Here is a 57,671-nt window from a genome sequence, read left to right on the forward strand (position 1 = left end):
GATGGAGCCTTGTCGTACCGACCTGATCTTGAACATCTGCAAAATCCCCCTTTATAAGTATGATTTACATAATGTAAGTGCTTTCAATGGTAAATTGTAGGGAATACCGAACCTTCCGTCAAGTCATTTATGTTGAATTGTTATGTGTTTGTTTTTTTATTATGCAAACATATTTTGGTGGATGGTGTGGATTTGTGCTAATCTATCGTTTGATGATCTGAAACAAAGTGTGCTACGATGATACCAGTTTATGGGTACACCCTTGTATTGGAAAGTCAGAGGCAAAAAAAGATTCCGAATAGGGTTGGGTGAGAAGATGCGTGGAAAAGTAACGTTGCAGGAAATTGCGGATGCGGCTGGTGTTTCAAAGTTCGCTGTTTCACGTGCATTGTCCGGCAAGCCCGGAGTAAGTGAGGAAACGAGGGCAGTGTTGGTCAAGCTGGCTGCCCAGATGGGCTATTTTCGCAATCATCCAAAGACAACGGGGGTGGAACCTCGGGACACGGATGCCGGGGAATGGTCGGGAACTGTGTTGGTGTTATTTCCAAATATACGTCACCAAAATAGAGAATCCAGGTATTGGGGTCCTGTGTTTGAAGGCATTTCTGAGCGCTTGAATGGAAAGGGATTGAACATGCTGACGTTAACGGAGCCTTCAACAGAGGATATGTTTACTTTGCTGAATCCAGAAGCGATCAGGGGCATTATCACAGTGGGGTCGATTTCTACTTCTATATTGCTGAATATTTATCGGATGAGCATTCCGGTCGTCATGGTGGACCATTGGGATACTGCGTTTCTAAGCGATACGGTGTTTACAGATAACCGTACATGTATGTCTGAACTCATGAGAAATGTGCTGTCCAAGGGCTATACCCGTTTTCAATTTGTCGGAAATGTCGACGATGCTCACAGTTTCTATGAACGTTGGGAAGCTTTTCGCTCCACACTGGAGCTTGGAGGAATAGACTTAAAGCAAAACGGAGCGTTGCTCCACATGGGAGCGCAGAAGCTTGCCGAGGAATTGGACAAGCTGTCCGAGGATGAATTGCCGGAGATGTTTGTAAGTGTGAATGATGTGACTGCCGGGCAGGTGGTGGATGCGCTCAAACGAAAGGGAGTTGATGTCCCAAGGCGCTGTGGAGTGACTGGTTTTGACGATACGAGCGAGCAGATGCCGATTTATGCTACGGTGAGAGTGGATAAGGAGCTACTGGGAATGCGTGCGGTGGATCAATTGCTATGGCGTATAACCAACCCGGATTCGCCCGTCGAGAAAAAGCTGCTGCACGCGGAGCTAGTCGTACGGGAGGGGTATGCGCCGCGGCTCAGTCAGGGAAATGATGCTCATGAACACCCGATTAGTACAATCAAATATAGTCGATATCCAGATGTAAATGATTGAGCTCTGTACATGGGGAAGATAAAAAAGTCGCTTTTAGCCTTTTTTGGGAGAGAGCGACTTTTCTTTGTTGTTTTGCAATTTGTTTTTTTTGAAAAACAACGATTTGATCAATTTGTTAGCTTGATGTTATTTTTGTTATGTTTATAGAGGAGTCAAGATGTTCCCAATCATCCTTACAGGGAGGCTTGCGAAGATGTTCAATGTGACAGGGTTGGATAACTGGAGGTTTAGGGTAGCGCAAGGTGATGAGTGGCTTAGCGCGAAGGTACCGGGATGTGTGCATACGGACCTTTTACGACATGGCAAAATTCCTGATCCTTTTGTCGGAACGAACGAGGAGAAGGTACAATGGATTGACAAACAGGACTGGATATACGAAGCCCATTTTGAAATGAGTGTGGAACAGCTTCAGTGCCCGTGTATAGAACTGGTGCTGGAGGGCTTGGACACGTATGCGGAGGTAAAAGTGAATGGCCACCCCGTTTTGACGGCCAACAATATGTTTCGGATGTGGAGGCGGGATGTGAAGGCATGGGTTCAACAGGGAGAGAATCGGTTGGAAATCGCGTTCCGTTCTCCAATAGCTGAGGATGTGCCCAAGCTGGAACAACTAGGTTACGCTCTTCCTGCGCCGAATGATCAGTCCGAAGCGGGTGGTTTGGCGGACAAAAAGGTAAGCGTTTTCGCGCGTAAGGCTCCTTACCATTACGGTTGGGATTGGGGGCCGAGGCTGGTGACGAGTGGCATTTGGAGAGAGGTGCGCGTGGAGGCATGGTCCGGCCTGATCGTAAGGGACTTGTTTATCCGGCAGGATGAAATAAGTGCAGAGGGAGCCAGACTCACGGCTGTGGCAGAGATTGAGAATGCGGGTGAGATCAGAGAATCCGATCTGCGTATTTCCGCTGACGGCAGGGAGTGGTCGAAGCCTGTTCGTTTGCTGAAGGGAAGGCAAACGGTGGATCTGGAATTGTATATGGAGCAGCCAAAGCTGTGGTGGTGCCGGGGGCTTGGAGAGCCGCATCTATATACGTTTGCAGCCGAGCTTGTGGAGCGGGATGAAGGAGCTGTAATCGCGGAAAAAACGGTGAAGACGGGCTTGCGTTCGATTCGTCTTGTGCGTGAACGGGATGTGGCGGGAGAGAGTTTTTATTTTGAACTGAACGGGGTTCCAGTGTTTGCGAAGGGAGCCAACCATATTCCGAATGACAGCTTTGCCCCTGAAGTGACACGGGAAAGGTATCGGCATGAGATTGCCAGCGCTGCCGCCTCTCATATGAACATGTTGCGGGTCTGGGGCGGCGGTATTTATGAGGAAGACGTATTTTACGAGCTTTGCGATGAATACGGTTTATTGATATGGCAGGATTTTATGTTCGCGTGCAGTATGTACCCGGGGGATCAAGCTTTTTTGGACAATGTGGCTAAGGAAGCGGAGGACAACATCAAGCGTCTGCGCAATCATCCATGTATCGCGTTATGGTGCGGCAATAATGAGATTGATTCGGCTTGGGCGCATTATGAGGAGAAGGGAGGCTGGGGCTGGAAAAAGAATTATACGCCAGCGCAGCGAGAGCGCTTGTGGTCTGATTATGAGACGCTCTTTCACCGGATTTTACCGGAAGTGGTACACAGCTGGTCCCCGCAGACGGCATATTGGCCCTCGTCTCCACTGATTGGCCTGTCTGGAAACCGAAATCAGCATGCTCATCCGTCCTCGACGGCTGGGGATGTTCATTACTGGGGCGTGTGGCACGCATCTGAGCCTTTTGAGCATTACCATGTGCATGTGGGGCGCTTTATGAGTGAATATGGCTTTCAGTCCTTTCCCGAATACAGGTCCGTGCGCGCTTATGCGGAAGAAAACGATCTGGAGCTGGAATCTACGGTAATGCTGGCGCATCAAAAGAACGGGGCGGGCAATCGCCTGATTAAAGAATATATGGAACGGTACATGCGGGAGCCGAAGGATTTTAAAGCTTTTCTTCCCATGAGTCAGATTTTACAGGCGGAAGCGATGAAAATGGCCATCGAGGCGCATCGACGTCGCAAGCCTTACTGCATGGGCACATTGTATTGGCAAATGAATGATTGCTGGCTCGTTGCCTCCTGGTCGAGCATGGACTATTTTGGTCGCTGGAAGGCGCTGCAATATACGGCTAAGCGCAGCTTTGCCGATGTGCTGCTGAGCGTGGCAGATACGGAGCAGGATCATAAGGAGCTGCATATTGTCAACGATACGCTAAAAACTGTTCAAGGCACGCTGCGGCTGACGCTTTTGCATATCCGGGGTAGTAAGGCCATCCGTGAAGAGGACATTCAGGTAGAGCAGCAAGCTAATGCAGCGGGGCCGGTACATATACTGCCTGCCGACAAATGGCTGAATGGCCTGAACCCTGCTGAGCATATGCTGGTCGCACGTTTGATACAAAACGGTGAACCGGTGGCTTCCTGTGAAGTTTATTTTGCTGACACAAAAGAGATGGATTTGCCGCAGCCGAATATTGAAGTAACAGAGGTGCAGGGAAGCGGAGGAACCAGCTTTAACCTTCGCTCGGATGTACTGACGAGGCATGTATGGCTGTCAGCGGAGCGGGAAGGCATTTTTAGCGACAATCATCTGGATTTGGCTCCCGGTATTCCTAAAGCAGTGGGGTTTTTGGCTAGGGGCAGTGAGGGCTTGGCTTTTGAGGCAGCTTCTCCAGGCAAACTGACCGTACACTCGTTGGTAGATTGGGTACAGGGATAGAAAATAAACAGATCAGGTTTATCCGTGGCTGCAAAGGTATTTTGTCAGTGGCGTGATGCTTGGAGCGGTGAAAGGATGATGACGATGAAGGCGAAGGGGGAATACTCCTTTTCCATCTGTTGGAATATTAAAAAGCATACCGTTGGCATAGAGGTTGTGGAGGAAATCCGCGAGCTGGGCTTTGGCCGGGTGGAGCTGAACTATAACATTACCCGGGAAATGCTGACGACGATTGAGCGGGGAGAAATCGGAATATCGAGTGTGCATAATACGTTTCCATATACGCCTGACCCGGATTACGGTACGGATTCCGTTCTGCTCGGATTTGATGATGAGACGAAGCGAAAACGCGCGATAGAGCTGCTGGTACAATCCGCGGAGTATGCGTATCGTTATGGTGCAAAGGCGGTGGTTGTGCATCCCGGGGAGGTTCCGTTTCCTTACGATATCAGCGGCGAGCTGGAAGTGATTTACCGAGAGCAGGGCAGGGATTCGGCTGCTTATCAGGTGTTGTGGGCACAAATGCTGGAGCGGCGGAATACGCTGAGCGGGCATTATGTACAACGTATCCGCGACAGTCTGGAAGAGGTGTGTGACCGTATCACCTCCAAGGACTATGATGTAGCAATTGGTATGGAAACGCGTTCACGCTGCTATCAGATGCCTACCTTGCAGGAGGCCAAGACGATCATAGACGATTTGAAGGGCGCCCCTGTATATCTGTGGTAAGTTTGAGGTACGATGAGCACCTGTTCCGAGGATGAGGTCAGTCTCGGAGCAGGTGCTTTTTCCCGTTTTGATGCATGCTGAATGGAGCGCTTCCATTGAGCTTGAAGCGATTGTGGTGTACACTGTCCAGAACAGGTGTAAATTGGAACGTCAAAAGGCTGGACGGCTACAAAGGAGGATAAGACACACATGTATGCCCGTTTAAGATCATTAAATTATCCTGTAAAAGGGTATGTTTTTATCGTATTGGCTGTATGCTCGGTGATCAGCACTCTATGGATCATTAACGTGCAGCTGCCCTCGGGGGGACGCCCTTATCGTTTTATATGGTGGAATATGATGCTGGCCTGGATTCCCATGATTTTGACCTTGCTGCTGGACGTCGTTCATTGTTCCTGGAGAAGGGGAACGAGGACGTTATTGCTGTGGATAACGGGAGCGGTATGGCTCTTTTTTTATCCCAACACACCATATTTAATCACAGATTTGCTGCATGTATTCGCCCGATATCCATTTCTTGCGGAGCAGCGCTTCTGGGGAGAGCCGTATTTCTGGAATCATGTACTAGGGATGCTGTTGGTCGCTGTCCTTGGGTTGACGATGGGATTTGTATCACTTGAATCTGTACGGCAGCTGGTACGACGTGCACGCGGCGAGTTTATAAGCTGGTTGTTTGTGCTGGCGGTACTGCTGCTCAGCAGCTTGGGCATTTATATTGGCCGTTTCTTTCGGGGGAACACGTGGGATATTGTTTCTGCGCCTTCTCAGCTGTATGCGCAGGTGTCCTCCATATGGGCAGATACCCTACAGCGTACTCATTTTGTAGAGTTTAGCGGTATGGTATTTGCTATTTTGTTCATTAGCTATGTATCCACGATGTGCGTCGTTTGGATCGGCAATAGCCGTCGGGATGAATGGCGTAACTGGTGATTTCGATGCGACTGAGTAGCCGAGTAGCTCCATAAGATTGAATAGAGAGCTTGAATAGAGAGGAGGAATAGATTTCATGAACGGACAGAACCGATCAGATATTCGCGCAGGGCTCCAGGTGGATATTGTGCTTAAAAAAGATCAGCCTACCGGAAAGCTGACGCGAGGAACGGTGAAGGATATTTTGACCAATTCTCCGCGTCATCCGCATGGAATTAAAGTGCGTTTGGCAGACGGACAGGTTGGGCGAGTCAAGCATATCGTAGCTAATTAGAATAAAGCTGTAATGATAGTGGAGGGTGGTTACAGAATGCATGCTAAAGCATTTTGTAACCACCCTTTGATGTATCCTGAGATCCACAGTTTCCAAGGCTATATATACGTCATAGGGCGGCTGTCGAGATGCAGGGTTGCGGCATCCATGTGGCTGTCCAGTAGTCGTTCGAAAATGCGATCCCAAGTCTGCCGACATATAAAATAATGAATGCGTCTGCACGAACGCTCCATTTTCTCCATACTGCTTGACGTTCCACTTTAGGTTGGAAGCGATGGGTATCAATGCCCCGGCCCCAGATTTCGAGCTGACTCATTCCTTTATTGTGCCATGATTTTGTTTACGGGCTTGCCGGGTTTTGTAAAAGCTGACCCGCGGACGGGCGGTTTTCTCGGAACATCCAAAAGTAGACAAGGGAGGACAAAATATAAAACACACCTGTCATGCTGAATGTGATGGCATAGCCCCAGTAATTGCCGTAGGTCGTAACCAGATAGGCTTGTACAGGTCCCATCCCTGCGGTTCCTAGCATCCAGGTCGTCTGGAGAACCGAATTGGCAATCCCCCGGTTTTTATCCGATACACGTTCCACCAGAATGGCGGTTTGCAGCGGATTGGCGGCATTCATCAACGCTTGCCTGAACAGAAAGCTGATGGAAGCAATCCAGAGGACATTCGTGAAGCCGGTAATCAGAAGAAACGGGAGCGAGAGCAATTGAAAGCCAACGACAGCCTTGACCAGTCCGATTCGGCTGCCAAGCGTAGGCCCGATCAGCATAGAGAGGATCGTCATCAGCTGACCAAGAGCAATCAGCAAACTCATCGCACTGAGCGATACGGAAAAGCGGTTCGTAAAATACAAATTGAGATAAGGGATGACCAGACCTGAGCCCAACCCGAGAAAAAACTGGGCAAGGACAAATTGCCCGATGACTCGGGTATCCGAAGAAGCAGCAGCAGGTGGTACGGGTAAAGCGGGCGTGGATTTCGCCGTATTCGCTGATACCGGTTCAGGTGTCGATTTTGCAAGGGCCGCTTCTTCTTCAACATGAGTCGCTTTTGTCATGAACAATAATGGAATAAAAGCGGTCAATGTTGCCGTTCCTCCGAGGAACAGGGCAACCCGCAGACTGGAGAGCTGTGTGATTCCCCACGTTTGCAGCCCATCCGCAAGCACACCACCGCCAAAGCTCCCTATGACCTGTGCCGCGAGTACAAGAGCCGAGTAATAACTGAATATTTTCAAGCGCTGGGCTTTACTTATGCTTTCCGCCAAAAAGGGCACAGCCAGCACCTGAATAAAAGCGGCGAATACGCCCGAAACGACGGCGAAAACCAGCATACTGCCACTGGTATCCGTAAAGGTACGGATGAGAAAGGCGACACCGCTGAATAACGCTCCGATGACCAGCATGTGTTTGCGGTTCGTCCGATCCCCTAAAAAACCGACCGGAATAAACAGCAAGGCTGTAGCCAGCGCCTGCATGCTCACCACCCGGCCACTCATGTCATCCCCGAAGCCCAGCCCCTGGATATACAGGTTATACAGAACGGAAAACATCCCCGTACCCATCTGGTACAGCAGATTGGCGATAAAAAACAATTGGATATTACGCGGCCACTTTCGAGGCTCGTCTAACATTTTGCTAATCCATGGCACGATGCGGTCCTCCTGTGACGTTGATGCAGATCAGTAGATTGTATTGATATGTATTCTAGCAGGATCTGTGCATTTCATAAATATTCCTTGTCTCCGATTTTTTTGGGTAATAATAAAGCATGGACTTTGTCTTGAAATTTCATTATAGTAATTCGGTATGAATAAATTAGAAGGGTAACCAGGAGGGATGGCTTTGGCTTTTGGAGCACGGGTGTTAAAAACGGGAATCGCAGTGACGCTCGCCCTTTTTCTGAGCATGCTTTTGAACACCCATTCGCCTGTGGGGGCAGCGATAGCCGCTATTTTTGCCATGCAACCGTCAATATACAGGTCATGGCGTTATTTTCTGGATCAACTCCAAACAAGCACACTAGGTGCAATCATGGCGTTGGTGGGCGGAATGGTATTTTCAAATGAACCGATTGCGGTCGGATTGGTATGTGTACTGGTACTAATGATATGTCTGAAAATAAATATGGCTGATACGGTAGGACTAACACTGGTAACCGTTGTTTCTGTCATGGAAGCCTCGGATGACTGGAAATTTGCCGTGACCCGTTTTGTGCTTACTTTAATCGGGATTGTTTCTGCTTTTGTAATTAATATTACGGTGTTTCCTCCGAAACCGAAAAGACAGTTTATCAATCAGATTCAAAGTGTATTTAACACCATGTCCTTGCTGCTGCGCACCGCTATTTCCGATGAAATTAAGGAGTCTGTCTTTAAAGAGGAAAAAGGAAATCTGGAGGGAGCCATAAAATCGCTATCGGATAAATATCATTTGTTCGAGGAAGAGCAGAAGAAGCTCAAGCGCTCCCGGTTCAGTCAGACGAGACAGATGGTGGTATACAAGCAAATGCTCGGTAGTTTGCATAAAGGGTATGAGGTACTGGACGCGGTAGAAAGGCATTACTTCCAGTCTGTGCGACCGAAGGGAACGGATGCGTTTTTTGATAGTCATCTGGAACTGCTGATCCGGTTCCATGAACATGCGCTGCTGAAATTTGAAGATAAGCTGAAACCGAACGAGGAAGAAAGCGAAATGTTCCAGCAGGCGAACGGTGAGTTTATGAAGCAAGCGATTACCCGTTTTGACCACTGTCAGGAGGGAATGCTGAGACTCTCGATTGTGGCTGCTGCGATGTATGACTATGGTCATCAACTGGAGCGGTTGAGCAGACTGGCGGAACATATTCATCCTGTGGAAGAGAGCAAGTAGCGAATGTATGAAAAAGCAAAAAGCGGCCGTATTCATCTTATAGATGGACGACCGCTTTTACGTATATAAAGGCATAAAAAAAGCCCACTGGTTGCGAACAGGGGTTAAACTTGCTACAATAGAGAATGCTATGTTTATGATAAAACCGTGATTTTAAAGTCGTTATTAACACTTCTTATCACATTATAGCATGTTTCAAAGTGTAAGTCAATTTTCCCGGATCAGAGGGATGCCAGGGGTATACCCAGGTCCATAATAGAGCATAGTTTAGCCCTGCGGTGGAGCAGGAGGAAACGGAACAGGAGTGATGCCAGTGGCTACTGAGCAGCAATGGAACGAGGAACAACGGAGAGTAGAGGACGTGACTGCTGTCATTAGCGGGCGAATTCGGAGGCTTGAGACGGAGGTTGGCTCTGTACGCGGAGATGTCGTAGATATGCGTAAAGACTTTTGGGATGAGGTAACGATCAATTTCAGCGAGGCGGATGATGTGGGCGAGACCTCCACCAGCTTGCGTCAGCAATCCGAAATTTTGTCGGAAAGGGAGCGCAGGCACAAGCATTCCACTGAGGCGTTGGGCCGTTTGAAAAAGCTGCTGGAATCACCGTATTTTGCACGTATTGATTTCGCTGAGGAAGGGCAGCCCGCAGAGCGTGTTTATCTGGGGATCGCCTCCCTGCTGGATCATCAGGACGAGGAATTTCTGGTCTATGACTGGCGTGCGCCTATTTCCAATCTGTATTACGATCATATGCCGGGTCCCGCTTCCTATAAGTCTCCGGCAGGGGAAATGGAAGGAGAACTGACGCTCAAGCGCCAATTCTCGATCCGAGGTGGACAGATTCGTTTTATGTTCGATACAGGGGTAACGATTGGAGACGAGCTGCTCCAGGCGGTGCTGAGCCGCAGCTCGGATGCTCAGATGAAAAGTATCGTGGCAACCATCCAAAGGGAGCAGAATCGCATCATTCGTGATGATCGAAGCCGGATGCTTATCGTACAGGGGGCGGCAGGAAGCGGCAAAACATCTGCTGCGCTCCAGAGAGCAGCCTATTTGCTGTATAAGTACCGTGACCGCTTGCGCGCGGATCAGGTAGTGCTATTTTCGCCCAATCCGATGTTTAACAGTTATGTTTCAACGGTACTGCCTGAATTGGGTGAGGAAAACATGCTCCAGGCCACGCTTCAGGAGTATTTGGAGCGTCGGCTGGGCCGGGAGTTTCAATTGGAAGACCCTTTTGAGCAGCTGGAATATGTATTGTCCGCATCGTCACAGCCGGGGTATGAGGCCAGAATGGAAGGCATCCGTTTTAAGTCGTCCAAGACGTTTTTGCAAGCCATTACCGGATATAAGGCGTATTTAGAGCAGGAGGGTATGCGTTTTAAACCGATCCGGTTTCAAGGGCGCGAGGTGGTTCCATTGGAGGAAATGGTGCATAAGTTTTATGGATTTGATTCTTCGGTTCGGCTGGCGAATCGGCTGGAGCTGCTGAGGGACTGGATGCTCAAGGAGCTGGCCCGTTTTGGGAAAGAGGAATGCTCCGCTCCATGGGTGGACCAGCAGATGGACCTGATGGAGCCGGAGGATTACCAGCGTGCTTATAATCGCATGCGGCGTAAATCCAAGAATACAGGCCATACCTTTGACGATTTTACACGTGAACGGGAAATATTGGCGCGTATGGTGGTCAGTGACCGCTTGAAGCCCTTGCGTAAATGGATCAAAGCACTTCGCTTTGTGGATACGACCCGCTTATATAGCGAGTTGTTCCTGAATGAGACGCTACTAAGCCAGCTGGCCAATCACGCCGAGCTGCCAGATAGCTGGAGCGAAATCAGTCATCAAACCCTGGAACGGATGCAGGCTGGGGAGCTGGCGTATGAGGACGTGACACCATTTTTATATCTGCGTGAGCTGATGTTGGGCTTCCGTTCCAATAGCCATATCCGTCATGTGTTTATTGATGAAGCACAGGACTATTCACCGTTTCAACTGGCTTTTTTCAAGCGCTTGTTTCCGCAGGCTAAAATGACGGCACTGGGCGATTTTAATCAGGCGATCTACGCGCATGCTTCGGTGCTTCAGGATGCGGAACCTCTCTATGAGCTGTATGGAGCGGAACAGACTGAGATGATCTCTCTGACACGCAGCTACCGCTCGACTCAGGAAATTGTGGAGTTTACCCGGGAAATGGTGGCCGGAGGCGAGCATATTGTACCGTTTAACCGCAAGGGTGAGAAGCCACGTGTTACGGAGGTACGTTCGCGTGAAACGCTGCATCGTCTGATCGTCGGAAACATCACGGAATTGCTGGCAGAAGGCTATGAATCCGTGGCAGTGATCTGCAAAAATGCCGGAGAAAGTGCGGCAGCTTATGAAGCGCTTGAAGGAGAGTTGCCTGTGAAGCCAAGGCTGATCAAGAAGACAACCCCGGCTTTTGAAAAGGGAGTCCATATCATTCCGGCTTACCTGGCAAAAGGCGTGGAATTTGATGTGGTCCTGATCTATGATGGTTCAGCGGAGCAATATCAGCGTGAAAGTGAGCGCAAGCTGTTCTACACTGCCTGTACACGGGCTATGCATTTGCTGCACATCTATACGATAGGCGAAATTACACCGTTCGTGAGTTCGCAGGGATCGGATACGTATACCTATAAAGTGGAAGAAAGTGATCCAGTTCTGTAAGACTGGCATAATTGTAAGTATTCCAGTAACATAAGCAAAACAGGTCAGAAGCATAAACGGAGGTTACCAATCGTAATGGACATGAAGAGTGTATTTCAACGCCCGCCGCTGGCGGACTGTGTACCCGAGCTGGTAGCTACAGCCAGAGGGGAGCGCAAGGCATCGCTGGTTATCCGCGGAGGAACCCTGGTCAATGTGGTATCGGGCGAATTATTACCGGGAATGTCTATTGCTGTGCAGGGCTCCCGTATCGCATACGTCGGTCGGGACGTTAGCCATACCATCGGAGAAGACACAGTAATCATCGAAGCGGAAGGCCGCTATATGGCACCGGGATTACTGGACGGACATTGTCACATCGAAAGCACGCAGCTTACGGTAACCGAGTTTGCAAAAGCGGTGCTGCCGCTGGGCGTGACGGGCGGATTTTTTGACCCGCATGAAATTTCCAATGTGCTCGGTCTGAAAGGGCTTCGTCTGATGCTTGATGAAGCACGTACGACACCGCTGGCTGCTTACATGCAGGTGGCTTCTTGTGTTCCGTCCACAGGGCCGGAACTGGAAACGACAGGGGCCTCCTTCGGCCCGGCGGAAGTCGAGGAAGCCTTAAGCTGGGGCCCGGATATGATCGGGCTGGGCGAAGTTATGAATTTCCCGGGCGTCGTCTATGGAGACGATGTGATGATCGGGGAAATTCAGGCCACGCTGCGGGCGGGCAAGGTGGCGGACGGCCATTTTACATGGGCCTCCGACGATTGGCGGCTGCCGGTGTATGCAGCCGCAGGGATTACGGGCGACCACGAGTGTGTCACGCCCGAGGATGTAGCCGAGCGTATCCGGCTCGGCATGTATGCCAAAATGCGGCAGGGCTCCGCATGGCATGATGTGGCCGAGACCATCCGCGCCAGCACGGAAATGGGCCTCGACACCCGTCGCATGATGCTGGTGACGGATGACCGCAGCGCGGAATCCTTGCTCCATGAGGGTCAGATGGACTTCGTCGTCCGTCATGCCATTGCGCAGGGCGTCAAGCCCGTGACTGCGTTTCAGATGGCTACGCTGAATACGGCAGAGCGCTTCGGCGTAGCTCGGGATATCGGCTCGATTATTCCGGGGGCGATTGCCGATATTATTTTGCTTGATGGCCGTCTGGCTGAAGTGAACGTGACCGCTACGATTGCGGCGGGTCAACTGGTGGCCGAGCACGACCAAATGGTCGCCGATTGGGAAGGCTTCGTTTATCCTGCGGAAGTGATGGACACGGTCCGTCTGGGACGCGACCTGAGTGCTGCGGATTTCCGCATTGCAGCTCCAGTACAGGAGGGGAACGTAACTGTACGGGTCATTCGTGTCACGGAAAATCATGTGGACACGAAGGAAGTGCGGATGACCGTTCCGGTCCGGGGTGGTGAGGTCACGGCAGATCCCGCGCAGGATTTGTGCAAAATAGCCGTCTTCGAGCGGCATCATGCCAGTGGCAGCCACGCGGTGGCACTCGTGACAGGCGTCGGTTTCACCGAGCCAGCCGCCATTGCCATGACTGTGGCGCATGACAGCCACAACCTGCTCGTCATTGGCAACGATGACGAGTTGATGACCCAGGCGGCGAAGCAGGCCGTGGCTATGCGCGGCGGCGTAGTGGTCGTGTCCGCCTCGGGCGAAACGAGCTTCCCGCTGCCTATCGCCGGGCTGATGTCTCCTGCGCCGTTTGCAGAGGTGGCCGCGCAGTCCGAGAGCATAAGCCGGGCACTTCATCAATCCGGCTGTGTGCTGAACAACGCGCTGATGACATTGTCGCTGCTGGCGCTGGTCGTCATTCCTGAAATCCGCCTGTCGGATCAGGGACTTGTTGTGATCGGAGCAGACGGTATCCGCAAGGTATCGCTCTTCGTGGAAGAGGATGCTGCGGAAGCCTGACAGGCTACTTTGCCCATCCGGGTGTAGCTACGATATGTGTTTTTTGAAAGGGGGGTGTCCCACAAGGTCTGTAAAGACTGGAGGGATAGCCCCTGTTTTCTGTATTCAACTTATATCTGTGACAAAGGGGACTGCTGCAAGCATCTGCTCGGCTTCGTGCTGCTTGCGATATCGTGAAGGAGGCATGCCGTTCCATTTTTTAAAGGTTGCGATAAAATAACTCAGATTATCAAAGCCAACCTCCAGCGCAATATCGACCACCTTGCGGTCACTTTGCTCCAGCAGTCTGCAAGCCTTCTGAACCCGGTGATAATTGATGTATTCGACCGGGCTTTTTTGCACCATCTGCTTGAAGAAACGGCAAAAGTGTCCCTCGCTCATACGAATTTCATCCGCGATATCCCGCAAACGAATGGGCTCATGAGCATGACTGTTGATGTACGCCAGCGCTTTTTTGATTCGTTCGACTTTGCTGCGCTGACCTGCCATAATCACGTCTTCTCCGTTAGCCAGGGTCATATGAGGATACATGCTGGCGATGATGCCATAGAGCTGTGCTTTGGTCGCCAGCTCACGGGCAGGCGCATTCTGCTCATGGCTGGTGATGATGCGGCGCAGCGCGGTCAGTACCTCCTGTTCCCTGGGCAGGACTCCGCGAATGTGAGGGGGAACGACGAGCTTTTTGCTGATAAAAGGGTCGATAAACTGCTCCTGCACCGTATCCTGTGTCCGGCTGTGCAGCAGATCGGGATGAAATACCACAGCAGAGAATACGCAGCTTGGCGCTTTTTTTAAATATCCGGCGTGTAGCTCTCCGCTGTTGACAAAAAGAGCCTCACCTTCGCTGACCTCGGTGTATTCCATATCTGTCTGAAAGACGGCGCTACCCTGCTCCACGACGATAAACTCCATTTCCTCATGCCAATGAGACTCCAACACGCTGTTTCCGTTCAACTGCTCTACGCTCGGATACACGCTGACCGGATACATGGGATTACCATGAATACGATTTTCCCGCAACATTTCCCGATTCATTTCACCCACTCCCTTCCTGATTTTTGTTTTGTATAGAAAATATCAAAATATTGATACAATACGTCAAAATAAAAGAAGTAAACCCTTACATAAATCAATATTATTATAGTAAGGATTTCGAAAAAATCCAACCAGCGATTTTATTTGGGTTCAACAATAGATAGATCGAAACGGAGGAAATAAACATATGAAATTTACAGATGGCTATTGGATGGTCCGCAAAGGCTATGAGATCCAAAATCCTGCGGAAATCCGAGATATTGTGACGGACGATGCTTCCATGACGGTATACGCGTCGACCCACCGGATCGAGCATAAAGGAGACACCTTGAACGGAGCATTGCTAAAAGCGACCTATAGCTCGCCGATGCCGAATGTCATTCGGGTACGCTTTAATCACCACAAGGGGCGGGTGCATCATGGACCGGATTTTGAAATTCATACCTTGCCAACAGAGGTGGAGATTACGGCAGGTGAGGACGCAGCGGTGCTGAAAAGCGGTAATCTGAGTGTGCGTGTCGGTCGTGGAAAGAGCTGGGACGTAGGTTTTTATGTGGAGGATCGTAAAATCACGGGTAGCGGACATCGTGGGCCTGGATACATTACAGACCCGCAGGATCAGCCTTTTTTCCGGGAGCAGCTGGAGTTGGGAATCGGGGAGTATGTATACGGCCTCGGGGAACGCTTCACTCCATTTGTGAAAAATGGGCAGGTGGTCGATATCTGGAATGAGGACGGCGGCACGAGCAGTGAGCAGGCGTACAAAAACATTCCATTTTACCTGTCTAATAAAGGGTATGGTGTGTTTGTCAATCATCCGGAAAAGGTATCGTATGAAATTGCATCGGAAAATGTCTCGAAGGTGCAGTTTAGCGTCTCTGGCGAATCGTTAGAGTATTTTATCATTGGCGGAGCCAATCCTAAAGAAGTGCTGGACAATTACACCAAGCTGACGGGCAAGCCCGCGTTACCACCTGCCTGGACCTTTGGTTTGTGGCTGACCACCTCATTCACGACCGATTATGATGAAGCGACGGTGAATCATTTTGTGGACGGGATGGCTGAGCGTGATTTGCCGCTCTCGGTATTCCATTTTGACTGCTTCTGGATGAAGGAATACCAATGGTGCGATTTCCAATGGGATCAAGATATGTTCCCGGACCCGGAAGGTATGCTACAGCGATTGAAAGCGAAGGGACTCAAAATTTGTGCTTGGATTAACCCGTATATTGCGGAAAAATCCATTTTATTCGATGAAGGCATGGAGAACGGGTATCTGGTCAAAACCGCTGATGGCGGCGTGTGGCAATGGGACATGTGGCAGGCGGGTATGGGGCTGGTTGACTTTACGAATCCAGCTGCGGTGGCCTGGTATCAGGAAAAGCTGAAGGTGCTGGTGGATCAGGGTGTGGATTGTTTTAAAACGGATTTTGGCGAGCGGATTCCTACGAATGTGGTGTATCATGACGGCTCTGATCCGGTGAAAATGCACAATTATTACACGCATTTGTACAACAAGGCTGTATTTGACGTGCTGGAGGAAAAGCTGGGTAAAAATGAAGCGGCGTTGTTCGCACGTTCTGCTACGGCGGGGGGACAGCAGTTCCCGGTTCACTGGGGCGGTGACTGCTCGTCGACATATGAGTCGATGGCGGAATCGCTGCGGGGCGGCTTATCGCTTGGCTTGAGCGGCTTTGGCTTCTGGAGCCATGATATTAGCGGCTTTGAATTAACGGCTGCGCCGGACGTGTATAAACGGTGGGTACAATTTGGACTTTTGTCTTCCCACAGTCGTCTGCACGGAAATGAATCGTACCGCGTGCCTTGGCTGTTCGATGAAGAATCCGTGGATGTGGTACGCAGCTTTACGAAGCTCAAATGTTCATTAATGCCGTATCTGTATCCGTCCGCTGTGGAATCCTCGGTGAAGGGTCTGCCGATGATGCGGGCAATGGTGCTGGAATTCCCGCAGGACCCGACCTGTGCAACGCTGGATCTGCAATATATGCTGGGCGATTCCATTTTGGTGGCTCCGGTCTTTAATAAGGAAGGCAACGTACAGTATTACGTACCGGAGGGCCAGTGGACGAATCTGTTGACGAATGAAACCGTGTCGGGTGGTCGCTGGGTTAACGAGCAGCACGATTTTACAACCCTGCCCGTGCTGGTGAAGCCGAACACGCTGCTGGCAATCGGTCATGAGGACAGCCGTCCGGATTATGATTATGCAGAGCAAGTGGCTTTTCACTTGTTCGAGCTGGGTGAAGGGCAGCAGGCTCGGACGGTTATCGTGAACACTTCTGGTGAAGAAGAGCTAACCGTCACTGCCAGTCGCAAGGATGCTGTGATTACGGTGAAGACTGAGGGTACGGTTAAACCATGGTCACTGGTACTGCGGGGCATGCACGAGGCTATTCAGGTCGAGGGTGGTAGCAGTCAAGCGGGAGAGCAGGGTGTGATCATTACGCCAGCCTCAAGCGGACAGCAGGAGCTTGCCATTCACTTGAAATAGGTCATGTACACTCTCGCTCACAAGTAAAATTCGTCTTTCTATAGTGTAGCAATGTATTGCAAAAAGGGGCTTGCCTGATCAAACGGGTAGGCCCTTTTTGCTTTGGAGTCGTAATGGAAATTTTCAACGTAGGTTTCGATTTTTATTTACCCTTGCTGAATAAGCATCGGTACGATGTACTGCCTGAATATATCCACAGGAGTCCGCTTCTTTGTGAACTTGTCAGCAGTAACAACAACCACCATGTCATAAGACGGGACGACAACAATGTATTGACCGCCAAAGCCGAGCGCGTAATAATAATCCGTTGCAGCGCTTTGCTTCGTTTCGTCTGAAAAGGAAGAAGCCCACCAGTGCCAGCCGTAAAAGGCTTTTTGGGGTTTGGCCGTCGGAAGGAGCGCACGGGTGGACCGTCGGACTGTTTCTGCCTGGATGAACTGACGGCCTTCCCGGCTTCCTTCATTCAGGTAAAGCAGGCCAAATTGGAGCATGTCCATGGGTTTGAGATGCAGCCCAAAGCCACCCGTATGAGTGCCTTGAGGATCGGTTTCCCAGTGGTAGCTTTCGATACCCAGCGGTTGGAATAACTGCTGCTCAGCAAATTCAGCTACCGCTTGTCCAGAAGCATGACGCAAAATGGTAGCCAAAAGCTGAGAACAGCCGGAGTTGTACTCCATTCGCGTACCTGGTACATCAGCGAGCGGCTGCGACAGCACAAATTGCACCCAGTCTGATGTTTTGCTCATCGTCGGAAATGAATTTTGCCCGCCAAATTCAGTCCAGCTAAAGCCCGCGGACATCGTTAACAGATGTTCAATCGTAATATCACGCTTTCGTATATCGCTGTCCTCGGCAATCTGGGGAAAAAATTCGAGGATAGGCGTACCCGGCTGTGGTACGATTTGCTGATCCATGGCGATGCTGACTAATGCGGCAAGCACGCTTTTGGTGCAGGAATTTATTTTATAGAGTTCATTCGCAAATTGAGGTTCACGGTAGTATTCCAGCGCCATGCTCCCATGCTGGAAGATCAGGCAGCTACGGATTTCCAGCTCGGTTAGTCCGCAAACAAGCGGTGTAAGTTCCAGACTACTCAAGTAAGTCCCTCCTTGACATTTATAGTACATGAGCATTTTTCATAGAATGATGCAAAATGCTGACATAAATAAATAGTATATCATTTTTAAAGATCACAAATCCGACTACTCTCATGATCATCTAATAAGAGATGAATATAAGGATAGCGTTACTTTTTTTGTTTTTTATTTCAGAAAAGAACATATTAATTCACCATATTGTCACAATTATATCGGAAAAACTATACACTTTTCTTGTTTCGTTCAAAAACTTCACCGAATTAAACGATATATAGTAAGTTGACATTATATTCAGACATAACTGGGGGACCGATTCATGAATTTAACGATTAAGGCTAAAATGATTATTAGTGCGCTGCTTATTCCGAGTGTAATTGCAGCTATGCTGCTGACAAACTACATTCTGAGCGTACAAAATGAGAATAAATACAAGGATATTGTGAATCGTGAAGAGACTATTGTATATAATTCAAAGTCTCTTCAGTTTTTATTAAACGGGATATCTAATGACGAGCGAGGATACTTGCTAACTCGGGATGAACAATATGGAAAAGGGATTGAAAGCAAGCAGAGCGAAATTGTGAAGCTGCTTCAGCAAACGGAAGCTTTGCTCGATCTGAATGCAGGAGATACGAAGAGAACGATGGATGATTTGAAAATGGGAATCAATTCCTATTTCAACCGCGTCCATGGATTATTGAATACAGCGGGTTACCGGAGTACGATCGATACGTTTCCCCCGTTTTCGGATTTACTCGATATATATGAAAATGAACGGGTTTTACGGAAACAGCTTGATGTGAAAATGATGGCGTTCGTTAAATCTCAGGAGGACATGGTAGCGGCGAAAGTACAAGAAGCCCACCAAACCATGACCAACACGATCTGGATTACGAGCATTCTGGGCTGTCTTATTATCATTTACAGTATTGCACAATCGATCATTTTGATTCGCTCCATCCGGCCGTTGTACCACATGAATGAACAGTTGCTGGAGATGTCAGCGGGCGGCGGAGATTTGCGTAGTCAACTCGATATTACGACCAAGGACGAGATTGGCATGATTGCCAGCTCGTACAACAAGCTGATCGCGGGCTTTCGCAATATTATTGTGGATGCTCAGGATACAGCCCGTACGATATCTGTGACCGCCGAGCGGGTAAGCCTGAGCACTGAAGAAATGAATCAGGCCAATCGTCATACTTCCGGTGTGATGGAAGAGCTAGCGACTGGCATGGAGTATCAGGTCGATGACATCACACAGACCACAGATGCAGTAAAAGAGCTTGCTCATGGGCTGGAGCATATTGCGGTGACGAGCCAGCAGGTGTACAAGCTGTCGGATACGGCTGCCAAGGACGCAGAAGCAGGAGAGCAATCCATCGGTCAGGCGATGAGGCAGATGGAAAAGGTAAGCGAAAGTGTAGATAGCTCTGCTCGTGCTGTACGTCTGCTTAGTGAACAGGCTGAACAGATCGGAATGATCGGTTCTGTCATTACCGGCATTGCCAAGCAGACAGGGATGCTGGCGCTTAACGCGTCGATTGAAGCCGCCAGAGCAGGAGAACAGGGCAAAGGATTTGCTGTCGTAGCATCTGAGGTAAGAAGACTGTCTGAACAGGTATCCGTTTCAGCAGCGGAAATTACACAATTTGTGCATCATATTCAGGACCATGTGGGTAATGTCGCATCAACCATGCAAGCCGGAACAGTTGAAGTGCAGTCAGGTGTGAAGATCATGGAATCGGCCGAAACGGCATTTCGTCAGATTGGCAGCTCCATTCAGCAGGTCAGCGAACAGATTCACAGTGTGAATCGGTCTGTGGAACAGATGTCCACTGGATCGGGGCAAATGGTGGGAGCCGTGGAGCGTATCCGCGAAGTAGCGGAACAGTCCGCAGGCGGAACCCAGAGCGTCAGCGCAGCGGCTGAGGAGCAGCTGGCTTCCATGGAGGAAATCGCGTCATCCATTCATACGCTGGCAGAAATGTCGAAATTGCTGAATGCAAGGGTTGGAGGATTTAAGGTGTAGCTGTATAAATCCACACTAATGTAAACACAATAACACTTGTTGAACCATTTTGGACAGCTGTGTTATTACTTTTGCAAAGGTGGTAACGGGATGCAACAAAATAAAGGGAATCTGCTTGCATTAGGTTCCATCCCGCTGATGATGACGCTGGGCAATTCCATGCTGATTCCTGTTTTGCCGGAAATCGGACGTAAGCTACATGTCAGCTCCTTTCGCATTAGCATGTTAATTACGGTATATGCGGTAGTTGCCATTTTGCTGATTCCAATCGCGGGATATCTTTCCGACCGATTTGGTCGCAAGGCGGTGATTGTGCCCTGCTTGATCCTGACGGTGATTGGCGGGGGAATTTCTGCGGTGGGGGCATGGCTGCTTCATGATCAGGCAGCGTACTTGACCATTATTGGGGGTCGGTTGCTTCAGGGCGTCGGAGCGGCGGGAGCTTTTCCCATTGTCATTCCGCTCGTGGGGGATTTGTATGAGAACGAGGAAGAAGCCAGCAAAAACCTGGGTGTAGTCGAGACCTATAATACATTCGGTAAAGTGCTAAGCCCAATTCTGGGTGCGGCATTCGGCGCAGTCCTTTGGTTCTTGCCATTGGCAGTGATTCCGGGCCTCTGTCTGATTTCGCTCATTTTGGTGCTTTGGCTGATTCATGCGCCCAAGCGTAAGAACCAACCGATAATGTTTCGAGAGTTTCTGGGAAATGTGAAGCAGGTGCTTGACGAAAAAGGTCGCTGGCTATATGCGATTTTCGCCGTGGGCGGCATTTGTATGTTTGTCATTTTTGGCGTCCTGTTCTACTTATCCGACATACTGGAAAGTCGTTACAACCTTCGTGGGGTCTGGAAAGGGTTCGTGCTGGCGATTCCGTTGGTTTCTCTCTGTCTGTGCTCTTATATCGGAGGAAAAATCATCGGCAAGCACAAAAAACGGATGAAATGGATCGGTTTTTCCGGTTTGGCAGTGTTGACGATCAGCTTTGGCATTCTCGGATTTTTTCAACATATTTATGCGGTGATCGGACTGTTTACATTGGGGGGAGCCGGAATTGGACTGGCACTGCCTTGTTTGGATGCCCTGATTACGAAAGGGATTGAAAAAGAGGAGCGCGGAACGATTACCAGCTTGTACAGCAGTATGCGCTTTGTCGGGGTGTCACTAGGTCCTCCGGTTGTATCCTTGCTGATCGGAAGCAGTGGACATGGTTTGCTTTTTGGCGTGATGGCCGGAGTGGGCGGAATTGCGGCTCTGCTCATGCTGTTTGCGGTCAAACCGAAGCAAGATGAACCCTTAGACGAAAAATCCAGTGAACATATGAACTCCACTGGGGGGCTGACAGACGTATCCCGGAAAAAGCCGCTTTCTTCCAAGCTGAGACGCAAAACCCCGGCCAAATAAGAGCGATCTAAAACCAAAAAGCACCCGATTCCATGAAGCCATGGTGTTGGGTGCTTTTTTTGAAATATGCTTTACCCCTCGACAGGGACACGCGTTTTGGGCTTGCGACCTACAGCAAGCTGAATGATATAGATGAGCAGGAACAATACGATAAACAGCGAGGAAAGGCGATACATCCACGCATAATCGCTGGCTTTGGCGATAATACCAAGAATAAGCGCTCCGGCAGCGACCCCGAAATCAAGGGAATTTAGAAACATACCGTTTGCCATGCCCCGCTGCTTGGGCGACACGACCTGAATCATCCACGTTTGCAAAGTCGGCTGCATTACGCCAAAACCGATGCCATAGCAAAGGGCGGACAGATACATGAAGGCATCATTGTGCGCGTAGGAAAGCAGGATGAGACCGCCGATCAGGAACAGAGAACCGGGGATGAGTAGCGCTTTCGCTCCTTTTTTATCATAGATACGGCCTGAGAAGGGACGTACGATCAGGACGGACAACGCATTAAACAGGAAAAAATAGGCCGGGTGCGACAAATTTGCTTCATCCCCGTAAAGCGTCATAAAGCCGAGCAATCCGCCGTACGTAATAGACATGAGCATGTTCAGCAAGGCGGGAATCCAGAGCTTGCGGTTAAATGTCGGTTTTCGTCCTTCTTCCAAAGGAACCATCGGCGGCTCAACATGTCCTTTCGGCAGGGTACGAATCAGCCAGTAGGCCAGTGGGAAAATAACGATAATGACAGCTGAGGTCGTATATACCAGCAGATTAAAGCTGCCGTATTGCAGCATCGAAATACCGATAGTCGGGCCAATAGACATCGCCAGGCTGGTGGACAGACTGAAATATCCCATTCCTTCACCAAGGCGCTTGGCGGGAATGACATCCGAGGCCATGGTCGGAAAGGCGGTACTGCTCAAACCGAAGCCGATGCCAAACAGCATACGCATGAGAAGCAGCACCGTAATCGTCGGTGAAACGCTGTATCCGAGCGTACCCGCTAATCCGAACAGCAGACCGATGAAAATCAGGGTATTGCGATGCCCTTTTTCCAGCATACGGGCTGAAAAAAGCCTTGCCACAATCGCGCTCAATGCGAACAGCGTAGTGACGAGGCTGACCTGAACGGAACTGGCGTGGAATGTATTTTTAACATACGCAGGGATGGAAGATACGATCATCTGTAATTCCAGAAATAAAAAAAGATTAGATACGGTTAAAACGATAAATTCCTTGGTCCAAAGAGGCTGCTTGCCTTGTTGCATGTTAGTCGTTCTCTCCTTGTTTTTCCGATTGAGTCAGGTTAGCGTGGACTTGTAAAAGAGTTTGACGGAATTGCTCCAGATCAGCAGGGGAAATTCCATTCACAAAATCGTGGTTGGCGCCGCGCTCAACCGGAAGAGTTTCCTCCACGAGCTGTCGACCGGCTTCAGTCAAATGAAGCAAATAAGCTCGACGGTCCTGTGGGCTATTCACACGCTGCACCCAACCCTTTTTGTCCAACAAATCAATTATTCGGGTCGTAGTTGGCTGGTCCTTGACCGCCTTAGCTGCAATTTCCTTCTGATTCAGACCTTCTGCCTGGTAGATTTGATACAGAACCGACCATTGCTCAGGGGAAATATCATAAGGTTTAAGGCGATGCATAAGCTGCTGGCTCATCTTGCGATGGGTAATGCCGAGCAGCATACCGATGGAGCAATCCGGGGGCAAGTTATTCATGAGTAGCTCCTTTCTGTTTTCCGTACATAAATTAATTCAACAGTAAATTAATTGTTAAAACAATTATATGTAAAACAAGTTTTCTTGTCAAAAAAAGTTGTTCACCAATCTAAAAAACAGCCCGCAATATGCGGGCTGTTCGGGTTTAAAGCAATATAGGTTTGCCGTTTCGGGCGAATTAGGCTTTAGGTACAGTTTCCCAGTCCTTCAGGAAGCGTTCAATACCGCTGTCAGTCAGCGGGTGTTTCCACAAGGAAGGGAGCAGGGAGCCAGGAATGGTGGCAATATGCGCACCAGACAGAGCAGCATCTTCCACATGCTTGATGTTACGAATGGAGGCTGCAATGATTTCGGCTTTCAGACCATGAATGTCCAAAATCTGTCTCAGTTCACGAATCAGCTTCATACCATCAACAGCGATATCATCCAGACGTCCTACGAACGGGCTGATAAAAGTAGCGCCAGCTTTGGCAGCCATCAAACCTTGAGCCGCGGAGAAAATCAGCGTTACATTCGTTTTAATCCCGTTTTTGGTCAGTTCGTTACAAGCATACAAACCGTCTTCAGTCATAGGCAGCTTAATAACAACGTTCGGTGCCCATTTGGCAATCTCATAAGCTTCCTTGAGCATATCCTCGGCTTTCAAGCCAATGACCTCAGCACTCACGGGACCTTCAACGATACCGCAAATCTCCTGAATGACTTCCTTGAACACCCGACCTTCCTTAGCGATCAGCGAAGGGTTCGTTGTTACACCATCAACCAGACCCAAACGTTCAATACGTTTGATTTCTTCAATGTTACCAGTATCCAAGAAAAATTTCATTTGATTTCCTCCTCAGGTTTTTTAAAATTTTATAATACATATCACACACCATGTACATCAGCTAAATTAAAGATAGCATATTGCACACGTTAAACTTATAATTAGTATGTATTACATACTCAATTGTGACACATTTTAAAATTGAAAACAAGCTGTCTTTGATTAAAATTTGATGAATTGTCGGAAAATGCGGAAATTTACCGATCTATGCTCATCTATAATGTATACTACCCCATTCTATAAGGAGGTAATCATTATTCAACTGTCTGAAAGACAGCGTGAAATTGTTGATATTGTCCAGCGCCTGGCGCCTGTTACGGGGGATAAAATTGCTGAGGAGTTGGGGCTGACGCGACCGACCCTCCGTTCCGATCTTGCGCTGCTCGTCATGCTCGGTCTGGTAGACGCCAAGCCAAAGGTAGGATATCTGCCAGGCCGTTACCCTAAATACGATAGTCATGTTGGCACCATGCTCAAAAAGCTGACCGTGGCCGATGTGCTCAGTGATCCGATTTTAATTTCTGGTGACGCTACGGCTTACGATGCGGTACTGATGTTATTTCAGCAAAATACTGGTACGTTGATGGTCACAGGAGAGGATCAGGAGCTGATCGGAATTGTTACTCGCAAGGATCTGCTAAAGGTGACGCTGGGGCATACCGATCTTCACGCCGTTCCGGTAACGATGGCAATGACACGACGCGCCCAAATGACGACACTCACTCCGGGCGATTCTCTGCTGGAGGCGATATCCAGGCTCGTTCGTCATCAGGTCAATTGCCTTCCGGTCATGGACGAGCAGTGTATGGAGACCTCCTTCATTCAAACCAATGGATTGGTGGGTCGGGTTACCAAAACGGATATCATGAACGCTATTTTGAGCTTGACGGAAGAGAAGACGTGAAAGAAGAAAAAAAGGGGGCCTTATATGTACTGGTTGGCCATGCTGACCATGCTGATTGATCATGTTGGACTTGTATTTTTTCCGACTGATCCGGCCTGGAGAATTGCCGGCAGGCTTGCTTTTCCAATCTATGCATATGCGCTGTATATGGGGTATGCCCACACTCGGAATATGCGAAGCTATATGCTCCGCTTGCTCGGAATTGCCCTGATTTCTCAGGTGCCCTATATGCTGGCGTTTGATGTGTATAGGCCAAACGTGGTCTGGACGCTGTTGATCTCGCTGCTGACGCTGGCTGCTGCGTCGCGATTGAAGAATTGGGCGGCTATAACAGGCTTATATGTGCTGACAGCTCTGGTCATGGAGCTTAGCCTGATGGATTACGGGGCTTATGGACTGCTGCTCGTCCTCATTTACCGCTATACCCGCTCCTATACGATGGTTGCGGCGCATTTTGCACTGAATGTGGTGTATGATATGGTGCATCACGCGAATCTCCAGCATTTTAGCCTGCTGTCCACCATTCTTATCGAATGCTTTGCATCCGGGGAAAGTGGCTTCTACAGCCGGGCACCGCGCTGGTTGTGGCGCAGCTTTTATCCGGTCCATCTGGCTGTTATTGCAGCCATTCGTCTCTGGCTCAAGTCATAAGCTCATCATCTTCAAAATCAGCAAAAGAACCTTCAAAACCACGATATAGATGGTTTCAAAGGTTCTTTTTTATTCCAAAGTTTAGGACGCTTTGTTAGGACCTTGGGCAAACGGCAACGGTCGTTCCGGAGCGCCTTCCTTCATGTATTGCACCAATACTTCCGGAATATTGTGTATCCCACCTGCATTAACGCGATAGCCATTCGTTTGTCCAGGTGAGTTAATGCCACGCTTCACCGTGAAGGTAACGTCAATGCCCAAGGCGCGGCAAATTTCCAGCGTTTCCTTGGTATATCCTCCATAAGGAAAAGCCAGGACGTTGCGATCATTGTGAAGCTGCTTGATCAGCTTCTTGTCGGCGGTGTCCAAATCATTGTAAACCCGTTGCTTGAATTCGTCCTCGGTTTCCATACGCCCCAGCTTTTTCGAATATACCGGGCCCATGAGAAGCGGTTTTTCCTTGGTGCGTGCTACATTTGTGTATCCATACGCGTGCTGATCATTGGTGTGATTGTAGAAATCAACACCTTCGGCATGCATGTGCCGGATTTGCTCCCACGTCAGCTTCTTAATACCGATGTGCTTGGGATTACTGATCGTGGATGTGATGAGAAAATTGGTTGCAGGTACACGGTACTTTTTCAACACGGGAAAGGTGTCTGTATAAAAAGATTCATAGCCGTCGTCGAAGGTCATAAGTACAGCATTATCGGGCACCTTGGCTTTATATAAAATAAAGTCCGTATATTCTTTCATCGTAATCCAGTGAAAGCCGTTGGCTTTCATTTCATCCAGCTGCTTCGTAAAATTGCTGAGCTTGAGAGCACCGGAATCCGGTGGAGTTTTGGTTACTTCATGATACATCAGGACAATAACCTTGTTCTGGTAATATACTTTATCCGGCGTGGGTGTTAAAGAGAACAGGTGTCGTACCAGCCGATCTGCATTTGCTGTGCGTGTACGGTGAGTTCCTTTAACAAGGGGTGTATGATAGATGGTACGTGCTTCGTACACTAAAATCCCTAAAATAGCTAACATGCTCATAATAAGCATTGTTCTTTTGAATATGACGTGTTTCATATGAATGACATCCCCCGCATGCAGAAAATTCTAAAAGTATAGATATGTAAACCTCATATCAACTAGCAAAATCTAGTTTATCATACCTAATACACGCGGGGAAAATATCACAACTTTGTTACCTCTGTGTTGCTTTTGCGGATACCGATGACGCGATAGGGAAATAACCGATCTCAACCGCATGCTGAATCATATTTCGAATAAATTCCAAATCGGTTGGCGGGCACTTCACGTCAGCCTGCTCCAGTAGCGCGGCGGTCACAGGGCAGCCATATCGGTAAGCGGAATCCTTGGCTCCATCACCTTCCAGCTGACCCATAGCAAGATGCAACGCGTCCTCCTGAATACCGGAAGAGGGGTTCAGCAGCCAAGCGCTATAATCGTCAAACGGCATCGTATCTACTGCATATCCAAGCTGGTTGATCATAGCGATCAACTCATCATATGGCAGCGGATTCGGATTGCAGATATGGAAAATACGGTTCGCGCTTTTTTGATGCACAGACAGCTCTACAATGGCGCGGCTCGCATAGTCAATCGGCGTAAAGTCCGTATGCCAATCAGCCTGTGGCGCTTTGCCCAGCAGCAGCATGGCTTTCATCATCCGATAGTAAGCGTTGCTGTCGATATTGCGCTGGAAGCGTCCGTTAGCCGAATGGGCCGTCAAATTACCTGCACGGTAGATAGAGACAGGCGTGCCTGACTGAGCCGCTTGGAACAACAGCTTTTCCGCAGCGAGCTTACTGTTTGTATACAGATTGTCCACCTGTAGCTCGTCCGGGAAGGAGGACAGTTCCAATGCAGATTCCCATTGTCCTTCATTCGCCAGATCCTCCGGTATGCCCATAGTAGAGACATGATGGAAGGATACACCTGGCTTGGCCTGAGCAATTTTCAACAGCTCCAGTGTTCCGGTTACATTCGTACGGTCAAAGGCAGTCGAATCACCAAAATGGCGAACGTCAGCGGCGCTGTGAATAATGCCGTCTATTTGATGCTCCAGCATATGGCGGTCAACGGTAGAGAGGCCAAGGTCTGCCTGCTCCAGATCACCGTACACAGCTTTGACCCGTCCTTGGAACAGGGCAGAGATATCTTGCCCAAAATATCCTGTCAGTACGGCCTGAATACGCTCGATGCCAGATGGTCCGTCCTGAGATGGGCGTACCATCGCGTACACTTTGGCTGCTGTCCGTTGAAGCAGGTCGTACAGAATGTGCGAACCGAGATAACCTGTAGCCCCGGTCAATAAAACAACATTCATGTCGCGTAATTCGGCTACACCCGCAGTGCCTGACAGCTCGATAGGATGCTCATTCAGGTCTGTTTTTTCTTGTGGAATCGCTAGTGCTTTGCGTTGCGGCATTTGTTCCGTACCCAGTTGCTCCACGTATTCAGCAAGCTCGCGAACGGTTTTGTAGCGGAAAAAGTCTCCAATGCGTAACGCGCCATAACGTGGCTTTAAAATAGCCAGCACATGAATGACACGAAGGGAATCGCCACCGATCAGGAAGAAGTCATCCGTTGCGCCGATGTTGGTTTTGCCAAGTACCTGTGTCCATGCTTCAGCAATGAGCGTTTCTGTTCCTTCTCGAAGAGGTTCCCCGCCGTAGGCGCTGTCCGGCGCCTCGGGAAGCGGAAGCAGGGTCAGCTTCTTGCGATCAATCTTGCCAGTCGGTGAAATTGGCATAGCTTCCAGATGAACGACATGGCTCGGTACAAAATAGGAAGGCAGCTTGCCCGCAATATAAGACTGAATCACGTCTTGCGGAATAGATTGTCCATCCGAAGTGGTGTAATAGCCGACCAGCATATTTTGATCCGTGTGATCCTTGACGGCTACGACAGACACGTCCTGAACGCCTGGATGCTTGGAGAAATGATCTTCAATCTCTCCGATTTCGATCCGGTTGCCCCGGATTTTGAGCTGTGAATCCTTCCGGCTTACGTATTCAATCGTACCGTCTGGCAGCAGCTTGGCGATATCGCCTGAGCGGTACATTTTTTCACCCGGAACAAGTGGGTTGTCCACAAACGATTGTGCTGTCCGTTCCGGCTGATGGAGGTAGCCATGAGCCAGTGCCGGCGTAGCAATGCATACTTCTCCCGGAATGTTAATCGGGCATAGCTTGTTGTCATCGTTGACGATATAGACTTTGTAGTTGTAGATCGGCTTGCCGATCGGGATGTTGACGACGTGCTCAGGCACAGCACCACGAACCCGGTGGGTCGTGGTCGCTACAGTGCACTCGGTCGGTCCATACACGTTAACGATGTCTGTATCTGTACCGAATTTGCTTTGGAACGCCCGAACCTGTGAGCCGTACAGCGCCTCGCCTGCCACGGTGACAATACGTACCTTAGCCAATTTACGGTAGCCCTCGTCTGACAAATACGTGGACAGCTGATTAAAGAATACGGTTGGCAAGATAGTGATGATCGTCGTGCCTGTACGTGCAATGGCTTCTGCGAATTCTTCAACAGACACGCGTTCTTCGGAGGACAGCAGGTACAGCTTGGCACCGTAGAACAAGGCTCCAATCGTATCCCAAACGGATGCATCAAAACTATAGGTGGCGAATTGAGTCAAGACATCCTGAGGTGTAATGTCGCAATCACGTTGTACGACAGCCCCCAGGTTAACGACGCCACGGTGAGCGATCAGGGCCCCTTTCGGCTTGCCTGTCGAGCCGGATGTATAGATCACATAAGCGAGATCATCTGGTCCTACGTTGACGTTAGGATTGCTGGCAGCATAGCCTGCCAGAGGCCCGTTAATGGCCAGAATTTCTTTTACCGTCTCAATGGAGCCGCATAGTTCAGCGGCTTGCCCAGCGAGCGCGGAAGTGGTAAGGACGAAGGGAGAACGCGTGTCTTCGACGATGTAGCTACTCCGATCGGCTGGATGGGCTGGATCGACAGGTACATATACGCCCCCAGCTTTCAGAATACCAAGCAGGGAAATGACGGTTTCCAGGCTTCGCTCCATGAAGATGGTCACGAATTCGCCCTTAGCAAGACCTTTGGACAACAGCACACGTGCGACTTGATTGGCACGTTCATTAAGCTCGCGGTACGTATATTCCCCGGCGTGGGAAGCGATGGCCGGACGATCAGGATACTGCGAAGCGGCTTCCTCGAACATTCCATGAATGGTCTGATGCTCAGGATACTTCACAACTGTATTATTTAAGGCTTCATGAGCAGCCCGATCTGCTTCGGATAAGATGTCAATCGAATTGACAAGGGCATGGCTGTTGGTGAGTGCGCCACGTAGGAGTAATTCGAAGTATTCTGCATACCGGACAACCGTTGTTTCCAGAAGAAGTGAATCATCATACCGAATCTGGATTTGGTAAGTGCCGTTGCTCTCGATGACAGCCCAATCCATGATACGAGGCTCTGCGCCTTCATCCGCCAGCAAATTTGCCGAGAACGAGGTATCAGCCTGCGGGTCTGCCAGATAAGCATGTGGTTTATAGAGCATGTCCTTAAACAAGCCTGCCAGCTCATGGAAAGTAGTATTCTTTTCCATCGTCAGCGAGGCCGTGAGTACACCAGATTGAGGCACTAAAGTAGAGCAGGAGACTTCTTCTTCTGCGGACAGACGATACAACCATGCTGCATACACGGACAGAAGCAAAGCATGTTGTTCTTCCGCCGACGTTTGCTGATGCAAAAGCTTCGAAATGAATGGTTCTAACTCTACCTGATAAGCAGAGTATGTATACTTGCGTTGGAGACGTGCAAAATTCAAAGGAACCAGGAATGGGGATGGCGCTGTTTGTGTACCGTTTTGTAGCAATGAAGTCATTACGCTAACCTCCTGAACATATGATGTCGTAATATGAATGCTAAAGTCAGTAAATGCCTCTCATCCCTTCAAATGCATGAATAGGAGGGAGGCACTACCGAACGACTTACTTATGAAAATTATGATTTGGTGCGGTTAGGGTCTGCAATTTTGAAGTAAGAAGTAATCTCCTGAAGCTCTTCCGACATGGAAGACAGCTTATGGGACGATTCAATGATCGAATCCAGAGAAGCTTTTTGTTCCTCCACTGTTTGCACAATGTGAACACTATTGTTGGCTGTCTTGCTTACGGTGGAAGAAAGTTCATCTGCTGTCGCCGTCATTTCCTGCGTACCGGCGGATATTTCCTCGGTAGCGCTGGATACTTCTTGAATTTGCCATGCCACCGTTTTGGTTGCTTGAAGAATGTTATTGAACAGCTCTCCTGCTTGTCCGGCTACGACAATTCCGCTCTGTGCCTCAACGTTACCTTGTTCCATCGACTTCACAGCCTGACCGATTTCACTTTGAATCTCTTCAATCAGTGGCGTGATTTGTTTCGTTGCATCCGCTGTTTGTTCTGCCAGCTTGCGTACTTCGCTGGCAACCACGGCAAAGCCTTTACCTTCCTCACCGACACGCGCTGCTTCAATTGAAGCATTCAGGGCAAGCAGGTTCGTTTGGCTGGAAATGCCTGAAATCGTACCGATGATATTACCAATTTCCTGTGAGCGGTCGTTCAGTAACTTGATAATACGGGATGTATTTGTAACTGTATCGGTAATCAAATGCATTTGTGAAGAAACCTTGCCCATGATTTCGTTGCCTTCATTAGAACGCTTCTCTACCGAATTGGCTTCCTCTGCAACTGTGGCGGAACTGGCGGCAATATTTTGGATAACCGAGGCCATTTCAGCCATGGCACGTGCGCTATCGCCCGTTGCCTTTTCCTGTGAACGGATATTTCCCGTAATTTCATTGATGTTCTGATTGATGATGTTCGAATTGATTCCGTTTTGTTCGCAGATTGCGAGTAATTCCTTCGCCGATTCATTCACTTCATCAGTTGTCAGCTTCACTTTGGTCATAATGCTGTTAATATGGCTTACCATATCGTTGAAGTTTCTATTCACAACGCCCAGATCGTCTTGCCCTGCTTGAATCTGAACGTCCAGATTTCCACGGCTTACTTCACTGATACCGAACATCAGTTGTTTAATAGGGGACAGCGTACGCTTCACGACCCAATATTGGAGCGCCAAGCAGATGAGCAGGAAGATAGCCAGAATGGTAGCACCGCTGATCAGCAGCTTGGTCAACCCGGCAGGTACAGCGCCTGCATCAGCATCGACAGCAAAATATGCAAAGATTTTGCCACTTGAATCTTTAAGCGGGTACGTCAAGGTTGTCCACGTACCAAAGCTGTCATCATAGAAGCTGGTAAACGTTGGTTTTCCGGTATCCAGCATGTGGCTTACGCCTTCCGCAACTACAGAAGGTTGTTTATACATACCGCCGACACCCAATTTATCTTTTTCGAATGCTTCTCTCAGAGCGGTAGGCATCGCTACAATAGATGTCTTGTCACCGTCTTCCAGTTCGGTTCCGAAAATATAAGCTTGAGAGATATTCGGGTTCGTTGCTGTAATGTTATCCAGATAAGCGCGGAGTTTGGCCTGAACGGGACCATCATAACTTTTTTCCTGAACGGCTTGGGTTACTTCATTTACATTAATTCCCTCAGCCCACTTTAATGTGATTTTTTCCACTTGCCCATGTAGCTGGTCTATCAAAATCGTACGTTGGATCAAATAGCTGGACACGATGAGGACTAGCCCGATCAATACGATGTTGAAGAAAGATAATAATAAGTTCTTGGTGAAGAAAGATAAGCTACTCCACTTTTTCAAAATGTTCCACTCCCTGGTTGTAATTTTTGTATATGGTGTTGAACCGCTTATCGAATGAGATAATTTAGTCCCCCTTACAAACATAGTAATTAAGGAAATAGACCCCTTGAGTTTTTGTTGATAGGTCTTTAGTCCTTTTTGGATGAGTATGTATCCCTATATATATGTCGTACAACAAGCCCTTGAAATGAATACCTTGCCCAATAAAAATTTAATTTTTACCGGGTAATTCCTGTGTATATTTCAGTATATTCCATTTTATACTTCAACTTGAAATTCGAATTCATTTCAGGCTTCAAGTAGGTATCCAATAGAAACCATCATACTTTATAATAGAGTCAAATGCACTTGTCTATTTGGGACATTTTTCATATTTGGTGTTACAGATGCTTGATTTGCCGCGGTTTTTGCGGATTCCTTGCAAAATGAGCCAATATAGCAACACGACATAGGGAGAGGGATGAAAAGAATGTCCAAGCTTACAATTGTAAAGGTTAAAAGCGATCATGCAGATCTACATGAATTGATTCAAAGGCTGGATGAGGATTTGCTGGAAAGGTATCCTGCTGATGAAATTTACTTGGTTGATTTTTCCAATCCGAAAGTTAAAGAAATGATTTTCGCTGTTGTGTATTTGGATGAAAAACCGGTCGCTTGCGGTGGACTTAGGCCTATAGATGTGGAAGAGATGGAGCTTAAACGATTTTATGTCGATTCTTCTTATCGCAGGCAAGGCATTGCCGTCAGTCTGTTAGCTTTTCTGGAAGGTGAGGCCCGGAAACGAGGCACTGTAAGAATCAAGCTGGAGACAGGGGCTCCTCAACCTGAAGCCATTGCGCTTTATACGAAGCAGGGATATGAGCCTATTGAACGATTTGGTGAATATGAAGAGGATGAAAATAGTCTTTGTTACGGTAAGAACCTGACAGTGTCTTTATAAAACGTTTTCATATAAAATAAATGATGATCCATACTAGCCTATACAGCGGGAGAGATGACAATGAATTTGAAGCAAAAAGCAGCTGAAAAAGCAGTTGAAGCCATTCAGGACGGCATGAAAGTAGGACTCGGCACAGGCTCGACAGCTTATTGGGCCATTCAAAAAATAGGTGAGCGTGTGGCGCAAGGCTTACATATAGAGGCTGTAGCTACTTCCCAAGCCTCGGAGGATCAGGCCAGAGAACTGGGAATTCCCATCGTTCCATTTGATCAGATTGGACGACTCGACGTAACCATTGACGGAGCGGACGAGGTGAATGAGCAGCTTGTTCTGGTGAAGGGCGGAGGCGGAGCTTTACTGAGAGAGAAAATCGTGGAAAGCAACAGTAACAGGCTGATCATTATTGTGGACGAGTCCAAGGATGTGAAGGTGCTAGGTGCATTTCCATTACCGGTCGAAGTCGTACCTTTTGCCAGTGTATGGACGTTGGAGGCAATACAGCAGACAGGCTGCCAGGCTAAATGGCGCATGAAGGACGGTGAGCGTTTCCTTACGGATAACGGCAATTATATTGTCGATTGTCATTACGGAACCATTGAGAACCCGCAAGAGCTGGAAATCCGATTGAATCAAATTCCGGGTGTGGTTGATAACGGACTGTTCATTAACATGGCGGACCAGGTTATCATCGCACGGGCCAATGGACAGATTGATGTTCGTAACAAGTAATGTCTAGCGTCCGTCTGCTTCGTACTGTCGCCTTCGTAGCATTCATTGTATATACGGGACTGTTATTATACTGGATGTTTCTTGGTTTTGGACGTACCTTACGACCGGGTCCTCCATATTCGTATAATATAGTTCCGCTGGATACGATCGGGCGATATCTGAGGGCGGCGCAGTCGCTTCCTTTCCGGGTGTGGGGTGTCAATTTGCTCGGTAATATTGTTATATTCGTCCCGTTTGGCATCCTTCTGCCTGTCATTTGGGTATCCTTACGCAGATTTGGTAGCTTGCTGCTGACAGTGGTGGTCGCGCTGGTCATTCTTGAAGTGTCCCAAATGCTGCTTGGTGCAGGCACGATGGACGTGGATGATGTGATCCTGAATGTACTGGGCATGCTTATCGGCCGAGTTGTTTACGAGCTTCTACGAAAGAGGTTTGGGATTGAATGATGAAAGCCCTGCTCTCACGAACGGTGCTTCTGGTACCGATTGGAGACGGGCTTTTTTACATATTAGACTGTCATTTTCTCATCATAGACCTTATGAACAAAGGTATAAAACGGTTGAGCTTGACAAAAGTTTGCAATTAAGATATCTTCGAATAAAGATATGAGTAACGGAGGCTGTTAATATGTCTGTAAAACCAGATGATCAGGACTTGGCGCTGAACTTGTTTGTTGTGCTGGCTCGAGCCTATAATTCGGTCACATCCCGCACGAATCGGGATATTCATAGTCATGGATTGAACACAACGGAATTTGGTGTGCTCGATCTGTTGTATTATCGAGGACCGCAGCCCTTGCAGAAAATTGGTGAAAAGGTGCTGATCTCCAGCGGAAATATTACGTATGTCGTAGATAAACTTCAGAAAAAAAAGCTGCTTACCCGGCGTGCATCACAGGATGATCGGCGTGTGATTTATGCTGAACTGACTGACGAGGGACGTCATTTTTTTGAACAAATATTTCCACAGCATCATCGTGTCATTATGGAGACAGTGGACGGATTATCTGTGGAAGAGAAAGAACAGGTCATTCATCTGCTAAAAAAGCTGGGGCTAACGGCTGAGGGACAGAAAAGTAACGACTAATAAGCTGCGAATATACGCACTAAATATGCTTTTAGATAAAATACTGGTTTCCCGGTATTTTATTTTTTTGTCGTAATTTTGGGCAACGGGTTAATGTAGAGGTGGAAATCAGGTATAATTGACGAATAGGCACCATCAGTAATCGTTGGAATTATTCCTGTTAGACTTGCACACAGATGGAAGCGCTGTGTGCAAGTTTTTTTCTGGAGACAGGGCAGAGAAGGAGACATAGATAACAGATATGAAGGAACAGCTTCGTTCGATTCACCCACTGGCCTGGACGATTATTGCGGGTACCATATTTGGTCGGATGGCGACATCCATGAGTATCCCGTTTTTGTCTATTTATTTGACTACCCGATTGGGGGTATCCCCTTTCCATACAGGGATGATCGTATCGGTCAGTTCATTAGTTGGCATTTTTTCCAGCTTTTATGGCGGCTACATTTCCGATCGGATCGGACGGCGTAAAGTGATGCTGGTGTCCATCGCCAGTTGGGCGCTTGTATTCGTGGCTTTTGCGTTGGCTGAAGCGGCCTGGGCCTTTTTCGTCATCAATGCTCTGAATGGACTGTGCAGATCCTTGTTCGAGCCGACCTCGCGGGCACTGTTATCCGATGTAACCCCCAAGGAAAAAAGATTGCTTATCTACAATATGAGATATGCGGCGATTAATGTAGGTGTAGTGGCAGGGCCGTTGCTTGGTTTGATGTTAGGATCGGCATCCTCAGGTACACCGTTTATGGTAGCGGCTGGTGTGTATGCGCTGTACGGGGTGTTGCTGTTGATCCAATTTGCTCGGTATGCATCGGATCTGCGTACAGGGACAACGGCGGGAGAGGCTCCACTACGGATGGGTGAGGCGTTCCGTACAGCCAGCCGTGATCCGGTGTTTATGCCGATTTTGCTGGGGACGGTATTTTGCGTCATGGGTTATGCTCATTCCAATTCCACGATGCCTCAATTCTTGTCCTTATCCTTCGAGGAAGGAACCCGGTGGTTTACATATATGCTTACAGTCAACGCGGTGTGTGTATTGGCTTTTCAATATCCGCTGGTACGGCTGGCAAGCCGTTTTTCCCCGGTGAATTCCTTGATTGTCGGAAATATATGTATTGCGGTCAGCCTATTGCTGTGCGGTATGTTAAATTCGGGCTGGTTGTTTATACTGAATATGGTGCTGTTTACAGTGGGCGAAGTGCTGTTGTTCACGATGCTGGACGTATTGATTGACCAAATTGCAGATGCTCAATATAAAGGGACCTATTTCGGTGCGATTGGCTTTAATAATTTGGGTAGCGTGCTTGCTCCTTTGTTTGGTGGCTGGCTGCTGGATACCTATGGTCAAACAGCGCCGCTTGCCGTTTTTGTTCCGGTTGCGCTGTCGGTCGTGCTTGGCATTCCGTTCCTGCTGGTCGCACGCCGCCGTCTGGAGCAGCGTACAGCCCGGGTTGCAGTTCAAGGAGGGGAGCCCGTGCAGTAACTGTCATCATAAAAAAGGGAGCTGAGTGCAGGATGAAGTCGGAAGAAGATGTGCTACGAATCATACAATATATGAATGATCCTCAGGTGCTGGAAGACTTGCGTTATGTGCGAGAGCTGAGGCTGCCGCAAGGCTGTATTGCCGCAGGCTATGTACGTAATCGGGTATGGGACCAGCTGCATGGTTATACAACTCCTACACCTTTGAATGATATAGATGTTATTTATTTTGACCCGAAAAATACGCTGGAGGAACGGGACGAGCACCTTGAGCTGTCCTTGAACCGCAAGCAGGCGGGACGCAACTGGTCTGTCAAAAATCAGGCGCGGATGCATCTTCGCAACGGGACAGCTCCTTATGCTTCGGTAGAGGATGCGATGAGCCGCTGGCCAGAGACGGCTACGGCAGTAGCGATTAGATTGAATGACGAGGATCAAATGGAGGTCGTTTGTCCGCATGGATTAAATGATCTACTGGATATGCGGGTACGCCAAAGTCCATTGTTCCGCCATACGACGGCCTTTCGTCAGCGTGTATTTGAGAAGCAGTGGCTGGATAACTGGCCGTTGCTTATGTTGGAGAACTAGAGTGTAATCCCCATTTCAGGATATAAGGAGAGACGACGAACGATGTTTAAAAATATAAAAACAGATTCAGATCGTGAGGAGGTTCTGGAGCTGCTAACCTACGCCGTGCTGGATCACCCTGAGCGCGGAGAGGCAGCTTTACGTACCTATCAAACCTCGGATGACTGGAAGCTATTCGGTGTAGAAGATGAAGGACTTATTGTAGGTATTGTCGGATTTGAGGAGCAGGAGGATGAAACCATCGTAATCCGGCATCTGGCCGTATTGCCTGAAAACCGTTATAGAGGATATGCCAGAGGTATGCTGATTACGCTCATACAGGAGCGTAATCCGAAACGGCTTACTGTGGACACGGATGCGGAAGGGGCAGACTTTTTTCGCAACGTGGGCTTTGCCGTATACGGATCGGAGGACTTGTCCGAGGATGGGCAATTTCATTGTGTATATGAAATGGACGAAGAATAAGCGAATCTCCGGGTCCTGAGTCTCTTTTTTTACATAAGATATGATATGTCTGGAATTGACATCATTCTCATGTAAAAGTTGATGTGCCTTTGGTTGCAAAGGAATTAGCGGGGGAGTTGGGTTCCAATGGGGTACCACTACACGGCTATAGGAGATTCATTAACGACAGGTGCTGGGACGCTGCTGACTGGCGGATTTGTGCCTATCTATCGACGAATGGCGGAAGCACGTCTTCGTACTCCAGTCAGTTACGAGAATTTGGGAATCAACGGACTGACATCGCAGGAACTGCTGTCTTTGATCCGCAACAATCCGCTCTTTCGGTCGGGGCTGATCCGGGCTGATCTCATAACGGTGACGATCGGCGGGAATGATCTACGTCCGTATGTCAGCACTCTTGCTGGAGGCTCCGGCTCGTCTGCGTCAGCCATTCCGCAAGCGTTGAATCGCACAAAAGAACATGTACGTCAAATCGTACATGCCCTGTATCAGATAAAATCCGGTCAGCATGAGCCATTTATCATTCGAATGGTGGGGTTGTATAATCCTTTGCCGGGCGTGCGGGAGGCGGGGATATATGTGCGCCAATATAACTCATTTCTCGCTACGCTGGGCGGTCCCAATTACCGTGTGGCGAACATTTACCCTGCGTTTGAGGGCAACGAACGGGAGCTGCTCTCGCTGGATCGAGTGCATCCGAACAGTCGCGGCTATCGCGTCATTGCGGAGGAGCTGAATCGGCTTGGATATTCGCCATTACGGTGAGCGTAGAAGAAGGATGTGCAACAGAAAAAAGAGGTCCATCATGGTAGTAGTATCTGACCATCGTGGACCTCTTTATCTTAAGCTGAACGGAACCCTTTACATTTCTAAAATAGCTTTCAGCTTGGTACAGTCTTCCTGTAACTCGGGTAGCTGCTCTAAAAAAAGGAGGAGTGCTTTAACGTGGGCAGTTTCCACGTTTTGTTCCGAAAGCTCCCCCTGTAGCCTGCTTAGTATTTGCATATGTTCTTTCTGGATTGCTTCATCTAATTCGATTTGTTTCAAGACTGCTTCCATATGTTGAAGCACATGGGCGATTTGTCTTCCTTTGGTCCAGATTTGATCAGAATCTTCATGGAATCCGGAATCGCGGCCCCACATGATTTGATGTTGAACATCAGGGCTCAGCATACTTTGTGCCAGCATATCCGTAATGCTGACGATAAATTCAGCCAGTGTTTGATGTTCCGTCCAGGACAGCTCTGAATCGCTCATTCGGAAGGAATTGATAATAATGCTTTTGACGACAAACCCAATATCGTACGCATAGTCATGTATGGACTCTCCATAAGCATCAATTAAGAAATCAACCATCACGTTAGATAAATGATGTTCAACACGGTCAATAGCTTGTGCGATTTTTTCTTCCTTGGAACCGATTAAAGGGACGGAGTATACCAGCAAATGAACTTTATTCTTATAAATCCGGCCCAGCGCAATCAAATTCAGTTGTCTCAACTTTTCACGGGAAGGTAGCTGGTGCTTCAAATAAAGTTCTTTAATATCTGCATCAAGAAGTTTTTCAATCAGGACGATTGTCCCCAGCAGCAACTCTTCTTTACTTTGAAAGTATTTATAAAAGGAAGCCTTCACCATCCCGCTTTCGCGGGCAATTTCATCCACCGAGGTGGCATCGTACCCTTCAGTCATCGCAACTATATTGCTCTATTGTTGCTTGGACTTGATAAAACAAAATCACACTTTTCGGAGATAGTATAAAGTGCTATGATTCGCCTAATAGACTTACACAAACTAATTAATAACATGAGTTTGTGTAAACTCTAACTAGATCACAACCCACATAAACTACATAATTATATCCGACCCTTGCCACTTGCGGCAGGGGTTTTCTGCTTATTTAATCACAGTAAAAAGGTACTTTCGGCATGGGGAAAATGGTTTATTCAAGCAATCACATGGAGCGATATAAAAGAGATATCAGGATGAAACACGGATATACGTCATTTCAAACTTCTGATAACATCGTGTATATACTGCTTTATAGTAAGCGTGGACTTATGGAGCGAATATTAGTTCCACCTGACAAACTGTTACAGATACCTGAGGTTAACAGAATTTTTTAATTGAAGTAATTTCCGTTTAGCCTTGTCAAATTTATTGAATGACACATACGGTATACAGTATCTTAAAAAAAGGAGGAGTTCATGTGAGTGGATGTGTTGGAGGAGCTGAGCGTAGGGAAGAGCGTAGGGAAAACTGTTTTGGTGCTTTCACATCGCCAGCAGCAATTTTGGTGCTCTTTATTCTGTTGGTTATCATCACTAAAGCCTGTTGGGTTTAATTTTTAAAGCAATGTCACGGTAATGCCCGATTATTGTTTCGTTATAAAAGGCTCTATCGGTATGTAACCGGTAGAGTTTTTGTAGTGTGTGCTTGTCATTTTTTTCGGGTATCCTCCAACGGCAATGTGTGCTGAAGGTGGCGCAGGTGCTGATATCATATACATAGGCCCGAATATTAAATTAATTGTTAATTAAATACTTTTTTCTAAAATGAGGTTGAATTTTTTATTGTAATTTAATGTTCGACAAAATTCCCCTTACTTCTTGCTGATAAAATTATAAAATTTATAAATGTTTGGAATAATTATATAGGAGGAAACATTTTTATGAAATTTTTCAAGAAAGTATTCGTCCCTTTATTAGCAGCAGTATTACTCTGCGCGACTGTTTTGCCTTCGGTGAGTAATGCTGAACAAGTCACTAAGCCAGAGGTAAACTTAGTTCAAACAGAAGTTATTCAGACTGATCGTGGAGAGGCCACTGTAACAACAAACTTTAATGATGACACTCATAGAATAACAACTGTTGTTGAGAATGGAAAAACAACTAAAATTGAGTATTTCACAAAAGATCAAACTTTGCTGATTGACGGTGTAAAACAGGAGAACTTTAATGTTAAAGAGAGTCGTTCAGATTTTTCGTTAAATGCTGTTCCTTCAGGAGGAACCTTTGTAGGCAAGTTTGATTACTCCTATGATTGGGTGAACGTAGGGATCGTTTTTGCAACAGGGATAATATCAACGGTTACTAAAGCTCCTGTATCAACCATTCTTGTAATTATAGGTGCTGGAGCAAGTTTGAATACCCAAGCTTACTACACCATTTATCAATATACATATCCTAGGAAATGCGAAGCTATCCCCTACGCTAACCATACGGTGTTCTATCAAGATGCTTCGCGAAATAAAGTAATTGGTACGGCTGACTCTGCGAAGTTCTTTAGTTCACAGCCATACCCTATTGGATGCACTCCGTGAAAAAATTATTAAAACGTGATGCAAGTATTTTGCTAGGCTATGCAGTGTGTCTAGGAGTTTTTTATGCACTGGGGTATAAGTTGAATGCTATGATGGTTTATATTTTTTTGGCTGGACTTATAACAGGGGAAATAATTAATTTTGCATTGTCAAAACGAGAGAAATAAAAAAAGCTCTACTAACCTAATTGGTTGGTAGGGCTTTTTGATATTTTTCCTTAGTTTGCTTTATATTATTGTCGACCATAACGATGCTCCTATAAGCTTGGAAAGGGAGCAAACAATGGACAAACGTTTCTATAAATTATATTTAAGTTAGTGGATTCTGGACTAAGAATTTGTTATTAGGATGGGAAAAGTGTTTCGGAATCTGCGGAACCGCCATCACCAAGCCAGCGGTTAGGGCCTGCAAATGAGAAAGTTTTCGCGTTTCCAGTTATTTTAATATTAGCGATTTTCCAACCAGGTTTATATCCAGATCCATCAGTTCTAATCGTAATTTTTCTGATGTCACCAAGGTTGCTGGTGCTGATTCTTGTTGTATCAGAATCCCCTTGTTCAAAGCTTCCATTGAGTGTAGCGGTAGTATAATCTCCATTAGAACCATACAGAGTTATAGAAATATTTGAATCGGTTCCAGCATCTTTAAGATTGGCTGTGTTTACAGTAACAACATATTCAACATTAGCAAAAGGTGTAACTGACTCTATACTTCTACTAGAGTCTTGAAATGAACTATAAGTGTCACTTGTGACCTGATCGGCAAAAGAAGGCGCTGCGAAAGCTACAGATGAGATAAACAGTGCTGATGCTAGTAAAGATACTTTTTTCATTAAATTGTTACCACCTTTCTAGTATTTGTATTTAATGTTATACATGTGGCATATACTTGTACATAGTTCTTTGGTAGTGAAGAAGAATATTTTTATTGTCTTTGTTTGTCATATTTTATCCTTATGTGTCGATATCCTTGTTTCAATATGAATTACTGAGGTGATAAGCATGAATCATACATATAAAGTGTTAAAGTCGGATATCGAACTATTTGCAGCAGCATTAAGCCAGGTAAGAGTATATGTAGTAAAGCCGTTGAGTGAGGATATGGTGGAGTTTGTAGACTAGCTGTTTGCCGTACCTGCGGCACAGCGACTTTTTATTTTGCATTATAAGGGGGAGTGCCAGCGTCGTTGTCACCAGGTGCAAACATATGTAAAATATAGTGAATATATTTGGGTTGACAGCACATTTGGACAGCAGTATGCTTGCTAGGGAAATTTGGATGTCCTCGTTAGGTGAGGCTCCTATACGAACATAAGCCACTGCCCGGAAACATCGAAAGATGCCAATGGGTATAACAGGAATTGCCGGATTAAGGCTCTTCTTAATGTGGCTAAAGAACTTTGGTTCTTTTACGTCGTATAGTGCTAAAGCTCGACTTGGGGGAATCGGATATTTGCATGCCTTTTCTTGCATGCAGAACGACGCCCCTTCAGTTGAGCTGAGGGGCGTTTTTATTTCAATGTGTTAGGTATTGGCAGTGACATGGTTCCTGTGAGATCAGTAAAATATGGAGCCAACAATACGATATGGGAGAGGGGGGGGAACCATTCTATGAGTAGTCGAAGTTCGACTGAACCGGATCCAGAACCAGTGAGTCTATTGGCAGTCGGGTTAAAACTAGATACCGTAATTGAGTATGGTTGCAACTCCTCTCCTACGGGGTAGTATTGGGCCTGACTGCCTTAAAACAAGGAGGCAGTCGACATGTCAAAAATGAATTTTTTTCAAAAAAAGCAGCAAAATAAAAGTGCTGCTCATATTCAAGGCTTTGATATTGAATTGAATCAGGAAAATACTCGTCGTATTGATCGGCTAGTCGATAGTTACGAAAATAGCATTCTTTCTCATTTAGATGAAGCGTACCAAAGAACGACAAGCTGGCAAGATCGTCTTGCGGATCGGATTGCATCATTCGGCGGTAGCTGGAGATTTATTACTTATTTCGCTATCTGTCTGACCATTTGGATACTCTTGAACAGCTTGCCGTTTACTCGCTTTCATTTCGATGAACCTCCATTTATCTTGTTGAACTTGTGTTTGTCCTTTATCGCAGCATTCCAGGCTCCAGTCATTATGATGAGTCAGAACCGCCAAGCTGCAAGGGATAAGCATGAATCGATCATTGACTTCGCGATCAACTACAAAGCCGAACAAGAGATTGACGATATGCAAAGCCACCTTCATCGGATCGAAGGCGAACTGATTGAGATTAAAAAACTTTTACTTGTTCTAAACAATCGAATGAATGAAGAACACAAATGACCCTTTGGACTATATGGAGGCCCCGTAGTAAAGTTTTCACCTGAATCGTTTAAGATTAACGGAAGTTAATTTATGAGGAATCAGATTGAATTTAGAGTGGATGTAAAGAAGGACTCTGACGGTATATAGCCGGTTGGAGTCCTTTTATTTAGTTGAGTATTCGCTTACTTCAAACGTGAGTATTTTATTGAAGCCCAAGGCCCCATTCCGATGAAACCTGCGAAACCAGAGCGCCGGGTGGATGTACGCCTCAGCTCGTCGTTTAGCAAAGCATTTGGAGGTTCACTATACACCGAAACATGGAGGTTGCTGAATTTAGCTGAAATTGAACTTAGCGTCATGACACGACAAAACGGTTATATCAATAAGTTTTCTTTGATAAACCAAAAAAACAAAAATAAAACCAAATTAATTCTGTGTTTCGTTGTTGACATCAAAATTAAATAAAGATAAAATTATATGTGAAACATTTCACTTTAAAGAATGGTTCCGTATTTAGCGAGGCATGAAGAAGTGAATCCTTTAGGAGGCCGATGTTTATGAGCGCACATGTATTTTTTGTACCGTCTATCAATCTAATGGGAAAAGGTTGTTTGCATGAAGTTGGACCCTATATAAAAGAACTGAATTTAAACAAAGCACTGGTTGTGACGGATAAGTTTTTGATGAAAAGCGGTATTGCAGGCAAGGTCACATCCGTGTTGGACGAGATTGGGTTGGACTATGTGGTATATGATGAGGTCAAACCCAATCCGACCTGTAAAAATGTGCATGATGGCGTTCAATTTCTACAAGATAACGGATGTGACTTTTTAATTTCCATTGGTGGAGGATCACCACAGGATACGGCTAAGGGAATCGGCATTATTGCTACCAATGGGGGACATATAACCGAGTATGAGGGCGTTCATAAATCCAAGCATAAATCGCTGCCTATTGTCGCTATTAATACGACGGCAGGAACATCCGCTGAGATCACGATCAATTATGTCATTACGGACGAAGAGCGCAAGGTCAAAATGGTTTTGGTTGACAAGAATAGCTTAGCTACTATTTCGGTAAACGACCCTGAACTGATGGTAGACAAACCCGCGGCGTTAACGGCAGCTACAGGAATAGACGCTTTGACTCATGCTATTGAAGCTTTGGTTACTCCAGGCTCTTACCCTGTTACAAATGCGACGGCGTTGGCAGCAGTAGAGATTATATTTAATCATTTGGCCCGTACGGTGAGAAACGGTCATGATATAGAAGCACGTGAGCAAATGGTTTTCGCCATTTTCTTGGGAGGACTTGCGTTTAATAATGCTGGATTGGGCTACGTTCATGCCATGGCGCATCAGCTTGGGGGCGTATACGATTTGCCTCATGGTGTTTGCAATGCCATGCTGCTGCCGATTGTGGAGGAGGAGAACGCGAAGCATGTACCAGAGAAGTTTCGTGCCATCGCTAAGGTGATCGGTTTTGAAGACAAGGGGAAAACGGATAAGGAATGCGCAGATTATGTCATTCTAAGAATCAAGGACCTGTCGAAGGAAGTAGGGATTCCTTCCAAACTTTCTGAACTGGGTGTAAATGAAGTGGATTTGGATCTGCTTGCCGAAAACTCCATGAAGGATGCTTGCGCTCCGGGCAATCCGTTCATACCTACCAAAGAACAAGTCATCAAGATGTTTAAGAAAATTCTTTAAATAAAAACTGCTATTATTGTGTTAAATATGATAAGGGCTGTCCCAGGAAATCATCGAACAACACTGGGAACGGCCCTTTTTATTTACTTTTTCTTTTAAGAAATCTGAGTGACTAGAGATAAGACAACCCCATTGTATATTAACGGCACTGCTCTTTCAGGATCGGTTTCACTGAATTGTATTTATGGAGGCATTTGTTAATAGAGTCGTGATAGTCACATAATGAAAAAATAAGCTTCTGAATGCTCTCTTCGGTCAAACGCTCCTCAGCATCAACTCTATTGATCACATACTCCGAAAATACATCTGACAAAAATACTTGATATATATAGATGTCTATGCAATAATGCTTGTATGTTAAAAAATAACGCAGCTGCACTGATAGGAACGATCAGAGACTCGATCAATAAATGGATTGTGACTGAGCTCGAATCAAAAGGAGTTGAAGGGATTGTTCCTACCCATGGTGGAATATTAATGTTCCTCTATCAAAAGGACGGGCTTTCTATTAAGGAATTGACGCAGAAAATTTCTCGTCAGCAGCCCACAGTCACGGTTCTGATCGACAAGCTAGTGAAGCTGGGGTATGTCGAAAGAAAAAAAGAGAGGGAGGATAGCAGAGTAACCCTGATTTATCTGACCGATAAGGGGAGAGAGCTGGAGCCTGTATTTGAGGCGATCTCCATTAGATTAAAAGAAACCATTTATGGTGGTCTCAAAGACGAAGAAAAAGAACAACTGGAATATCTGCTGGAACATGTAAAAAACAGATTATAAATTTTTTTAAATTAATGTATAGATATCTATATGAAAGTCAAAATAACATAAAAACATCTGGAGGTAATTAAAATGAAACATCTTATCGTTTATGCTCACCCTAACGCTGAAAGAAGCCTTAACCACGCAATACTGGAAACAGTCGTAAATGCTTTGAAGGAAAAAGGCGATGAAGTCGTTGTACGCGATCTATATGCCCTCGATTTTCAACCTGTATTAAAACCTGAGGATACTGCCGCTATGAGAGCCGGGCAAACTCCTACCGATATCAAAGTAGAGCAGGAATACATTTCGCAGTCTGATACGATCACCTTTATTTCTCCGATTTGGTGGACAGGTCTTCCTGCGATCCTGAAAGGTTACGTTGATCGTGTATTTGCATACGGTTTTGCATATACGTCTGGTCCGGAAGGAATTAATAAGCTTCTTACAGGTAAAAAGGGTTTTATTGTGAATACTCACGGTACACCGAATGAAATTTACGATGGAATCGGGATGACAGCAGGATTGAAAATCACTTCGGATACAGGGATTTTTGATTTTGTTGGAATTGAATCCGTCGGTCACTTGCTGCTTGGAAGTATCGGCTACCTTGATGAAGATGGCTATAAAGGTCTGTTGAAGCAGGTCCAAGACACCGTCAAATCGGTGTTATAACGAAACTATATTATCACATTGAAAGGCTGTTCTTACCGTTAAGAAATGTACGGCAGTCTTCAAATGATGAGGTCAACCAGCATTTACTGGTTGGCCTTTTCTTCTATATAAGCTGACTCCGAATGCGTAGTGGCAATGCATGAAACTTTTAAGTTCAGTTTATATTATAGATGCTAATATCCTTCGACGGTTTTTGAATGTCCCTCTACGATTAAGGACATGTAAACGTCAATAGGATCCTCGCTTTCAACTTTAAAACCAAACCGTTCATAAAGACGTCTGGCAGAGCTTCCTTGCAGGACATTTAAGGTTACACGTTTTCCTTTTACATCATTTTGTTCAAGCAGATTACTTAATACTTGATTGCCGACTCCTTTACCTTGGTAATTGGGATGAATATAAAAATGCTCCAATAAATAACCGTCTAACGTCGGTTTAAAAGCTATGCAACCAACAAAAGAAGAATCTACTTCGATGATCCAGGTATGTACAGAGTCGAACGCATCACGGAAGCGTTGACGAACTTTTTCTTCATCAAATCTTCCTAACCTGGTTAAATCGTTACGCAGTACAATGGCCCGTAAATGAGCAATGGTTTCAACATCGGAATTTTGGGATTGGCGAAGAGTAAATGGTTTCATCTAATGTAACTCCTCTATGTGTTAAAATTCACAAATAATTCATTGTTATTATCGTCAGCAATTCATTATAGTACATAGTATTAATAGTTAACTGTATGTATTATGCGTTTTACGGAGGTTCACTATGAAAGATTATGAATTAAGGGATGATTTGAGAGAATCCGTTAACCGGATTTATGACATGGAATTATTCAGCAGCCTGACGGAGCTTATCCAAGGGGAAAACCATGTGCTTCAATTTTTAGTTCAGCATCAAGATGATGAAATTAATCCATCCTTACTCAGTGACCACCTGCATGTATCTAGATCAAGAATTACGGCAGCGCTTACGGCCTTAAGAAAAAAAGGCTATGTGACCATGGAAATGTCTGAGCATGACAGACGACGAATGTGTGTAAGGCTCACATCAGAAGGTACATCCCTGATTAAACAAAAACAAGGGAGAATTGAAGGCTATTTTGAAGCACTGGTAGAGGGTTTGGGCGAGGACGATGTCAAGGAATTTATACGATTGATTGAGCTTTCCATAAGTATTATGAATGCGGATTCTACTGGGAAAATATCATAATGTGAGGGTGTTACAGGATGAAGTATAAAATAATAGCAGATAGCTGCTGTGACTTAACGACAGCGCTTAGAGAAGAAATGAAAATCACGACGATCCCGTTACACATGACTTTGGGAGAAAAATGCTTTATAGATGATGAAACGCTAGATTTACCTCAGTTTATGGAAGAAATGAAAGCCTGTACTACCAAGATTGGATCGGCTTCACCGTCACCTATGCTGTATAAGGAAGCATTTCAAGGTGAGCATACTTCTTTTGCCATTACAATATCCAGCAATCTGTCCAGTTCCTATTCAAGTGCATTGGTTGGTAAGGATATGGCGGAGGAAGAAGGAGCTGATGTTCATGTATTCGATTCGAAAAGTGCGTCGGCTGGACAAATATTGTTAGCTCTAAAGTTGCGCAAGCTGATCGACGATGGGTATCATAAAGGAGAGATTATTTCTTCACTAGAAAGCTTTATCACGAAGATGAAAACCTATTTTGTGCTAGAGAACCTGGACAATTTGGTGAAGAACGGACGAATGAATAAAATTACGGGAAAGATACTTTCATTCCTGCATATCAGACCCATTTTGGGTTCAGACGGCGACGGAAATATCGCATTGTTTACCCAAGCGCGTGGTCAAAATCAAATCGTTGAAAAGCTGGCAGATACGATTGAAAAAAGTGGTCGGGCTACGGAGGGGGAAAGCATTGTGATTACCCATTGTAATAATCCTGGGCTTGCTGAGAAGCTAATGAATGCGTTAAAGAACCGCTATCAATTTAAGGATATTCTGATTGTGTCCACCAGAGGAATCAGTTCAATGTATGCCAATGACAAAGGAATTATTATGGCGTTTTAAGCTATAGGAGTGAATGATACTCTCTTATTAAATCAAGGTTTATGCCAATTCGAGCCCGATTTGGGGTAAGCCTTTTTGGTATGCGATAAACACATTGAAAACTATGAATAATATGGAGCAGGGGAAAAATATGACTCATACGAATATCGAAGATTCGTTACGTTTTTATGTGAATACCATGGGGGTTGAAGTACAAGGAAAGTTTGATACCGGTTTATTTGTGTCCACAGGCGGGTATCATCACCATATCGGCGGCAATGTTGGAATGGAGAAGGTAACCCCCATCCTCCCGCTCATGCGACAGGGGTTAAGGAAATTATACTGCTGCTTCCTGACGTTGGATCTTTGTGGAAGCTAAAAACACATAGAGCTTGACGGCCATGCAACCCATGGAGAAGTGAATGGATTTTCTGCCATGACCCAAGCGGAAACAAGCTGGTGTTTGATATTAGCAGATGAGCAGGTCAGCCATATGTTAAACCGGATGTATCCATGTCTAGCTTAATTTGTTGATAACCACAGAAGCATTTACGTTGATTTGTGTACCCCCAGCCAAAATTTGGAGAGTTACTGCGGCGGCAGAAGTATGATTTCTAAGAGTAAGAATATCACCGGACGCTAGAGTGATGATGGCCTGCCCTGAGTTTTGCTGCGTGCCGGCCCCTGAACCGTGCACGGTTCCTGCTGCCAGGATGCCATTGACAAAGAGTCCGAATTGGCTAGGCTCTACACCCCAAACGGATAAAGTGACTTCATAGTTACCCGCATCGGTAACTATAATCTGCGCGGTGCCAGGAGCATGTGTAATTCCAGGCGTAAGTATACCATTAGTATCGAAAAGCACATCAGCTTCTACTGCCACCACTTGAGCTCCTAAGTTGTAAATATAACCGAACTGGGACAATCCCCCTGCTGCTCCCGTGGCTCCGGTAGTACCTGTAGCGCCTGCTGCCCCAGTGGAGCCAATTGCGCCTGTAGCGCCTGCTGCCCCAGTGGAGCCAATTGCGCCTGTAGCACCCGCAGGACCTGCTGGACCGACCGCCCCTGCAACGCCCGCAGGACCTACGGGACCTGTTGGTCCTACCGCACCCGCAGTGCCCACAGCCCCCGCTGTGCCTACATTCCCGGCAGCCCCAACGGTGCCCGCAGTACCCACATTTCCGGCAGCCCCGACATTTCCAGCAGCGCCCACATTTCCCGCAGTTCCGACGGCTCCAGCAGCACCCACTGCACCTACGTTACCTGCTACACCTATAGCTCCAGTTGCGCCTGTTATACCTAAAACATTTTGAGGTATATTTACACGGACGATTTGCTTCCTGACGACGATTTCCTTGCAGAAGCACTTTCTTTTCGAGGGGCATTTTCTCATCGGACGTTTTTTACTAAACCAAGAGCGGATAAAAACGTCTTTTTTACGGCCTTTTTTTCGTTTTAATTCGGGACGACCCAATACAAACACCTCCATATGGTTTGTTGTATACTACTCCATTCATCTAGGGGAGGCATGGATATCTGTCCTGTGTTTCATAGGCAATGATCTATCTTTAGCTCAAAATAGGCCTTTGTACAAGTTACATTCGTCCAGTATGTACAATAGCGCATCGGCTGCTCCCTAGGATGATACCAAGGAACAGCCGATGCGCCGAAAGAGGCATATATTAGGATGTAGCGGTTTGAAGCCGTTTTTTACGCATGTATAGGACGTACAGAATGCCGCCAAGCAGGCAGAGGATGCAGGCGAAGCCTGCCAGCAACCAGGCTGAAGCGACTGCTCCGCCACGATCCATGCTGTTTCCAAGCCATAAGGGCAGCAGAGCACCCCCAACTCCACCTGCACCAATCAGTAGGCTGGTGGTGGATTCTTCTGTGCCTGGCATCATTTTGCTGGCGAAAACAAGTGCGATGGAAAATATGCCGGACATGCCCAGCCCCAGGAGCGCAATAAGGACAAAGGTAACAGCAGTGCCCTTGATCAACGGGAACACGCACAGCAGCACGGTCGCTGCCAGTGAGCTTAGGGCGACAAAGACACCATAGCCATAACGATCAGCAATGTTGCCTGCGAACAGCCGCCCGGCGGCCATCGCCAGCCAGAAGCAGGTGACACTGAGCGCCGCCTCGGCTTGCGTCAATCCCAGCCGCTCAATGAACATGGAGGGCAGGAAATTGGCAAGGCTCATTTCTGTCCCTACATAGATAAAGAAAAAGATGATAAACAGTGCCAGCAGCAGCCAGTTTCCCGCAGGTTTCACTTTAGAAGCTCTCGTGGATGAAGAATGGGGGGCCGAACCCGACTGCGTACCTTTCTCCCCGCGACGCTCATATTTGTCCAATACGGCATCCAGCTTGCCGAAGGACCCCCGTAGCCAGGCTACGACTGCCACCGCTGCAAAGACGGAGATGACTGGGAAGGCTAACCGCCACCAGCCAAGGGCAATCAACTGACTGGCAACCGCAGGCATTGCTAACGCGCCGATCCCGAAGAAGACTTCCAGGCGGCTCATAGCTGCGCCCGTTCCTTCGGTAATACCGCTAATCACGATGGTGCCGATGACCGCCTCCACCATACCGAAGCCAAAGCCAGCTACGGCTCCGACGGCATATAGCCAACTCCATGGGGGCAGCAGTGAGTAGAGCCCTTCTGCTGCACACAGTAATAGCAAGGCGAATACCAGCGTCCGGCGTTTGCCGAATTGCCTTGCAAGCCATGGCAACAGCAGGACGCCAGCCAGAAAACCGGAAAATTGGGCGAAGATCAGACTTCCGCCCTCCGTATAAGTCCGGCCATAGTGCTCCAGCAGCACGGGCAGCAGAGACCCTACAACCACGTGCGCCAGACCAATTAAAAAATAAGACAAGCTGCCAATCCATAGCAGTCGTTTCATGATGAACTCCTTTGATACCTGAAATTGCACTTATACCGTATAGTGAACGATAATGTAAGGTATTAAATATTTATGATAATTCCAGCACATGAAAGCCATAGCCTTCAATGGTAACATCACCTTCTAAAAATTCGCCGCTGAGCAGCTCATGTCCTTTTTGTTCATCCAGATGATAATTCTGTTTCTGGGCGTTATGGTTCAGGATGAACAAATACGATTTTCCAGCCTTGGAGCGCACGCTGGCCTCCACACCCGCAGGAGCACGCAGCAAGGACGGAATCCCTTTTTCCTCACAAATATAGCCCAGCAGGCCGTCCAGGAAAGCTTCTTCAGGGTCCGAAGCCACATACCATGCTTCACCTTGACCCAAACGATTGCGTGTCAGTACGGGCATTCCCTGATAAAAATCATCGCCATACTCCGCCAGTACCTCGGCGCCTTCGCTATGCAGCAGGTCGCAGAGCAGATCGCATTCATATTCTCCTTGTAATGCTCCTATCTGTTCCTTCAATACGATCCGATTGCGTGACTCCGGCAAAAGCGCGTCAATTTCTTCTATCCAAATTCCGAGAAGCTTACGCAGCTTACCCGGATATCCTCCGATTGTGACCAGATCGTTTTCATTCACAATTCCGCTGAAAAAAGTGGTGATAAAGGTGCCGCCATGTTCAGTAAATTGTTCCAGCTTTTCCGCTGTACCCGGCTTGACCATGTAGAGTACAGGCGCGATAATGAGATCATATTTCTGGAAATCTGATTCCACGGAAATCAAGTCTACCTGCACGTTACGGCGGAAGAGGGCGGCATAGTATTTATGCACCTGATCCACGTAATCCAGCGCTACAGAAGGACCACTTGATTTCTCCAGTGCCCACCAATTATCCCAATCGAACAAAATGGCTACTTTTGCGTTCACGGTTGCATCCAGCAGCGTACTACCTAATGTGCCTAGCTCCTTGCCCAGCTGTGCCACCTCCCGGAATACGCGTGTATTCTCATGACCAACATGCTCAATCACAGCCCCGTGGAATTTCTCACAGGCTCCGATGGAACGGCGAAGCTGGAAGAACATGACCGTGTCCGCGCCATGCGCTACTGCCTGGTAACTCCATAACCGCATGACACCGGGCCGCTTGAGCGAATTGTACGCTTGCCAGTTTTGCTGACTCGGTGTTTGCTCCATCAGCATAAACGGCTGCCCATCCTTAAGACCACGCATCAGATCGTGGGCCATCGCGGTATAGCTCGGTGGGGTATTAGCCCGCGGATAGCTGTCCCAAGACACAATATCCAGGTGCTTTGCCCATTTGAAATAGTCCAGTTGCTTGAAAAATCCCATCAGATTAGTCGTTATGACAGCTTCGGGGTTATGCTTTTTGATTGCGTTATACTCCAGCAAATAGCATTCCAGCATACTGTCTGAATTAAAGCGTGCGTAATCAAGGGAAATGCCCTGAAAGGTGGAGTGATTCTCGCCCCAATGCTCGCTCAGATTATTTGGAGGTACAATTTCATTCCAATCATAGAAGGTGTGTCCCCAGAAGGAAGTATTCCATACCCGGTTCACTTCTTCCAGTGTTCCATATCTTTGTTTGAGCCACACCCTGAATGTAGCAGCACAGTTATCGCAATAGCAATCCCCGCCGTACTCATTGGACACGTGCCACACGAGGATCGCAGGATGATTTTTGTAGCGTTCTGCCAGTCGGTCAGCCATGCTCTCCGCATATTTGCGGTAGGTGGGACTGTTCGGACAGGAATTGTGGCGTCCGCCGAATTTTCGTTTGCGCCCGTCGGCATCGACCCTAAGGATATCCGGATATCGGGTTGCCATCCAGGCAGGGTGAGCCGCAGTGCTGGTGGCAAGACACACAAAGACACCGCTTTCATGTAAACTATTGATGAATTGATCCAGCCATTCAAAATGATATGTGATTTCATCCGACTGAATTTTGGCCCAGGAAAATACGTTGACTGTGGCGATATCAATTCCTGCCAGCTGGAACATTCGTAAGTCCTCCTGATGTGTGGTGTCATCCCACTGCTCAGGATTGTAATCTCCACCGTAAAATACTTTAGGCAGTTTACCGCTTATCATGCCAATCACCTCTATATATAAGAATAAATCTATCTTATAATACAAGTAAACGCTTTTAAATATAATAAAATGAACATGGATATAACAATATGGATCTGCATTAAGGAATACATAACCGCGTGCGCCGGAGGTGCCTTTTATGATTTTAACTCCCCATCATTTGCGATTTTTTCTAACTACGCGTGAGCATGCTTTACCGCTTTTTATCGAAAGTATCGGATTTAACAGCAGGCAGGAGGATGTATCCCGGCCAGAGGGCTATCCCTGCTTTCACTGGATTCAGACCGTGTCCGGGGAGGGGGTATTCACGTTCAAGGGGGGCTCTTTCCGTTTGGGAGAACAGGCTGGAGTTCTGCTGCTGCCGGGTGAGTCCCATGCTTACAGCCGAGCAACGAAAGTATGGCGAACGCTGTATATTACGTTTGACGGACCGATAGCCGCTGCTGTGCTAACTGAGCTAGGGCTGAAGCATACACGCGGGTATCATTGGGACGCCCATAGTGAACTGCACAGCTTTGGAGAAAGTATGCTTCATTCTATGGTGAGTGAACGGGATTTATCAGGGCTGGACGCTTCGGCCAATATGTACCGCTTTCTAACTTTGCTGCGTAAGCATGGTCAATACAGCTCTATGCCTTCCTTGTCTCATAATGTAGAACGTTTGGAGCCAGTGCTGGCTTTTATGGAACAAAATTACGCCAGCCCGGATATCGGCCTGTCTGATATGGCGGTGATGATGAATGTCAGCGCCCGTCATTTGAATACGTTATTTAAGCAGGCATTCGGTGTAACCTCTTACGCTTATCTGATCGTCATACGTCTGCGCAAGGCTAAGGAAATGATGACTGATTTCCCGCACTTAACGGTAAAAGAGATCGCCGAGCGCGTAGGGTTCCGTGATGTCAGTCATTTTGTGGCGACTTTCCGCAAGGCCGAGGGAATTACCCCTGAAAGGTTCAAATTATTGTATTTATAAGGGTATTTAATCGAAATACTCTTTCTTACGCGGGAATGCTCTTTTTAGGAAGCATTCCTTATTGTTTTTTTTGGAATAGGGGAGTATAAAATAATAGTTCATTTGTTTCATCAATCTGTGGTTCAGGTGACATAATAACATACAATTCAAAGTTCTTCTGCACAACCCTCATCCAAAGAAGGAGTTAACGAAATGCTGAGTAAAGTCAAAAGATTACTAATCGGTCGTCCACGAAAATCGACGGCTCTTGAAGATGAGAAACTAAACAAGCTTAAGGCTCTGGCCATCCTGTCCTCAGATGCGTTGTCCTCTGTAGCTTATGGAACGGAGCAAATTCTGCTTGTTTTGATTACAGCGGGCTTCGCTGCCCTATGGTATTCCATTCCTATATCCATCGCGGTATTGGGATTGCTGGTTATTCTGATCCTGTCCTACAGACAGACTATTTTTTCCTATCCCGGTGGTGGTGGTGCCTATATCGTCGCTCAGGACAATTTGGGCAGGGCACCGAGTCTGATTGCAGGCGGATCTTTGCTGGTCGATTATATTCTAACGGTTGCAGTTAGTTCGTCGGCGGGTACAGATGCCATTACATCGGCGTTTCCATCCTTGCATGATCATCGGATCGCGATTGCACTGATCATGATCATCTTTTTGACCATTATGAACTTGCGCGGGGTTACGGAATCCGCCTCAGTGCTGGCTGCACCGATTTATTTATTCGTGGTTTCGATCTTTGTCCTGATTATTAGCGGTATCATCCATTATGTGGCAGGAGGAGCCCATGCTGCGGCACCGCAATTTGGAGCTACGGTATCCAACGTCAGTCTGTTTCTGCTGCTGAAGGCGTTCAGCTCAGGCTGCTCGGCGCTAACCGGGGTAGAGGCTGTCTCGAATGCCATTCCGAACTTCCGCAAGCCTGCTGCCAAAAATGCGGCAACTACGCTGATGATGATGGGCCTGATTCTCGGGTGTATGTTCATCGGAATCAGTCTGCTGGCTTATTGGTATGGTGTTCGTCCAAATCCGCATGAAACGGTCATTTCGCAAATTGCGAACGCCACTTTCGGGCGTGGTGTGATGTATTACATCATTCAGGGCGTGACGGCACTGATCCTGTTTTTGGCGGCGAATACAGCCTATTCGGCCTTTCCGTTGCTCGCATTTATGCTGGCTAAAGATAAATACATGCCCCATATGTTCATGGTTCGCGGAGATCGGCTTGGTTACTCGAACGGGATCCTGTTTCTGAGTATTTTCTCCGCCTTGCTGGTTATCGTATTTGGTGGCAATACAGGAAATCTGATTCCGCTTTATGCTGTAGGGGTATTTATCCCGTTCACGCTTTCTCAGCTTGGAATGATGATTCGCTGGATTCGTCTCAAGCCGTCAGGCTGGGTCCTCAAGCTTGCTATTAATACGGTTGGCATGCTGACCACGCTGTCCATTACGCTTATCTTTATTTTCACCAAGTTTAGTCAGGTGTGGATGGTGTTTATCTTCCTGCCGCTGGTACTGTATTTCTTTATGAAGATCAACGGACATTACAAAAATACGGCTGAGCAGCTGCGAATCGACATTACGAAGGATAAACCTATGGTCAAAGGCAATACGATCATTATTCCGGTAGCTGGTATTACAAGGGTCGTGATGAATACTATCAGCTATGCCAAGACCTTGTCGGACAATGTGGTTGCTGTATATGTAGGTGTGGATGATGAAGCGATTCACAAGATGGAGCAAAAATGGGAAGAGTGGGATGTAGGTATCCGCTTGGTGGTACTGAAATCCCGTTATCGCAGCATTATAAACCCCCTTCGCAAGTTCATTGATACGGTGGAGTGGAAAAAAGCGGACGAGGATCATATTACCGTCCTTATTCCACAATTCATCACGAAGCACTGGTGGGAAAATATTTTGCACAACCAGACCAGCCTGCTGATGAGAGCTTATCTGATCAATTACAAAGACGTCATCGTAACGACTGTTCCCTTTCATTTAAACAAATAAATCGCATAACAGGAACATCCTTTGACCGCATATCATTGCCGCTGGAGGGTGTTTTTTTCCATACCGACATATTTACTTTAATGATACGTTTTGTGTATTATAGATACAAAATGTATCCTAAGAGAATGGATATGGAGGGCTACGATGCCAGGAACCAAGGGTGAAACGGAACATAACAAGCTGCAATTTGTCGATACGCTGAGAGCGCTAGCAATTATGGGCGTGTTGCTTGTACATGTCAGCCAGCACGTGGACGGATTAAACGGATGGTTGCAAAAGGGTTTGAGCTTGGGAGCGAAAGGGGTCGCTTTATTTTATCTGGCCAGCGCCTTTACACTTTTTCTGTCTTTGAGCAGACGTTCGGGTGACAGAAAAGAGTGTGTCTCGGCGTATCTGGTGCGTCGTTTTTTTCGAATTGCTCCCTTGTATTACGTTATGTTAATCATCTATCTGGTGGTGAACGGGACAGGGCCCCGTTTCTGGCTTGGGGATCAGGAAGGAGTCACTGTCGCGAATATCGCAGCTCATATCTTGTTTCTGAATGGTCTGAATCCGTACTGGATCAACAGCATCATCGGTGTGGAATGGTCCATTGCGGTGGAATGTATGTTTTATCTGTGCGTGCCGTTATTATTTAAGCTGATCCGATTGATCCGGCATGCTGCCTGGTTTGTGATGGGCACGCTTTTACTGAGCTTTGGGCTGACCACGGTGTTTGCGAATGCTCCATGGATCAGTGATCACCCGTTGTGGGGGCATTATCTGTATTTATGGTTTCCGAACCAACTGCCTGTCTTTGGACTGGGTATATTGTTGTTCTTAATATGGAAAGACGAGCAGCATTGGAAGAGTGTGGACCGGTTCAGCGGTGTATTGCTGCTTGGCTCCGTGCTGTTTGCTCTTTATACAGGTATGACGGATTATCTCATCGGTGTCCTGTTGCTGCTGGGAGCCTACGCTTTGTATCATTGGCAGCCTGTGTGGCTGCTAAACCGGGGATGGTCATGGATCGGCTGCCTTAGCTACAGTATGTATTTGACCCATATGCT

49 protein-coding genes, 1 pseudogene and 1 riboswitch (2 of these 51 running past the window's edge) are annotated in these 57,671 nt (G+C 47.2%); of the genes and pseudogenes, 33 read left to right on the forward strand and 17 right to left on the reverse strand.

The genetic code is table 11. The annotated features are described in order from the left end of the window. Nucleotides 1-36, reverse strand: partial view of an ABC transporter substrate-binding protein gene (locus ACIFQM_RS15260; RefSeq protein WP_430040420.1) — the 5' portion only. The gene continues 1,656 nt to the left of window position 1, outside the view; the window shows 36 of its 1,692 coding nt (coding positions 1-36); it begins with the start codon at nt 34-36; the stop codon falls past the left edge of the window. Nucleotides 37-316: 280 nt separating this feature from the next. Here ACIFQM_RS15260 and ACIFQM_RS15265 point away from each other — a divergent pair, with 280 nt between their 5' ends. The 5 genes and pseudogenes from ACIFQM_RS15265 (at nt 317) to ACIFQM_RS15285 (ending at nt 6,084) form a co-directional block, all read left to right on the forward strand. Continuing rightward, a complete protein-coding gene (locus ACIFQM_RS15265; RefSeq protein WP_430040418.1) occupies nt 317-1,405 on the forward strand; it encodes a LacI family DNA-binding transcriptional regulator in 1,089 nt (362 codons plus the stop codon). A gap of 193 nt (nt 1,406-1,598) precedes the next feature. Further along, on the forward strand, nt 1,599-4,151 hold the full coding sequence (locus ACIFQM_RS15270; RefSeq protein ID WP_430040416.1) for a beta-mannosidase: 2,553 nt from the start codon (nt 1,599-1,601) through the stop codon (nt 4,149-4,151). Nucleotides 4,152-4,226: 75 nt separating this feature from the next. Further along, nucleotides 4,227-4,877: pseudogene (locus tag ACIFQM_RS15275) on the forward strand (TIM barrel protein); the annotation flags it as partial. Nucleotides 4,878-5,069: 192 nt separating this feature from the next. Then, the gene (locus ACIFQM_RS15280; RefSeq protein ID WP_430040414.1) at nt 5,070-5,810 is read left to right on the forward strand and encodes a DUF1361 domain-containing protein; all 741 of its coding nucleotides are present in this window, start codon (nt 5,070-5,072) and stop codon (nt 5,808-5,810) included. A 76-nt stretch (nt 5,811-5,886) separates the two neighbouring features. After that, on the forward strand, nt 5,887-6,084 hold the full coding sequence (locus ACIFQM_RS15285; protein WP_430040412.1) for a YwbE family protein: 198 nt from the start codon (nt 5,887-5,889) through the stop codon (nt 6,082-6,084). Nucleotides 6,085-6,193: 109 nt separating this feature from the next. Here the strand turns inward: ACIFQM_RS15285 and ACIFQM_RS15290 are convergent, their stop codons facing one another. Both ACIFQM_RS15290 and ACIFQM_RS15295 read right to left on the reverse strand, forming a co-directional pair. Further along, the gene (locus ACIFQM_RS15290; protein WP_430040410.1) at nt 6,194-6,400 is read right to left on the reverse strand and encodes a hypothetical protein; all 207 of its coding nucleotides are present in this window, start codon (nt 6,398-6,400) and stop codon (nt 6,194-6,196) included. A gap of 24 nt (nt 6,401-6,424) precedes the next feature. Further along, nucleotides 6,425-7,744: an MFS transporter gene (locus ACIFQM_RS15295; RefSeq protein ID WP_430040408.1), complete on the reverse strand. Its 1,320-nt coding sequence runs from the start codon at nt 7,742-7,744 to the stop codon at nt 6,425-6,427. Between the two features lie 187 nt (nt 7,745-7,931). On the opposite strand from ACIFQM_RS15295, the gene ACIFQM_RS15300 reads away from it, so the two are divergent. The 3 genes from ACIFQM_RS15300 (at nt 7,932) to ACIFQM_RS15310 (ending at nt 13,566) form a co-directional block, all read left to right on the forward strand. Then, nucleotides 7,932-8,963, forward strand: coding sequence for an FUSC family protein (locus tag ACIFQM_RS15300; RefSeq protein WP_430040406.1), 1,032 nt, complete (start codon nt 7,932-7,934; stop codon nt 8,961-8,963). 307 nt (nt 8,964-9,270) lie between these two features. Then, on the forward strand, nt 9,271-11,649 hold the full coding sequence (gene helD / locus ACIFQM_RS15305) for an RNA polymerase recycling motor HelD (protein WP_430065771.1): 2,379 nt from the start codon (nt 9,271-9,273) through the stop codon (nt 11,647-11,649). A gap of 75 nt (nt 11,650-11,724) precedes the next feature. Next, complete coding sequence (locus ACIFQM_RS15310; RefSeq protein WP_430040404.1) at nt 11,725-13,566, forward strand: adenine deaminase; 1,842 nt, start codon at nt 11,725-11,727, stop codon at nt 13,564-13,566. A gap of 105 nt (nt 13,567-13,671) precedes the next feature. Here the strand turns inward: ACIFQM_RS15310 and ACIFQM_RS15315 are convergent, their stop codons facing one another. Beyond that, nucleotides 13,672-14,601, reverse strand: coding sequence for an AraC family transcriptional regulator (locus tag ACIFQM_RS15315; protein WP_430065751.1), 930 nt, complete (start codon nt 14,599-14,601; stop codon nt 13,672-13,674). Nucleotides 14,602-14,788: 187 nt separating this feature from the next. On the opposite strand from ACIFQM_RS15315, the gene yicI reads away from it, so the two are divergent. Continuing rightward, nucleotides 14,789-17,113, forward strand: a complete 2,325-nt coding sequence (gene yicI / locus ACIFQM_RS15320; protein ID WP_430065753.1) for an alpha-xylosidase — start codon at nt 14,789-14,791, stop codon at nt 17,111-17,113. A 146-nt stretch (nt 17,114-17,259) separates the two neighbouring features. Here yicI and ACIFQM_RS15325 read toward each other — a convergent pair whose 3' ends face one another. Next, a complete protein-coding gene (locus ACIFQM_RS15325) occupies nt 17,260-18,210 on the reverse strand; it encodes a serine hydrolase domain-containing protein (RefSeq protein ID WP_430040398.1) in 951 nt (316 codons plus the stop codon). 316 nt (nt 18,211-18,526) lie between these two features. Between ACIFQM_RS15325 and ACIFQM_RS15330 the strand changes: the two genes are divergently transcribed. Next, on the forward strand, nt 18,527-20,242 hold the full coding sequence (locus ACIFQM_RS15330; protein WP_430040396.1) for a methyl-accepting chemotaxis protein: 1,716 nt from the start codon (nt 18,527-18,529) through the stop codon (nt 20,240-20,242). 90 nt (nt 20,243-20,332) lie between these two features. Next, nucleotides 20,333-21,643, forward strand: coding sequence for an MFS transporter (locus ACIFQM_RS15335; RefSeq protein WP_430040394.1), 1,311 nt, complete (start codon nt 20,333-20,335; stop codon nt 21,641-21,643). Nucleotides 21,644-21,714: 71 nt separating this feature from the next. Here the strand turns inward: ACIFQM_RS15335 and ACIFQM_RS15340 are convergent, their stop codons facing one another. From ACIFQM_RS15340 to fsa, 3 genes are all read right to left on the reverse strand, one after another. Further along, nucleotides 21,715-22,914 (reverse strand): MFS transporter, encoded by a 1,200-nt coding sequence (locus tag ACIFQM_RS15340; RefSeq protein WP_430040392.1) that lies wholly within the window; start codon nt 22,912-22,914, stop codon nt 21,715-21,717. A 1-nt stretch (nt 22,915) separates the two neighbouring features. Next, nucleotides 22,916-23,371 (reverse strand): MarR family winged helix-turn-helix transcriptional regulator, encoded by a 456-nt coding sequence (locus ACIFQM_RS15345; protein ID WP_430040390.1) that lies wholly within the window; start codon nt 23,369-23,371, stop codon nt 22,916-22,918. Between the two features lie 178 nt (nt 23,372-23,549). Beyond that, nucleotides 23,550-24,197 (reverse strand): fructose-6-phosphate aldolase, encoded by a 648-nt coding sequence (fsa, locus tag ACIFQM_RS15350; protein WP_044646942.1) that lies wholly within the window; start codon nt 24,195-24,197, stop codon nt 23,550-23,552. A gap of 187 nt (nt 24,198-24,384) precedes the next feature. Between fsa and ACIFQM_RS15355 the strand changes: the two genes are divergently transcribed. Both ACIFQM_RS15355 and ACIFQM_RS15360 read left to right on the forward strand, forming a co-directional pair. Further along, nucleotides 24,385-25,101, forward strand: a complete 717-nt coding sequence (locus ACIFQM_RS15355) for a CBS domain-containing protein (protein ID WP_430040388.1) — start codon at nt 24,385-24,387, stop codon at nt 25,099-25,101. A 24-nt stretch (nt 25,102-25,125) separates the two neighbouring features. Further along, nucleotides 25,126-25,752, forward strand: a complete 627-nt coding sequence (locus tag ACIFQM_RS15360) for a TraX family protein (protein ID WP_430040386.1) — start codon at nt 25,126-25,128, stop codon at nt 25,750-25,752. Nucleotides 25,753-25,833: 81 nt separating this feature from the next. On the opposite strand, the gene ACIFQM_RS15365 is transcribed toward ACIFQM_RS15360, so the two are convergent. The 3 genes from ACIFQM_RS15365 to ACIFQM_RS15375 all read right to left on the reverse strand — a co-directional run bounded on the left by ACIFQM_RS15365 (nt 25,834) and on the right by ACIFQM_RS15375 (nt 32,535). Beyond that, on the reverse strand, nt 25,834-26,832 hold the full coding sequence (locus tag ACIFQM_RS15365) for a polysaccharide deacetylase family protein (RefSeq protein WP_430040384.1): 999 nt from the start codon (nt 26,830-26,832) through the stop codon (nt 25,834-25,836). 118 nt (nt 26,833-26,950) lie between these two features. Then, a complete protein-coding gene (locus ACIFQM_RS15370; RefSeq protein WP_430040382.1) occupies nt 26,951-30,646 on the reverse strand; it encodes an amino acid adenylation domain-containing protein in 3,696 nt (1,231 codons plus the stop codon). Between the two features lie 119 nt (nt 30,647-30,765). Further along, entirely contained in the window at nt 30,766-32,535 is a 1,770-nt protein-coding gene (locus ACIFQM_RS15375) for a methyl-accepting chemotaxis protein (RefSeq protein WP_430040380.1), read from the reverse strand. Nucleotides 32,536-33,004: 469 nt separating this feature from the next. On the opposite strand from ACIFQM_RS15375, the gene ACIFQM_RS15380 reads away from it, so the two are divergent. The 8 genes from ACIFQM_RS15380 to ACIFQM_RS15415 all read left to right on the forward strand — a co-directional run bounded on the left by ACIFQM_RS15380 (nt 33,005) and on the right by ACIFQM_RS15415 (nt 38,590). Further along, the gene (locus ACIFQM_RS15380; RefSeq protein WP_430040378.1) at nt 33,005-33,475 is read left to right on the forward strand and encodes a GNAT family N-acetyltransferase; all 471 of its coding nucleotides are present in this window, start codon (nt 33,005-33,007) and stop codon (nt 33,473-33,475) included. Nucleotides 33,476-33,535: 60 nt separating this feature from the next. Next, nucleotides 33,536-34,204: a ribose-5-phosphate isomerase RpiA gene (rpiA, locus tag ACIFQM_RS15385; RefSeq protein ID WP_430040376.1), complete on the forward strand. Its 669-nt coding sequence runs from the start codon at nt 33,536-33,538 to the stop codon at nt 34,202-34,204. Then, nucleotides 34,204-34,650, forward strand: coding sequence for a VanZ family protein (locus ACIFQM_RS15390; RefSeq protein WP_430040374.1), 447 nt, complete (start codon nt 34,204-34,206; stop codon nt 34,648-34,650). Before rpiA ends, ACIFQM_RS15390 begins: the two co-directional genes overlap by 1 nt. Nucleotides 34,651-34,831: 181 nt before the next feature. Next, on the forward strand, nt 34,832-35,290 hold the full coding sequence (locus tag ACIFQM_RS15395) for a MarR family winged helix-turn-helix transcriptional regulator (protein WP_044648507.1): 459 nt from the start codon (nt 34,832-34,834) through the stop codon (nt 35,288-35,290). A gap of 241 nt (nt 35,291-35,531) precedes the next feature. Beyond that, nucleotides 35,532-36,773: an MDR family MFS transporter gene (locus ACIFQM_RS15400; RefSeq protein WP_430040371.1), complete on the forward strand. Its 1,242-nt coding sequence runs from the start codon at nt 35,532-35,534 to the stop codon at nt 36,771-36,773. Nucleotides 36,774-36,805: 32 nt separating this feature from the next. Then, nucleotides 36,806-37,360, forward strand: a complete 555-nt coding sequence (locus ACIFQM_RS15405) for a nucleotidyltransferase family protein (protein ID WP_430040369.1) — start codon at nt 36,806-36,808, stop codon at nt 37,358-37,360. A gap of 42 nt (nt 37,361-37,402) precedes the next feature. After that, entirely contained in the window at nt 37,403-37,825 is a 423-nt protein-coding gene (locus tag ACIFQM_RS15410; protein ID WP_430040367.1) for a GNAT family N-acetyltransferase, read from the forward strand. 126 nt (nt 37,826-37,951) lie between these two features. Then, complete coding sequence (locus tag ACIFQM_RS15415; RefSeq protein WP_430040365.1) at nt 37,952-38,590, forward strand: GDSL-type esterase/lipase family protein; 639 nt, start codon at nt 37,952-37,954, stop codon at nt 38,588-38,590. Nucleotides 38,591-38,686: 96 nt separating this feature from the next. Here the strand turns inward: ACIFQM_RS15415 and ACIFQM_RS15420 are convergent, their stop codons facing one another. After that, nucleotides 38,687-39,517: a TetR/AcrR family transcriptional regulator gene (locus tag ACIFQM_RS15420; protein WP_430040363.1), complete on the reverse strand. Its 831-nt coding sequence runs from the start codon at nt 39,515-39,517 to the stop codon at nt 38,687-38,689. Between the two features lie 979 nt (nt 39,518-40,496). Here ACIFQM_RS15420 and ACIFQM_RS15425 point away from each other — a divergent pair. Then, nucleotides 40,497-41,147 (forward strand): hypothetical protein, encoded by a 651-nt coding sequence (locus ACIFQM_RS15425; protein ID WP_430040361.1) that lies wholly within the window; start codon nt 40,497-40,499, stop codon nt 41,145-41,147. After that, on the forward strand, nt 41,135-41,314 hold the full coding sequence (locus tag ACIFQM_RS15430; RefSeq protein WP_430065755.1) for a hypothetical protein: 180 nt from the start codon (nt 41,135-41,137) through the stop codon (nt 41,312-41,314). Before ACIFQM_RS15425 ends, ACIFQM_RS15430 begins: the two co-directional genes overlap by 13 nt. A gap of 176 nt (nt 41,315-41,490) precedes the next feature. Here ACIFQM_RS15430 and ACIFQM_RS15435 read toward each other — a convergent pair whose 3' ends face one another. After that, entirely contained in the window at nt 41,491-41,979 is a 489-nt protein-coding gene (locus ACIFQM_RS15435) for a PLAT/LH2 domain-containing protein (RefSeq protein ID WP_430040357.1), read from the reverse strand. Nucleotides 41,980-42,423: 444 nt separating this feature from the next. Continuing rightward, nucleotides 42,424-42,596: riboswitch (M-box (ykoK) riboswitch) on the forward strand. Nucleotides 42,597-42,910: 314 nt separating this feature from the next. Here ACIFQM_RS15435 and ACIFQM_RS15440 point away from each other — a divergent pair. From ACIFQM_RS15440 to ACIFQM_RS15455, 4 genes are all read left to right on the forward strand, one after another. Beyond that, the gene (locus ACIFQM_RS15440; RefSeq protein WP_430040355.1) at nt 42,911-43,468 is read left to right on the forward strand and encodes a DUF1003 domain-containing protein; all 558 of its coding nucleotides are present in this window, start codon (nt 42,911-42,913) and stop codon (nt 43,466-43,468) included. 539 nt (nt 43,469-44,007) lie between these two features. Further along, nucleotides 44,008-45,159, forward strand: coding sequence for an iron-containing alcohol dehydrogenase (locus tag ACIFQM_RS15445; protein ID WP_430040353.1), 1,152 nt, complete (start codon nt 44,008-44,010; stop codon nt 45,157-45,159). Nucleotides 45,160-45,513: 354 nt separating this feature from the next. Further along, on the forward strand, nt 45,514-45,936 hold the full coding sequence (locus ACIFQM_RS15450; protein WP_430040351.1) for a MarR family winged helix-turn-helix transcriptional regulator: 423 nt from the start codon (nt 45,514-45,516) through the stop codon (nt 45,934-45,936). A gap of 72 nt (nt 45,937-46,008) precedes the next feature. Continuing rightward, nucleotides 46,009-46,593 carry an NAD(P)H-dependent oxidoreductase gene (locus ACIFQM_RS15455; protein WP_430040349.1) on the forward strand — a complete coding sequence of 195 codons (585 nt, stop codon included), beginning with the start codon at nt 46,009-46,011 and terminating at the stop codon, nt 46,591-46,593. A 173-nt stretch (nt 46,594-46,766) separates the two neighbouring features. Here the strand turns inward: ACIFQM_RS15455 and ACIFQM_RS15460 are convergent, their stop codons facing one another. Further along, complete coding sequence (locus ACIFQM_RS15460) at nt 46,767-47,234, reverse strand: GNAT family N-acetyltransferase (RefSeq protein WP_430040347.1); 468 nt, start codon at nt 47,232-47,234, stop codon at nt 46,767-46,769. 124 nt (nt 47,235-47,358) lie between these two features. Here ACIFQM_RS15460 and ACIFQM_RS15465 point away from each other — a divergent pair, with 124 nt between their 5' ends. The 3 genes from ACIFQM_RS15465 to ACIFQM_RS15475 all read left to right on the forward strand — a co-directional run bounded on the left by ACIFQM_RS15465 (nt 47,359) and on the right by ACIFQM_RS15475 (nt 49,008). Next, on the forward strand, nt 47,359-47,802 hold the full coding sequence (locus ACIFQM_RS15465) for a MarR family winged helix-turn-helix transcriptional regulator (RefSeq protein ID WP_430040345.1): 444 nt from the start codon (nt 47,359-47,361) through the stop codon (nt 47,800-47,802). A 17-nt stretch (nt 47,803-47,819) separates the two neighbouring features. Then, a complete protein-coding gene (locus tag ACIFQM_RS15470) occupies nt 47,820-48,650 on the forward strand; it encodes a DegV family protein (protein WP_430040343.1) in 831 nt (276 codons plus the stop codon). 130 nt (nt 48,651-48,780) lie between these two features. Further along, entirely contained in the window at nt 48,781-49,008 is a 228-nt protein-coding gene (locus ACIFQM_RS15475) for a hypothetical protein (protein WP_430040342.1), read from the forward strand. Nucleotides 49,009-49,146: 138 nt separating this feature from the next. Here the strand turns inward: ACIFQM_RS15475 and ACIFQM_RS15480 are convergent, their stop codons facing one another. From ACIFQM_RS15480 to ACIFQM_RS15490, 3 genes are all read right to left on the reverse strand, one after another. Further along, complete coding sequence (locus ACIFQM_RS15480; protein WP_430065773.1) at nt 49,147-49,947, reverse strand: collagen-like protein; 801 nt, start codon at nt 49,945-49,947, stop codon at nt 49,147-49,149. A gap of 364 nt (nt 49,948-50,311) precedes the next feature. Further along, nucleotides 50,312-51,538: an MFS transporter gene (locus tag ACIFQM_RS15485; protein WP_430040340.1), complete on the reverse strand. Its 1,227-nt coding sequence runs from the start codon at nt 51,536-51,538 to the stop codon at nt 50,312-50,314. A 70-nt stretch (nt 51,539-51,608) separates the two neighbouring features. Continuing rightward, nucleotides 51,609-53,636, reverse strand: coding sequence for a beta-galactosidase (locus tag ACIFQM_RS15490; protein ID WP_430040338.1), 2,028 nt, complete (start codon nt 53,634-53,636; stop codon nt 51,609-51,611). Nucleotides 53,637-53,775: 139 nt separating this feature from the next. Here ACIFQM_RS15490 and ACIFQM_RS15495 point away from each other — a divergent pair, with 139 nt between their 5' ends. The 3 genes from ACIFQM_RS15495 to ACIFQM_RS15505 all read left to right on the forward strand — a co-directional run. Further along, nucleotides 53,776-54,612 (forward strand): helix-turn-helix domain-containing protein, encoded by an 837-nt coding sequence (locus ACIFQM_RS15495; RefSeq protein WP_430040336.1) that lies wholly within the window; start codon nt 53,776-53,778, stop codon nt 54,610-54,612. A gap of 192 nt (nt 54,613-54,804) precedes the next feature. Further along, the gene (locus ACIFQM_RS15500) at nt 54,805-56,622 is read left to right on the forward strand and encodes an APC family permease (protein WP_430040334.1); all 1,818 of its coding nucleotides are present in this window, start codon (nt 54,805-54,807) and stop codon (nt 56,620-56,622) included. Nucleotides 56,623-56,766: 144 nt separating this feature from the next. Beyond that, nucleotides 56,767-57,671, forward strand: the 5' portion of a protein-coding gene (locus ACIFQM_RS15505) for an acyltransferase family protein (protein ID WP_430040332.1). Its footprint extends 214 nt past the window's final position; only the first 905 of its 1,119 coding nucleotides appear in the window; its start codon is at nt 56,767-56,769; its stop codon lies beyond the right edge, outside the window.

Source organism: Paenibacillus sp. NRS-1782 (assembly GCF_050467685.1).
GTDB lineage: Bacteria > Bacillota > Bacilli > Paenibacillales > Paenibacillaceae > Paenibacillus > Paenibacillus terrae_A.

Excerpts from the sequence above, each read along its gene's own strand:
- ACIFQM_RS15265 (WP_430040418.1), top strand. The coding sequence starts at position 317 with ATGCGTGGAAAAGTAACGTTGCAGGAAATTGCGGATGCGGCTGGTGTT.
- ACIFQM_RS15270 (WP_430040416.1), top strand. The coding sequence starts at position 1,599 with ATGTTCAATGTGACAGGGTTGGATAACTGGAGGTTTAGGGTAGCGCAA.
- ACIFQM_RS15280 (WP_430040414.1), top strand. The coding sequence starts at position 5,070 with ATGTATGCCCGTTTAAGATCATTAAATTATCCTGTAAAAGGGTATGTT.
- ACIFQM_RS15285 (WP_430040412.1), top strand. The coding sequence starts at position 5,887 with ATGAACGGACAGAACCGATCAGATATTCGCGCAGGGCTCCAGGTGGAT.
- ACIFQM_RS15290 (WP_430040410.1), bottom strand. The coding sequence starts at position 6,400 with ATGAGTCAGCTCGAAATCTGGGGCCGGGGCATTGATACCCATCGCTTC.
- ACIFQM_RS15300 (WP_430040406.1), top strand. The coding sequence starts at position 7,932 with ATGGCTTTGGCTTTTGGAGCACGGGTGTTAAAAACGGGAATCGCAGTG.
- helD (WP_430065771.1), top strand. The coding sequence starts at position 9,271 with ATGCCAGTGGCTACTGAGCAGCAATGGAACGAGGAACAACGGAGAGTA.
- ACIFQM_RS15310 (WP_430040404.1), top strand. The coding sequence starts at position 11,725 with ATGGACATGAAGAGTGTATTTCAACGCCCGCCGCTGGCGGACTGTGTA.
- ACIFQM_RS15315 (WP_430065751.1), bottom strand. The coding sequence starts at position 14,601 with ATGAATCGGGAAATGTTGCGGGAAAATCGTATTCATGGTAATCCCATG.
- yicI (WP_430065753.1), top strand. The coding sequence starts at position 14,789 with ATGAAATTTACAGATGGCTATTGGATGGTCCGCAAAGGCTATGAGATC.
- ACIFQM_RS15330 (WP_430040396.1), top strand. The coding sequence starts at position 18,527 with ATGAATTTAACGATTAAGGCTAAAATGATTATTAGTGCGCTGCTTATT.
- ACIFQM_RS15335 (WP_430040394.1), top strand. The coding sequence starts at position 20,333 with ATGCAACAAAATAAAGGGAATCTGCTTGCATTAGGTTCCATCCCGCTG.
- ACIFQM_RS15340 (WP_430040392.1), bottom strand. The coding sequence starts at position 22,914 with ATGCAACAAGGCAAGCAGCCTCTTTGGACCAAGGAATTTATCGTTTTA.
- ACIFQM_RS15345 (WP_430040390.1), bottom strand. The coding sequence starts at position 23,371 with ATGAATAACTTGCCCCCGGATTGCTCCATCGGTATGCTGCTCGGCATT.
- fsa (WP_044646942.1), bottom strand. The coding sequence starts at position 24,197 with ATGAAATTTTTCTTGGATACTGGTAACATTGAAGAAATCAAACGTATT.
- ACIFQM_RS15355 (WP_430040388.1), top strand. The coding sequence starts at position 24,385 with ATGCGGAAATTTACCGATCTATGCTCATCTATAATGTATACTACCCCA.
- ACIFQM_RS15360 (WP_430040386.1), top strand. The coding sequence starts at position 25,126 with ATGTACTGGTTGGCCATGCTGACCATGCTGATTGATCATGTTGGACTT.
- ACIFQM_RS15365 (WP_430040384.1), bottom strand. The coding sequence starts at position 26,832 with ATGAAACACGTCATATTCAAAAGAACAATGCTTATTATGAGCATGTTA.
- ACIFQM_RS15370 (WP_430040382.1), bottom strand. The coding sequence starts at position 30,646 with ATGACTTCATTGCTACAAAACGGTACACAAACAGCGCCATCCCCATTC.
- ACIFQM_RS15380 (WP_430040378.1), top strand. The coding sequence starts at position 33,005 with ATGTCCAAGCTTACAATTGTAAAGGTTAAAAGCGATCATGCAGATCTA.
- rpiA (WP_430040376.1), top strand. The coding sequence starts at position 33,536 with ATGAATTTGAAGCAAAAAGCAGCTGAAAAAGCAGTTGAAGCCATTCAG.
- ACIFQM_RS15390 (WP_430040374.1), top strand. The coding sequence starts at position 34,204 with ATGTCTAGCGTCCGTCTGCTTCGTACTGTCGCCTTCGTAGCATTCATT.
- ACIFQM_RS15395 (WP_044648507.1), top strand. The coding sequence starts at position 34,832 with ATGTCTGTAAAACCAGATGATCAGGACTTGGCGCTGAACTTGTTTGTT.
- ACIFQM_RS15400 (WP_430040371.1), top strand. The coding sequence starts at position 35,532 with ATGAAGGAACAGCTTCGTTCGATTCACCCACTGGCCTGGACGATTATT.
- ACIFQM_RS15405 (WP_430040369.1), top strand. The coding sequence starts at position 36,806 with ATGAAGTCGGAAGAAGATGTGCTACGAATCATACAATATATGAATGAT.
- ACIFQM_RS15410 (WP_430040367.1), top strand. The coding sequence starts at position 37,403 with ATGTTTAAAAATATAAAAACAGATTCAGATCGTGAGGAGGTTCTGGAG.
- ACIFQM_RS15415 (WP_430040365.1), top strand. The coding sequence starts at position 37,952 with ATGGGGTACCACTACACGGCTATAGGAGATTCATTAACGACAGGTGCT.
- ACIFQM_RS15420 (WP_430040363.1), bottom strand. The coding sequence starts at position 39,517 with ATGACTGAAGGGTACGATGCCACCTCGGTGGATGAAATTGCCCGCGAA.
- ACIFQM_RS15425 (WP_430040361.1), top strand. The coding sequence starts at position 40,497 with ATGAAATTTTTCAAGAAAGTATTCGTCCCTTTATTAGCAGCAGTATTA.
- ACIFQM_RS15430 (WP_430065755.1), top strand. The coding sequence starts at position 41,135 with ATGCACTCCGTGAAAAAATTATTAAAACGTGATGCAAGTATTTTGCTA.
- ACIFQM_RS15435 (WP_430040357.1), bottom strand. The coding sequence starts at position 41,979 with ATGAAAAAAGTATCTTTACTAGCATCAGCACTGTTTATCTCATCTGTA.
- ACIFQM_RS15440 (WP_430040355.1), top strand. The coding sequence starts at position 42,911 with ATGTCAAAAATGAATTTTTTTCAAAAAAAGCAGCAAAATAAAAGTGCT.
- ACIFQM_RS15445 (WP_430040353.1), top strand. The coding sequence starts at position 44,008 with ATGAGCGCACATGTATTTTTTGTACCGTCTATCAATCTAATGGGAAAA.
- ACIFQM_RS15450 (WP_430040351.1), top strand. The coding sequence starts at position 45,514 with ATGTTAAAAAATAACGCAGCTGCACTGATAGGAACGATCAGAGACTCG.
- ACIFQM_RS15455 (WP_430040349.1), top strand. The coding sequence starts at position 46,009 with ATGAAACATCTTATCGTTTATGCTCACCCTAACGCTGAAAGAAGCCTT.
- ACIFQM_RS15460 (WP_430040347.1), bottom strand. The coding sequence starts at position 47,234 with ATGAAACCATTTACTCTTCGCCAATCCCAAAATTCCGATGTTGAAACC.
- ACIFQM_RS15465 (WP_430040345.1), top strand. The coding sequence starts at position 47,359 with ATGAAAGATTATGAATTAAGGGATGATTTGAGAGAATCCGTTAACCGG.
- ACIFQM_RS15470 (WP_430040343.1), top strand. The coding sequence starts at position 47,820 with ATGAAGTATAAAATAATAGCAGATAGCTGCTGTGACTTAACGACAGCG.
- ACIFQM_RS15475 (WP_430040342.1), top strand. The coding sequence starts at position 48,781 with ATGACTCATACGAATATCGAAGATTCGTTACGTTTTTATGTGAATACC.
- ACIFQM_RS15485 (WP_430040340.1), bottom strand. The coding sequence starts at position 51,538 with ATGAAACGACTGCTATGGATTGGCAGCTTGTCTTATTTTTTAATTGGT.
- ACIFQM_RS15490 (WP_430040338.1), bottom strand. The coding sequence starts at position 53,636 with ATGATAAGCGGTAAACTGCCTAAAGTATTTTACGGTGGAGATTACAAT.
- ACIFQM_RS15495 (WP_430040336.1), top strand. The coding sequence starts at position 53,776 with ATGATTTTAACTCCCCATCATTTGCGATTTTTTCTAACTACGCGTGAG.
- ACIFQM_RS15500 (WP_430040334.1), top strand. The coding sequence starts at position 54,805 with ATGCTGAGTAAAGTCAAAAGATTACTAATCGGTCGTCCACGAAAATCG.